Raw genomic sequence first — 54,277 nt, forward strand, 5'->3', positions numbered from 1 at the left:
ATCGGAGATGACCTCGGCGAGGGTCCCACCCTCGGCCTGCACCTCGGCCTTGCCGCCGGTGTAGGTGCGCAGGATGGTGGGGATGCGGACGTTGACGCTCATGCGAGGCCAGCCTCTCGGAAAGAGTCCAGATTCGGACGGATCGTGGCGGTGAGCCCGGTACCGGCCACCGCGTCCAGGGTCTTGAGACCGTCGCCGGTGTTCAGCACCACCGTGGTCTTCGTCGGGTCGAGGACGCCGTTCTCGATCAGCTTGCGGGTCACACCCACCGTCACGCCACCCGCGGTCTCCGCGAAGATCCCCTCGGTCCGCGCCAGCAGCTTGATCGCGTCGACGATCTGCTCGTCGTTCACGTCCTCCACCGCACCGCCGGTACGACGCGCGATGTCCAGCACGTACGGACCGTCCGCGGGGTTGCCGATGGCCAGCGACTTGGCGATGGTGTCCGGCTTCTGGGGGCGGACCACGTCGTGCCCGGCCTTGTACGCCACCGACACCGGCGAGCACCCCTCCGCCTGCGCGCCGAAGATCTTGTACGGCCTGTCCTCGACGAGCCCCAGCTTGATCAGCTCCTGCAGACCCTTGTCGATCTTCGTGAGCTGCGAGCCGGAGGCGATCGGCACGACCAGCTGGTCGGGGAGCTTCCAGCCCAGCTGCTCGCAGATCTCGTACGCCAGGGTCTTGGAGCCCTCCGCGTAGTACGGCCGCAGGTTGACGTTGACGAAGCCCCAGCCCTCACCGGCCGGGTCGCCGATCAGCTCGGAGCAGAAGCGGTTCACGTCGTCGTAGTTGCCCTCGATGCCGACGAGCTCGCCGCCGTAGATCGCGGCCATGACGACCTTGCCCTGCTCCAGGTCGTGCGGGATGAACACGCAGGAGCGGAAGCCGGCCCGGGCCGCGGCGGCGCCGACGGCGCCGGCCAGGTTGCCGGTGGAGGAGCAGGAGAGGGTGGTGAAGCCGAAGGCGCGGGCGGCCTCGATGGCCTGCGCGACGACGCGGTCCTTGAAGGAGTGCGTCGGGTTGCCGGAGTCGTCCTTGATGTACAGGCCGCCGGTCACGCCAAGCTCGCGGGCGAGGTTGTCGGCCTTGACGAGCTGGGTCCAGCCGGGGTTGATGTTGGGCTTGTCGGCCACGTCCGCGGGGACGGGCAGCAGCGGGGCGTAGCGCCAGATGTTCGAAGGTCCCGCCTCGATGCGCTTGCGGAGCTCCTCGGTTTCGTAGGCCGAGAAGTCGTACGCGATCTCGAGCGGGCCGAAACACTCCTCGCAGGCGAAGACCGGGCCGAGCGGGACGCGGTGGCCGCATTCGCGGCAGCTCAGTGCCGCGGCGGGACCCAGATCGACGGAGTTCGTGGTGCTTGCAACAGTCTGCGCAGCCATGGAGGCGAGGCCCTTTCTCCTCATCTTCCTCACGACGCACTTCGCCGTGAGACGGATTTGGCACCTTCCCGAGTCGGGAGCCTCGCGGAGACGATCGCCAGCGATCGCTACGAGAACCGACTGGAGGGTTGCCGGGGCTTCATCGGGCCGTATCCCTCTGCCCCTCTGGATGAGCGGTATGAAGTTGTTAACGGCGGCCACCCAGGACATGCGATGGTCATCCGCGTTGTTCAAGACTGTAACCGACGACCAGGACAGTTGAGAGAGACGTCCGAACCGCGAGATGACCTACCCATCAGCCGCTTCCAGCGGCGGGCACGCTAAGGAGCCGCGCACTGTGCTGAACGAAGTCGAGCGCTGGCTGGCCACCAGGTCCTGGTCCGCGACTGATCGCCCGCTCCACCGGATCATGGCCGCGAAGCGGAGCTCGGGGCAGACCGTCAGTGTCGTCCTGCCCGCGCTCAACGAGGAGGAGACGGTCGGTGACATCGTCGCCGTGATCCGTCATGACCTCATGCAACAGGTCCCGCTCGTCGACGAGATCGTCGTCGTCGACTCGGGATCGACCGACCGTACGTCCGAGGTCGCGGCCGCGGCAGGCGCGCGGGTCGTCCACCGCGACGACATCCTCCCGCGCATACCCGCCGTGCCCGGCAAGGGCGAGGTCCTGTGGCGCTCCCTGCTGGTCACCAGCGGGGACATCGTCTGCTTCATCGACGCCGACCTGAAGGAGTTCTCCTCGGACTTCGTCTCCGGCATCGTCGGCCCGCTGCTCACCGATCCCGGGGTCGACCTGGTCAAGGGCATGTACGACCGTCCCCTGGGCGGCGCCGCCGGGCAGGGCGGCCGGGTCACCGAGCTCATGGCGCGCCCGCTGCTGAACATGCACTGGCCGCAGCTGGCCGGTTTCGTGCAGCCGCTGGGCGGCGAGTACGCGGCCCGGCGCTCGTTGCTGGAGCAGCTGCCGTTCCCCGTGGGTTACGGCATCGAGCTGGGCATGCTGGTCGACGCCCTGCACCTGGTCGGTCTCGACGCCCTCGCCCAGGTCGACGTCGGGGTGCGCAAGCACCGCCACCAGGACGGTCAGGCCCTGGGCCGGATGTCCGCGGCGATCTACCGCACCGCCCAGCTGAGGCTGGCCCGCGGCCATATGATCCGGCCCGCCATTACCCAGTTCGAGCGGGGCCGGGACGGCTTCGAGCCGCGGACGTACTCCGTGGACACCGAGGAGCGGCCGCCGATGGTGGAGATCGCGGAGTACGCGGAGCGGAAGGTCGCGTAAGTGCGCGGAAGTGCGCAACCGCACGTTTGAGCGTTTGGGGGCCGGGCTAGGTTGAGGCGTATGGCGTCAACCAACAGTGCTGCTCAGGTGCTGGTCGCGTCCAACCGCGGCCCGGTCTCGTACGAAGTGCGCGAGGACGGCTCGCTGCATGCCAAACGCGGTGGCGGCGGGCTGGTCTCGGGCCTGTCGGCGATCGGCTCCGACGCGGGCTCCCTGTGGGTGTGCTCGGCGCTCGGCGACGGCGACCGCGAGGCGGTCCGGCGCGGGGTCGGCGAGGCGGGGGTCCGCATGCTCGACATCCCGGCCGACGTGCACGCCGACGCGTACAACGGCATCGCCAACTCGGTGTTGTGGTTCGTCCACCACCTGCTGTACCAGACCCCGCTGGAGCCGTCCTTCGACGCGGAGTTCCGGCGGCAGTGGGCGTCGTACGAGACGTACAACCGCGCGTTCGCCGAGGCGCTGGCTCAGGAGGCGGCCGAGGGGGCGGCGGTCCTGGTCCAGGACTACCACCTGTGCCTGGTGCCGGGGATGCTCCGTGAACTCCGTCCCGACCTGCGCATCGCCCACTTCTCGCACACGCCGTGGGCGCCGGTGGACTACTTCCGGATGCTGCCCGACGACATCGCGGGCCGGCTCCTGCGCGGCATGCTGGGCGCCGACCGGCTCGGCTTCCTCACCCAGCGTTGGGCGGACGCGTTCACGGCCTGCTGTACGGAGCTCGCGGACGGGCTCGGCGAGACCCGGATCGGGGTGCACGGGCTGGGCGCGGACGCGGACTTCCTGCGCGCGCGTTCCCACGAGGCCGATGTCGAGGAACGCATCGTCGGACTGCGCGAGGAGATCGGCGCGGGCCGGAAGACGATCGTGCGGGTGGACCGGACCGAGCTGTCCAAGAACATCGTGCGCGGGCTGCGGGCCTACCGGCGGTTGCTGGAGTCGCGGCCGGAGTGGCGCGAGCGGGTCGTGCACGTGGCGTTCGCGTATCCCTCGCGGCAGGACCTGGCGGTGTACCGGGACTACACGGCCGAGGTGCAGCGGGTTGCGGAGGAGATCAACGACACGTTCGGCACACCGGGCTGGACGCCGGTCCTGCTGAATCTGAAGGACGACTTCGCGCGCTCCCTCGCCGCGTACCGGCTGGCCGACGTGGCGCTGGTCAACCCCATCCGGGACGGCATGAACCTGGTCGCGAAGGAGGTGCCGGTGGTGTCCGACCAGGGGTGCGCGCTGGTGCTGTCGCGGGAGGCCGGGGCGTACGAGGAGTTGGGTGACGACGCGATCGTGGTGAACCCGTACGACGTCGAGCAGACGGCGGCGGCCCTGCACGAGGCCCTGACGATGCCGGCCCACGAACGGGTGGACCGCGCGAAGAGGCTCACCGCGGCAGCGACGGCACTCCCACCGGCTCAGTGGTTCCTGGACCAGCTGAACGCCCTGAAGGTACTGAACGGGTGAGCATGAACCTTCCTACACCCACCACGCCTGCCGGGCGGGACGGTCTGCGGGCGCTTCTCGCGGAGCCGCGGCGGGCGGTGATCGGGCTCGACTTCGACGGGACGCTGGCGCCGATCGTGGCGGATCCGGAGCAGGCGCGGGCGCACCCCGAGGCGGTGGCCGTCCTCGCCGCCCTGGCACCGAAGGTGGCCTCCGTCGCGGTGATCACCGGCCGCCCGGCCGAGATCGCGGTCCGCTACGGCGGCTTCGCGGGCGTACCCGGCCTGGAGCACCTGACCGTCCTGGGTCACTACGGCGCGGAACGCTGGGACGCGGCGACGGGCGAGGTCACGGCGCCCGAGCCGCATCCCGGCGTGGCCGCGGTCCGTGCCGAGCTGCCGGAGCTCCTCGACGGGACCGGCGCCTGGGTCGAGGAGAAGGGCGGCCGGGCGGTGGCTGTGCACACCCGCCGCGCCCCGGACCCGCAGGCCGCGTTCGACGCCCTCCGCGCCCCTCTCGGCGACCTGGCCGCCCATCACGGCCTGATCGTCGAGCCGGGCCGACTGGTCCTGGAACTGCGTCCCCCGGGCATGGACAAGGGCGTGGCCCTGCTGACCCACGTCCGCGACCTGTCCGCCGGCTCCGTCCTCTACGCCGGCGACGACCTGGGCGACCTGCCCGCCTTCGCCGCGGTCGACCAACTCCGCGGCACCGGCACCCCCGGCCTCCTGGTGTGCAGCGGCAGCGACGAGGTGGCGGAACTGCGCAAGCGGGCGGACCTGGTGGTGGACGGCCCGGCCGGTGTGGTGGGCCTGCTGCGGGACCTGGCGGAACGGCTCGCCTGACCGCCGCCGGCCCGCAGCCGACGTTCAGCCGGCCCTCAGCGCTCCGCCCGCCGGGCCTCCCGCACCCTCCGCAGCCGGTTCACCGTCACCGGGTCGAAGACGAGCGCGCGTTCGTCGTCCAGCAGGGCGTTGAGCAGCTGGTAGTAGCGGACCGGCGCCAGGCCGAGTTCCTCGCGTATCGCCCGCTCCTTGGCACCGGGCCCCGCGAAGGAGCGTCGCTCCAGCGCGAGGATGTCCCGCTCCCGGCGGTCGAGTTCCGCATGCTCCATGCCCCCGACCGTAACGCCCGCCACTGACAGACAGCGCCTACAGGGCGCCTACTCGGCGTTCCGCGCGGTCAGCTGCAACGCGCGCAGCACCTCCGTGGGGTCCCCGTCGGAGCTCACCGCGGAGCCGATCCGCCGTTTCACGGCCGCGCTGACCGAGGCCCACGACGTCTTCCCCACCGGAGGCAGCTCCGCGGAGGGCAGCGCGTCGAGGAAGGGCTTGAGGTCGGCGTCCCGGGAGGCCCTGCTCATGACCTCGGAGGCGGAGTTGGTCACCGGCAGCAGGTCGTACTCCCGTGAGAAGGCGAGCACGTTCTTCTCGCTGTAGACGAAGTCGAGGAAGTCGCCCACCTGCTCGGCGTGCCCGTTCTGCTTGAAGGCCATCATCCAGTCGGCGACGCCCATGGAGTTCTTGGTCGGCCGGTCGGTGCCGGGCATGGGCACCATCCCGAACTTCACCCCCTTCTCGGCGGCGATCTTCATCAGCGAGGGGTGCCCGTTGAGCATCCCGACGTCCCCGGCGGCGAACGCCGAGAACGCGGCGGCCCGGTTCAGGTTCTCGGGTGCGACCGGACCGGTCAGTCCCTTGCCGACGAGGTCGTCCTTGAGCCAGGTCAGCGTCGCGATGTTCTCGTCGGAGTCGATCCCGTACGTGCCGACGTCGTCGACGTACCCGCCGCCCCCGCTCAGCAGCCACTGCATGGTCTCGGCCTGCGCCTCCTCGGGGCCGAGCGGCAGCGCGTACGGGTACTTCACCCCGTCCGCCTTGAGCGCCTCGGCGTCGGCGGCCAGCTGCTTCCACGTCTTCGGCGGGGTGAGCCCGGCGTCGGCGAAGAGGGTCTTGTTGTAGAAGAGCAGCCGGGTCGACGCGGCGAACGGCATCCCGTACTGCATCCCGTTGATCCGTCCCGCGGAGCCGAGCTGGGCGACGAAGTCGGCCTGTTCCCGGATCCCGATCAGGTCGTCGGCCTTGTAGAGCAGCCCCTTGTCCGCGTAGTCGGCATAAGCGCCGATCTGCGCCATGTCGGGAGCCTTCCCGGCGTCGACCAGCTCCTTGACCTTGCGGTCGACGTCGGTCCAGGAGTACACGCTGACGTCGATCTTCACGCCGGAGTGCCGGGCCTCGTACTCCTTGACGAGTTCGTCCCAGTACTTCTGGGAGCTGTTGGCCGAGCTGTCGCCGTAGTCGGCGGCGACCAGCTTCAGCGTCACCTCGTCCGATCCTTCGCCCATCCCGCAGCCACCGAGGACCGCAGTCATACCCAGTGCGGACACCGCCGCGATCGTTCCCGTCCTACGCCGCCGCACCGACAACCGCCCCACACTCACGTTCGAACACTTTCGTAAAGTCATACATATTCCAGAACTAAGGTCTACACCACGTAAGTGGACTAGACCTCTCGCGGGTTCAAGGGTCACACTGTCCCCCGTGAGACATGTCATCGCCCTCGACGTGGGCGGCACCGGGATGAAGGCGGCCTTGGTCGGCGCGGGCGGCGAGCTCCTGCACCGGGCCCGCCGGGCGACCGGCCGCGAGCGGGGACCGGACGCGGTCGTCGACGGCATCCTCGACTTCGCCGCCGAGCTGCGCGCGTACGGCACCGAACACCTCGGCGCCCCCGCGGCCGCGGCCGGCGTCGCCGTCCCCGGCATCGTCGACGAGGACCTCGGCGTCGCGTCCTACTCCGCCAACCTGGGCTGGCGGGACGTCCCCCTGCGCGAGCTGCTCGCCGACCGCCTCGGCGGCGTCCCGGTAGCCCTCGGCCACGACGTCCGCACCGGCGGCCTCGCCGAGGGCCGCGTCGGAGCCGGCCAGGGCACGGACCGCTTCCTCTTCGTCGCCCTGGGCACCGGCATCGCGGGCGCGATCGGTATCGCGGGGCGGGTGGAGGCGGGCGCGCACGGCTTCGCGGGCGAGATCGGCCACGTCGTCGTACGCCCGGACGGCGCCGCCTGCCCGTGCGGCCAACGGGGCTGCCTGGAGCGGTACGCCTCCGCGGCCGCCGTCAGCGAGGCCTGGGCCTCGGTCACCGGGAACCCGGAGGCGGACGCGGCGGACTGCGCGAAGGCGGTGGAGGCGGAGGACCCCAGGGCGCGGAAGGTCTGGCAGCACGCCGTGGACGCCCTCGCCGACGGCCTGGTCACCGCCCTCACCCTCCTGGACCCACGCACCCTGATCATCGGTGGCGGCCTGGCGGAGGCGGGGGAAACCTTGTTCACACCGCTGAGGGAGGCGGTCCGAAGCCGGGTCACCTTCCAGAAGCTCCCGACGATCGTCCCCGCGGCCCTGGGCGACACAGCGGGCTGCCTCGGCGCCGGCCTCCTGGCCTGGGATCTCCTAGACACTACGAACGGTTCGGAGGTAACGCCCTGATGGCAACGCCGCTAGGGGCGCGGGGAACTGCGCGACCAGCCACAACGAACCCGCACCCCGCAACGGGCAAGACCCCCCTCGTCCTGTCCGGCGCCACGGTCGTCCTCCCCACAGGAACCGTCAAGAACGGCCGAGTGATCGTCGACGGCACCCGCATCACCGCCACCGCCCCGGAGAACGCCCACGTCATAGACGTAACCAACCACTGGCTCGTCCCCGGCTTCGTCGACCTCCACAACCACGGCGGCGGCGGAGCCTCCTTCTCCGGCCCGGCCGAGGACGTGCAGAAAGCCATCCGCGTCCACCGCGAGCACGGCACGACCACCCTCGTCGCCTCCACCGTCACCGATGACATGGACTTCTTGGTCGGGCAGGCCGGTCTGCTGTCGGAACTGGCCGAGCAGGGGGACATCGCCGGGATCCACTTCGAGGGCCCCTTCATCTCGCCGTGCCGCAAGGGCGCGCACTCGGAGGCACTGCTGCGCGACCCGGACCCGGCCGAGGTCCGCAAGCTGATCGACGCGGCACGCGGGCAGGCCCGCATGGTCACGCTGGCCACCGAACTCCCCGGCGGCCTCGACTCCGTACGGCTGCTCACCGAGCACGGCGTGATCGCGGCGGTGGGCCACACCGACGCGACGTACGAGCAGACCGTCGAGGCCATCGACGCCGGGGCCACGGTCGCCACCCACCTCTTCAACGCGATGCCGCAGATCGGGCACCGGGCACCGGGCCCGATCACCGCCCTCCTGGAGGACGAGCGCGTCACCGTCGAGCTCATCAACGACGGCACGCATCTGCACCCCGCCGCCCTCCGGCTGGCGTTCCATCACGCGGCGGCGCACCGGGTGGCCTTCATCACGGACGCGATGGACGCGGCCGGCATCGGCGACGGCCGCTATCTGCTCGGCCCCCTGGAGGTGGAGGTCAGTGAGGGAGTCGCCCGGCTGGTGGAAGGCGGTTCGATCGCGGGCTCGACGCTCACCCTGGACCGTGCCTTCAAGCGGGCGGTGACGATCGACCGGCTGCCCGTCGAGGACGTGGTCGCGGCGATCTCCGCCAACCCGGCCCGGCTGCTGGGGATGGCCGACCGCGTCGGCTCCCTGGAGCCCGGCAAGGACGCCGACCTGGTCCTCCTCGACCATCATTTCGACCTCAAGGGCGTCATGCGCCGGGGGGAATGGGTGGTCGATCCCCAACTGGTCTGATCTGTCCCGCTGTTGGGGCCGGGACGGTCCTGGGAGACTGGACGGGCACATTCTGTCGTCGGGGGACACGTGGGAGGTCGGCCAGGTGATCCTCACGGTCACACTGAACACCGCTCTCGACATCACCTATCGCGTACGGTCACTGCGGCCGCACACCAGTCACCGGGTGACCGAGGTCGTCGAACGCCCCGGCGGCAAAGGCCTGAACGTGGCCCGGGTGCTGGCCGCGCTCGGCCACGAGGTGACGGTCACCGGCTTCACGGGCGGCGCCACGGGCCGCACGGTCCAGGACCGGCTCACCGCCGTACCGGGCCTGGTGGACGCGCTGGTCCCGGTCGGCGGCCCGACCCGGCGCACGATCGCCGTCGTGGACGATCGGTCCGGCGACACCACCCAGCTCAACGAACCGGGTCCGACGGTGACGCCCGCGGAGTGGTCGGCCTTCCAGGAGGCGTACGAGGATCTCGTCCCGTCCGTCTCGGCGGTGGCCCTGTGCGGGAGCCTGCCGCCGGGGGTGCCGGTGGGGGCGTACGCGGGTCTGATCCGCACGGCGAAGGCGGCCGGCGTGCCGGTCCTCCTCGACACCAGCGGGGAGGCACTGCGCCGCGGGGTCGCCGCCCGCCCGGACATCCTGAAGCCGAACGCCGAGGAACTGTCCGAACTGACCGGCTCCCACGAACCGCTGCGCGCGACGCAGGACGCCCGGCGGCGGGGCGCCCTCGCCGTCGTCGCCTCCCTGGGCAAGGAGGGCCTCCTGGCGGCCACGCCCGAGGGCCGCTGGCGAGCCGCCCTCCCGGCACCGGTCCACGGCAACCCGACGGGCGCCGGCGACTCGGCGGTGGCGGCCCTCCTGTCGGGCCTGGTCGAACAACTCCCCTGGCCGGACCGCCTGACCCGCGCGACCGCGCTGTCCGCGGCGACGGTACTGGCCCCGGTGGCGGGCGACTACGACCGAGCAACCTACGAGGAGCTGCTGGGCCGGGTCACGGTCACGGGGGAGGCCGGCGCGGCGTGAGCCCTACTGGTCGACGTTCTCCGTCACGGTGAACTGGTCGAGCAGGGCGTTGCACTGGTTGCCCTGCTGGCACGAGAGCTGGATCGTGTTGGTGCCCTTGGTCAGCGAGACCTGGGCCCAGGTCTCCTGCCATCCGTTCGCGGGGAGCCCGCCGAAGTTCTTCATGTTCAGCGGCCGGGAGGCGGGCTTGCCGTTGACCGTCATCGTCCCGTTGGCATCCTCGGCGGGGAGGGCGTAGCGGACGTAGACCCGATAGGTGCCGGCCTTCTTGATGCCGTTGACGGTCCAGGTGACCGAGGCGCCGACCTGGTTGAAGTCCTGCACGTAGACGCCGCCGTCGGACTTGGCGCCCTTCACGTCGGACGCGACGCGCGTGCCGCCCTCCAGCCGCATCGTCTTCGCGTCGGCCTTCGGAAGCTCCACCTCCGCTGCCGCCGAGGTCGACGCGCTCGGCTGCGAGGACTGCGACGTGGTCGGGGTCGTCGCCGCCTGGTTGCCCTTGTCGTCGTTCTGGCCGTCGCCGCCCGCCATCGCGATGCCGATGCCGATGACCACCGCGGCGACCACCGCGATCGCGCCGATCAGCAGACCCTTGGTGTTGGGGCCACCGCTCCGGCCGCCACCGCCGTGGCCCGGCATGGGCTGCTGGGAGGTGGGCGCCGAGCCCGGGAAGGTCTCGGGGGCCGCGTAGTGGGCGCTGGGCTGGCCGTAGCCGCCCTGGGCCTGCTGCTGCGGAACCTGGCCGTACGCCGCGGTCGGCGCGGTCGGTGCCTGCTGCTGCCCGTACTGGCGCTGGCCGACCGAGCGCGACCGGTTGACGGAGTTCGGGTAGCCGTAGCCGTAGCCGCCCCCGGACGGCGGCTGGGCCCCGTTGGCCTGGCCGTCGGCGTAGAGGTAGCCGAACGGGTCGTCGTCCTCGGGCGTGCTCGCGCCGTTGTTGCCGGACGTCATCCCTTGGTACTCCTCAGCAGGTGCGATCGGATGCGATACGTGGAGTCAGAATGGCGAGCCTACCCGCTCCCGCTGGCCCAAACAGGTGACTCGGATCGCACCAGCCCGCTGACCTGGGACTCAGCCCGCGCGTCTGTGTTGTTTGGGACGAGATCGTTTCTCGACGTACATCCGCTCGTCAGCCGACTTCAGCACTTCGTCCGCGGTCATGCCGCAGTGCGCCCAGCCGATACCGAAGCTGGCACCGACCCGCACGGCCCGTCCCTCGGCCCGGATGGGCTGGATGATCTCGTTGCGCAGGCGTACCGCGAGGTCGGCCGCGTCGGCCTTGCCGAGCCCGTCGGCGAGGATCACGAACTCGTCGCCGCCGAGCCGCGCCACGGTGTCGCCGTCACGGACGCACTGGGACAGCCGCCGGGCGACCTCGATGAGCACCGCGTCACCCGCGTTGTGCCCGAACCGGTCGTTGATCGACTTGAAGCCGTCGAGGTCGCAGAAGAGCACCGCGAGCCCCTTGGTGCCATCGTCGCGCTCCCCCTCGGGGGCGACGGTGTGCACATGGTGGTCGAAGGCGGCGAACGCCTCGGTGCCGCCCTGCCGGAAGTCGAAGCCGTGCCCGTTGGCGTCGAAGGCCGGGTGCCCGAAGGCCGCGTCTATGGACTCCAGGGCGGCGCCGGTCTGGGTGGAGCGCTGACAGAGCCGGGAGGACAGCCGCGAGCGCAGCTCGGCGGAGTTCGGCAGACCGGTCAGGGAGTCGTGGGAGGCGCGGTGGGCGAGCTGGAGCTCGCGGCGCTTGCGGTCCTCGATGTCCTCGACGTGGGTGAGCAGGAAGCGCGGCCCGTCGGCGGCGTCGGCGACGACGGAGTTGCGCAGGGACACCCAGACGTACGTACCGTCCCGGCGCGCGAGGCGCAGCTCGGCCCGGCCGCCCTCCGCCGAGGTGCGCAGCAGGGTGCCTATGTCCTCGGGGTGGACGAGGTCGGAGAAGGAGTAGCGGCGCATCGCGGAGGCGGGGCGGCCCAGGAGACGGCACAGGGCGTCGTTGGTGCGCAGGATCCGGCCGTGCTGGTCGCCGCCCATCTCGGCGATGGCCATGCCGGAGGGGGCGTACTCGAAGGCCTGCCGAAAGCTCTCTTCACTGGCCCTGAGGGCCTGCTGCTCCCTTTCGAGCCTGACCAGCGCGCGCTGCATGTTCGCGCGTAGACGCGCGTTGCTGATCGCGATGGCGGCCTGGAACGTGTACATCTGGAGCGCCTCGCGGCCCCATGCGCCCGGCCTGCGGCCGTTGCGCGGGCGGTCCACGGAGAGCACGCCGATCAGCTCGCCGCACTGGCCGCCCTGCACGCCCGGCGTGTACATCGGCGCGAACAGCCGGTCGGAGGGGTGCCACTCGTCCTCGAAGCGGGGCGCGGGCCCGTCGGTGTACCACTGCGGGACGTCGTCGTCGTCGAGGACCCAGCCCTCGGTGTGCGGGATGAAGACCAGGTCGCCCCAGGTCTCCCCCATGTTCAGCCGGCGGTCCCAGGACTCGCGCGAGCCCACCCGGCCGGTGATCAGCGCCTCGGCGGCCTGGTTCCCGGAGAACGCGGCGACCACGAGGTCACCGTCGGGGCGCACGAGATTGACGCACGCCAGTTCATAGCCGAGTGCGGTGACCACGCCGTTCGCGACGGTCTGCAGCGTGTCAGCCAGGCTGCGGGCCGTGTTCATGTCGGCCATGACCTCGTGCAGCTGTCGCAGGGACGCAAGACGGACGTACGGCTCCGACTCGCTCTCCATTGCTCGCCCTCCCCCCGAGACCTCGCAGCGAATCAAGGGTTCTCTTCGGCGTATCTTCCGTGCCGTTTCGTTGGTGCGCTTCGTCGGTACTTCCCCGCCACTGAATCACAGCGCGCTGCCCACTCGGTACACAGGGTCAACAATTAGCGTCCCTTGTGACTCAAGTCACAGCGAAAGATGAACAATTGAGTGGGGTTTCTGCGTTTTTCCTGTGCGTTTACTGAACGTAAACTTTGGCCGTTTGTGAAGGCCGTCACGTCTCCGCCGGTAGACCTAGGTCCGGCCTCGGACGAAGGCCCGATGCGGGCCGCCCCGACGTGACATTAGCGTTCCAGGCGTGCCGAACACTGCTGCCGCCACCGCGCCGATGATCCCTCCGCCCGCTTCCGGGCATGCTGTGGGGGTGAGCAACGACGAGTTCCGCGCCGCCATGTCCCGGCTGGCCGGGGGCGTGGTCCTGGTGACCGCGTTCGAGCCGCCGCTCGACGCGGAGGACCCCAAGGTCGAGGACGTCGGCATGACGGCCACGGCGTTCCTGTCGGTCTCCCTGGACCCACCTCTGGTGCTGGTCAGCCTGCGTACCGGCTCCCGCATGGACGACCTGCTCGACGAGCAGCCGCTGTGGGCGGTGTCCGTCCTGTCCGAGAGCCAGCGGCACATCGCCGGCCGCTTCGCCATGAAGGGCCGCATCAGCGACCGCCTGCTGTTCGAGGACATTCCGTACGTCCGCGGCTCGGCGACCGGCGCCCTTCTGGTGCGCGGCGCCCTCGCCACACTGGAGTGCCGCACCGAGCAGCGCGTGGAGGCCGGCGACCACACCCTGGTGATCGGCCGCGTCCTGACCGCCGACGTACCGAGCGCGGAAGGTGGGCCGCTGACGTATTTCCGCGGCCGGTACCGGCAGTTGGGATGAATTGCGTGGCGGTGTGCGTCCGGCCCGTCCTAAGGTCCCCGGATGACATTCGCACCCCGTCTCGAAGAGATCACACCCGGGAATTTCGAAACGGCGACCGGCATACGCGTCCGCCCCGAGCAGGAATTCGCGGTCTCCCCCGTGATGCAGTCCCTCGCCGAGGCCTACGTCCATCCCGCGGGCGTCGCCTGGCCCCGCCTGATCGTCGACGGTGACCGCACGGTCGGCTTCCTGATGGCCTTCCTCGACATCGACTGGCGCGCCGACGGCGGCACCGTGACCCGCTCCGGCCTGTGGCGCCTGAACATCGCGGCGGACGCCCAGGGCAGGGGGTACGGCCGTTTCGCCGTGGAGTCCGTCGCCGCGGAGCTGCGCCGCCGGGGCACGAAGGAGCTGTACGTCACCTGGCACGAGGGGCCGGACGGCCCGGCGGAGTTCTACCTGAAGCTCGGTTTCCGCCGCACCGGGGAGTTGAGCGAGGGAGAGACGGTGGGAGTTCTGGACCTGGCGCAGGGCTGATCCGGTCGGATACGAACGATCTGGTGACGGTACGAACGATCCGGTCGTGTACGAACGTGAACGCGAGCCGTCAGCCCCAGTCCCGGCCCTGTCGCCCCCGCTTGGTGTCCGACCGCTGCTTCTTCTCCCGCAACCGGCGTTCGTTGATCCCGCGCGGGATGCGTGTCGCCCTGCGGGGCTTGGGCGGCGGCGCGGTGGCCTCTGCGAGCAGCGCCGCCAGCCGTACGGCCGCGGTCTCGCGGTTGCGCCACTGCGAGCGGTGCTCGGAGGAACGGACGATGACGACCCCGTCGACGAGCCGCCCGGCCAGCTTGGCCAGCGCCCGCTGCTTCCACACGTCGGGCAGGGACTCGGTGCGGGCCAGGTCGAACCGCAGCTCCACCTGGGAGTCACTGGTGTTGACGTGCTGGCCACCGGGGCCGGAGGAGCGCGAGAAACGCCACATGAGCTCGGCCTCGGGAAGGGAGACGGAGCCGCGGATGACGTGGGGACCGGACATGGGGTCCATGTTCCCGGGTCTGTCCGGTCCACGTCACCCCAATATCGCCTGTCCGTCCCCCGGGTGGGCTTGGGTAAAGAAAGTAAAGAAGCGGGGAACCTTCGACACCGCTCGCGGCGTTCATAGAGGTAGCTGTAGCTTCGTGCCCGTTACTCAACGAAGGAAGGGACTCCCAACAATGGCTGTAAGCCTGTCCAAGGGTGGCAACGTCTCGCTCACCAAGGAGGCTCCGGGCCTGACCGCCGTCACCGTGGGCCTCGGCTGGGACGTCCGCACCACCACCGGCACGGACTTCGACCTCGACGCGTCCGCGATCGCGGTCAACCCCGAGGGCAAGGTCTACTCCGACGCCCACTTCGTCTTCTTCAACAACAAGCAGACGCCGGACCAGACCATCGTCCACACCGGTGACAACCGCACCGGCGAGGGCGCCGGCGACGACGAGGCGATCAACGTCAACCTGGCCGGCCTCCCGGCCGACGTCGACAAGATCGTCTTCCCGGTCTCGATCTACGACGCGGAGAACCGCTCGCAGAACTTCGGCCAGGTCCGCAACGCCTACATCCGCATCGTCAACCAGGCCGGCGGCGCCGAGATCGCCCGCTACGACCTCTCCGAGGACGCGGCCACGGAGACGGCGATGGTCTTCGGCGAGCTGTACCGCAACGGCGCGGAGTGGAAGTTCCGCGCGGTGGGCCAGGGCTACGCGTCCGGCCTGGTCGGCATCGCCCAGGACTTCGGCGTCAACGTCTGACACCCGCTGCACTGAGCTGAGCTGTGCTGGAGCCCCTGGTCTTGTCGGCCGGGGGCTCCCGGCGTTCTGTCTTACGCGTGCGAGACGAACGCGGTCCAGGTGGCGGGGGTGAAGGCGAGGCGGGGGCCGGTGGGGGCGTTCTTGGAGTCGCGGACGTGGATCGTGTCGGGGGTGGCCGCTATCTCGACGCAGGACTCACCGTTGTTGCCGCCGCTGTAGCTGCTCTTGAACCACGCCAGTTCGGAGGTCATGTCTCTCCCTACGCCTGTGAGACGAACGCGGCCCAGCTGGTAGGGGTGAAGCCCAGGCTGGGGCCCGTGGTGTCGTTCTTGGAGTCGCGGACGTGGATCGTGCGGGGTGCTACCGCGATCTCGACGCAGGAGTTGCCGTCATTGCCGCTGCTGTAGCTGCTCTTGAACCACACCAGGATCATGTCTCTCCCTACGTCTGCGAGATGAACACGGTCCAAGTGGTTGAGGCAAAGGTGAGGCGGGGGCCGGTGGTGTCGTCCTTGGAGTCGCGGACGTGGACGACGTGGGGAGCGGAGGCTATTTCGACGCAGGAGTCGCCGTCCGGCCCGCTGCTGTAGCTGCTCTTGAACCACTTCAGCTCGGAGTGGGTTCCGGCAGATGCCTTGCGGATCATGTTTCTCCAAGCATGCGCTCGATGCGGGCCAGTGACTCCTGAGGCGAGAGAGCCTGCGCCCGGATGGTGCCATACCGCAGCTCAAGGATGCGGACCTGCTTCGGGTCGGAAGTGGGCCGGCCGTTGAACGCACCGTCGGACCGCCCGGCAGCCGTACCGTCGGGGAACTTCAGGATCTCGATCCTGCCTCCCAGACCGGGGTGCGCCCCGCCGTTCGTCGGCATCACCTGAAGCGTGACGTTGCGCAACCGGCCTACCTCCAGCAAGTGTTCGAGTTGCTGCCGCCACACCATTGTGCCGCCGACGCAACGCCGTAGCACTGCCTCTTCAAGGACGAAACCGAGTGCGGGGGCGGGTGATCGCTCGAAGATGGACCGCCTGGCCATACGAGCCGCCAGTACGCGCTCCAGGTCGTCCTCCGAGTACGCGGGCTGCCAAGCCTCGAATAGTGCCCGAGCATGTGCGGGCGTTTGCAACAGACCGTTGACGCTGATGCACTCATACACCCCGATCTCAGCGGCCTCCGCCTCCAACTTGGCCAGCTCCCGAACCTTCTTCGGATACCGGACCTTCTTGACGTCCTCCCAAGTCGCGGCGATGAGCCCAACCGCACCCAAAACCTCGTCGGCCCTGTCCAGATACTCCTGTCGAGGAATCCGCTTCCCGCCTTCGACCTTGTAGACCAGGTCCTCCCCGTACCCCACCGCCTCCCCGAACTCGGCGGCCCGCATCCCCACTGCCTCGCGCCGCAACTTCAGTTGGCGACCCACCGTGGCGATCACCGCGACACCCCACTCGTCGTCGGGATCGACCTCCCACCCCGGCTCGACCGTCTCGCCGTCCACACCCATCCCGCACCCCTCCGCCGTACGTCCGTACCCGCGACGCCCTACCCCGACAACCGCCCCCGACAGCCCGGACACGACCGGACAAGCTCCGGACAGTCACCGTACGTACCGGAGTCGTCACTGTTCACGGTAAGCACCCACGGCCACGCTGAGTGACGTGAATCAAGAAACCGCCGTCATCCGCAACTTCAGCGTCCTGCTGTCCCCCACCCCGCGTGGAGCACGCCTAGCGCGCCTGCTGGCGGTCGAGCAACTCCGCGAGTGGGGACTGCCGTTGCACCCGGCGGAGCACATCGTGGCGGAGCTGGCGGTGAACGCGGCCACGCACGGCCGGGTCCCGGGACGCGACTTCCGCCTGACGCTCTACGTCGTCGGCGACACCCTGCGCATCGAGGTCACGGACACTCGGGGCGACCGCCTTCCGCACATCGAACTCCCCGCGCCGGACGCGGAGTCGGGCCGAGGTCTCGTACTCGTGGACGCGCTCGCCGACCGATGGGGTGTGGCACCGGGACCCCGTCCCCGCAAGACGGTGTGGGCGGAAATCGACCTCTCACCGTCGTCCGGAAACCCGGGCTTCGGTGACGTGGGCGGTCTTCCCTAAAGAACCCCTGGGAGAAAGGAACCCAACCAAGCCCCACCTTTCCTCCCGCCCGAAGCGCAGCTCACCCGCGCGAGTGAACATCACCAACTCAGCTGGATTTCAGCCGGGTTGCTTGCTCTACGCTCAGCGCGACACAACCGCAGACCTGCTGCGGACATACAACGGCCCTCGCCGGGACTGGCATCCCAATGCGAGGGCCTGACCACCAAGGAAGTACGGCTTCCCGATGGACACGCAAGACCCTAGCGCGCCCCCGCGCGCCAAGTCCCGTACCGCTGGCAAAAACCACCCCCACACGGGTGGTCTCCGCCACGACAACGCCCGCCACACCGAACGCTTCACGGTGATCGGCAACCACCTCGCCCAGCACCCCGACCTCTCGCTCGTCGCCAGAGGACTGGCCGTCTACATCCAGTCCCTCCCCGCCGAGGCCCGCGTCGACATCAAGACCCTCGCCGCCCGCTTCCCCGAGGGCCGGGACCGTATCGCAGCCGCCCTGCGGGAACTGGAAACCCACGGCTACCTCCGCCGCACCCGCGAACGCCTCCCCGGTGGCCGCATCATCACCCGCACGGTCTCCTGCAACCGGCCCGGTCATCGCGGCCGGTCCGGAGGGGACCATGCCCCGGCGCCTCCGAAGAAGCGGCAACCGCCCCGCAAGAGGCTCCTCCCCGCCGTACCGCAACCGGGCTACCCGGCCCCCGCCCTCCTCCAGCAGGCCATCGACCTCCTCAGCACCCTCCGCCGCCACGACCCCCGCCTGCTCCTCTCGGCCACGGACACCGAACACCTGGCCCCCGGAGTCGCCGCCTGGCTGGAACGGGACCTCACCCCCACCGACGTACGAGACGCCCTGACCGCGCGCCTCCCCGCAGAGCCCCTGTACCGCCCGGCGGCCTTCCTGGCCCACCGCCTCACAGCTGAGCTGCCACCCCTGCCCCCGTACCGGCCTCCGGCCCCACCCCCGCCCATCCGGCACCCCTTCCAGACCTGCGACGGCTGCACTCGGGTCTTCCGCTCACCGACTCCAGGACTCTGCCGTGACTGCCGCACTCCCATCGCCACCACCGCCTGAGACCGCTCAGCCCCGTCCCCTTCGGCTCGCCTCGGTAGGCTGGGCTGGGCACTCTCTGGAGGACACCATGAGCACTCAGGCCGACCATGGGCACGAGCTGATCCCCCGTCCCGAGCTGACGCCGGATGCCCTGCGTGCAGCCCTCGCCGTGGTCGCTCCCGGTCGCCTTGACGAAATGCAGGCCATGAAGGACGAAGCCTTCGCCAAAGCCGTCGAGTGGCAGTCCCTCAGTCCGGTGCAGAGCTGGGTCCTGATCTGGGCCAGGGACATCGAGATCGCCCGGCGGCCGGATCTGCGCAACCGCTATACCCAGGCGGAGAACAACCTGGAACACGAGGATCCAGCCGTTGCGCAAGAGGCCCTCCGAGAGCTGAGCGCGGTCCTTGATGAGGCGCTGAGGGCAGTTCGCGAGTGAGCTGGAAATGGGAGTACGCCTTCGGGGCCGAAGAAACCGCCCGCTCCGCCCCGGCAGACTTCTTGGCCACTGTCTCGTCCCGGGCCGACGAACTCGTCAGGGCAGCTGAAGCCCTTCATCTCCACGGCCGAGCCCATAAGGGGGTCGACCCGAAGGGCGGCGAAATCATCGTCTCCGGCGGCTGGTTCCGATACCAGGTCGTCGTCCGCAGCGAGCGTGTCTACATCGTTCAGATCACTTATCTCGGATTCTGACCATGAACGTGGCGATCCATGTCTACCGAGCCATGCGGGACGTCGTTCAGTCAATGGACGACGTCCTCCCCGGCAAGTTCGAGATCACCAGGGATGGGATCGTCCACGACATGATCTCGCCCAACAGCTCCCACGAGCTGACCAGGCTTGGGCTCCGGAAGCGGCTGGAGAAAATCATGCCGATGGAGATTGTCGCCCACACCGGAAGCCCTGACGTCGAGGACGAGTCCGCGGGCATCATGCGACGTCCCGACGTGATGGTGATCGCCTGGGCGGACATGGACGTCCCGGGTTCCTTCGAGCCCCGCACCCTCATCGCCGCCATCGAGGTCGTCTCCCGCTCCAACCCCGACAACGACTGGGTGGGCAAGGTCCGCGACTACCCCCTGATCGGCATCCCCGTCTACGCGATCTTCGACCCACGCACCGGCACCGGAGCCGTCCTCACCGACATCCACCCCACCCCCGAAGGCCCCCGCTACGCCACCCGCAAGGACTTCGTGTATGGCGAGGACGTCACGATCGGTGACTGGACCATCTCCACGGAGAACCTGCCGCGCTACAAGGACTGAATCCGCACTCCGCGTGGCTGAGACGATGCGTCGGTGAACTCCTTCTCGTACGACCGCATCGGTCCTGGTCATGACCGGCCGGACCTCTCGGAGCCCAGGCAGGCCGAGCCCGGTGAGTGGCCGATGTTCGAGGCCGCGCTCGCTGTGGTCAATCGCGACGTGACGGCGACCCTGCCCGGTCAGGAAGCGCTGATACTCATGGTTGCCCCGTCCTGGCAGCCGCTGCCCGCGAGCGGGATCGACAAGGGACTGGTCCATGTGGCGATGCCGGACGGCCGTTGGCAGGGCAATGCCGTGAACGCCTTCGACCTGGAGGAGGGCGACCCGCCGGAGCCGGATGACGCGATGACGGCCCTGACGCTGGTCGCGGAAGCGGCGCAGGAGACGATCATGGAGCTGCTCTGGCAGGTCTGGCCGATCTGCCGGGAACACAAGATCGGGGTGCACGTTCGCCCCGCGGGGACCGCTGACGACTGGTGCGGGGGCGAGGCCGACCCGTCGGACCCGGTGGTGTGGTGGTGCCGGGGCAGCCGGGACGGCACAGGCCATGACGTCTGTCCGGTGGGCGAGTTGGCCGTCACCTTGCCGGGAAAGGAGCGTCGCGCACTGCGGCGCAGCGAGCGCAAACGGGACGGTGGGCGATAGGCCTGTCGGCTACGCGGAGCGCTCCGGCTTTCCGTCCCCGTACAGCCACTGCTCCCAGATCGGGCCGAAGTCCTTGTCGGGGGCGAGGTCTTCGACGTACGACGTGAAGTCCTCGGTGTCCGCGTTGCCGTGGCGGTGGGTGGTGGGCCAGTCGCGGAGGAGGGCGCGGAAGGCGGTGTCGCCGAGCTGCCGGCGGATCTGGTGGAGGACCATCGCGCCGCGCTGGTAGACAGGGCTGTCGGAGAGGTGCGCGGCGCCGGACGGCTTGCCGGGCGGGAAGTCCCAGAGGTCGTCGTAGACGTCGTCGCCGTGCGTGTACAGCTCGTCGAAGGTCTTCTGGGCGCTGTCACCGCCGTGGTCCTCGGCCCACAGCCACTCGGCGTAGGTCGCGAAGCCCTCGTTGAGCCACATGTCCCGCCAGGTCTTCGGGGTGACGGAGTCGCCGAACCACTGGTGGGCGAGTTCGTGGACGAGGGTCTCGGTGTCGGGGGCGCCGGGGAAGTAGGGGCGGTTCTGGGTCTCCAGGGCGTACTCGGCGTCCCCCATACGGTCGACGATCGCGCCGGTGGAGGAGAAGGGGTACGCGCCGAAGGTGTCCTCGGACCAGGCGATGACGGCCGGGATCTGCGCCAGCACCTTCCGGCTCGCGGCCGCCTGCGCCGGGTCGACCGCGGTGTAGACGGGCAGGCCGTCGGGGGTGGTGGTGCGGTGGATGTCGTAGTCGCCGATCGCGAGCGTGGCGAGGTAGCTCGCCATGGGTTCGGCGGTGTGCCAGTGGGACGTCGTACGGCCGCCGCTGGTCCTGCTCGCCGTCAACTCGCCGTTGGACACGGCCTGGAGGCCCTCGGGCACGGTGATCGTGAGGTCGTAGGACGCCTTGTCGGAGGGGTGGTGGTTGCCGGGGAACCAGGCCGCCGAGCCGGTCGGTTCGCCGAGGGCCACCGCGCCGTCGTCGGTGGGCAGCCAGCCCTCCTCGGAGCCGTCCGGGTCGGTGACGGTCTTCGGGGTGCCGGAGTAGGTGACGGTCACGCGGAAGGCGCGGCCCTCGTCGAGGTCGTCGTGCGGGCGTACGGTCAGCTCCCGGCCGGTGCGGTTCCAGCGGGCCGGGTCGCCGCCGACGGTGACCTTCTGGACGTCCAGGCCGTCGAGGTCGAGGTTGAGGGCGGAGAGGTCCTGGGTGGCGCGGGCGGTGAGGGTCGCGGTGCCGGAGAGCTTGGATGTGTCCGGGTCGTAGGCGAGGCCGAGGTCGTAGTGGGTGACGTCGTAGCCGCCGTTGCCGGACTTCGGGAAGTACGGGTCGCGGTCGCGCAGGCCGGAGCCGCCGGGGGTGCCGTGCACTCCGCCGTCGCACGCGGTGAGCACGAGGGCTCCCGCCAGGAGCAGGGCGGTGGGGACGAGCGGGGCACGGTGGACGAGCGGCACGGATCGGGGCACGCCGTGATCCTACGAGGGCCGCGTGACACCATCGCCTACGTGCTCGACATCGGCTACGCCCTCTCCAACCGTTTCCCGGACCCTCCGCAGACCGACTACCGCCGCGCGGACGTCCACGCGCTGCGGTACGACCTGTTCTGCGGGGACGTGTATCTCGCGGACACCAAGGAGGACCGGGAACTGTCCACAGCCTGGGGATGGGTGCCGGTGCTCGACTTCGCGTGGGCGCTGTGCGACATCGTGGAACGTCTCGACCGTGATCCGCGGGGCTCCCGCGCCTCCCGCCCCCAGCACGCCGAACTCGACTTCACCGAGTCCACCGACCGCATGCTCTTCGAGCGCCGCTTCGGGTGGGTGGACATCGAGGCCGACTGGATGCCGGTGGAGGAACCCCCGCTCACCTTCTCCCACGCGGACCTGCGCCGCGAGGCCCGCGACTTCCTCCACGACCTGATCGCCGACCTGGTCGACCTGCACGAGGACCTGGGCGAGAACCCGGCGATCTGGACGCTCCAGGCTCGATTCCCGAGGTTGAAGTGAGCGGTGAAGTGAGCGGTGAAGGAAGCGGCGGAATGCGCATGGCGGGCCGCGACATGCCGCCCCTGGTTCCTTCGGCCTGACCCCTCCCCGTCACCCCTCCCCCGTCACCCCTCCACCCGAATCCCCACCTCCGCCGCCAGCACCGGTGCCAGGTCCAGGAGTTGGGACGGGCTGATCACCGCCCCGGCGAGGCGGTCGATGCCCCGGGCGATCTCCAGGGACGCGGCGCCGCGCAGGTCGACGTCCTTGAGGGTCGCCGCCGTGAGGTCCGCGCCCTTCAGAGCGCAGTCCACGAACTCCACGCGCTCCAGGCGGGCGCCGCCGAAGTCCGGTTCCACCAGCACGCAGCTCTCGAAGACGACGTCCTTCAGGACCGCCGTACGCAGGTTCAGATAGTCGATCTTGCCGCCCCGGATCACGACCCGCTCCAGCGCCGCCCCGTGCAACTGCACTCCGCCGAGGCGCGCGTCGATCAGCTCGACGTCACGCAGGGTCGACTCCGCGAGGTCGGTGCCCACGCCCCGTATGCCGGTGAGGACCGAGTCGAGGAAGCGGGCGTGGTGGAGCCGGGTCTCGTCCAGCGCGCAGCTTCTCAGCGCGCAGTCCATGAAGCGGGCCCCCGCCCCGTCCTGCCCCACGAAGTCCGCCTCCAGGAACTCCAGACCGTCGTAGTCCCCGTCCGGCTCCAGCTCCCCTCCCCCGTACGGCTCCAGCGGTGGCAGCCGCACCTCCGGCCGCCGCGCCCCCTTCACCCTGCTCGCACCCGCCGCTCGACTCACCATGCCCCCATCCTGCACCCCACCACTGACAATCCCCTGACCTGCGCGAACAGTCCTCATGTCACATTCCGGTGCCCTCAATCAGTCATACCGGCGAGGACGACCACGACAACAAAACGCGAAACCCGAGCAGAGGGAGACCCCAGACATGCACCGCATGACCGTCATCGGCGGCGGCCTCGCCGGGCTGACCGCGGCGATCACCGCCGCCGAGGCGGGCGTCAAGGTCACCGTGTACGAGGCCCATCACACGCTCGGCGGCCGGGCCAGGACCGCCGAGGGGCCGTACCGCACGAACGACGGCCCGCACGCCCTCTACAACGGCGGCCCGCACTGGTCCTGGCTCCAGCAACGCGACCTCGTCGGACCGCTCGCACCACTCCCACCCCTGGAGGCGGCCCGGCTGCGACTGCGGCACAAGGGCGCCCTCCGCCGCACCCCGCCCTTCGCGATGCTCAAGCTCCTGCGCCGCAGCGCCCGACAGGCCCCCGTCGACGTGGACTTCATGTCCTGGGCCACCGGGCAGGCCGGCGAGGAAGGCGCCCGCGCCGCCGCCCACTACTCCGCCGTCGCCCTCTTCCACCACGACCCCGGTGCCCTGTCCGCCGCGTTCGTGCAGGAACGGCTCCGGCGTGCCACCAAGCTGCCGCCCGAGGCGCACTACCCGCTCGGCGGCTGGGCCGGCGTCGTCGACCGGATGGCCGCCCGCGCCTGGAACCTGGGCGTCCGGATGGAGACCCTGTCCCGCGTCGACACCCTCCCCACCGACACCCCGGTCGTCGTCGCCACGTCCCTCGACGCGGCCCGCCGTCTCCTCCGCGACGACTCCCTGACCTGGCCGAGCGGCCGTACGACACTGATCGACCTCGCCCTGCGCACCCGGCGCGGCGACGCCTTCGCAGTCTCCGACCTCGACTCCCCCGGCTGGATCGAACGGTTCACCGCCCAGGACCGCACCCTGGCGCCCGCGGGCGAACAGCTCCTCCAGGGGCAGATCCCGATCGCCCCGCACGAGACCAAGGCCGACGGTGTCGCGCGCGCGGAGCAGCTGCTCGATCTCGCCTTCGAGGGCTGGCGCGAGCGCGTCACCTGGCGGCGCGAGTCCGTCGCGAACGGCCGTACGGGAGCCGTCGACCTGCCCGGCACCAGCTGGCGGGACCGGCCCGCCGTCGACCGGGGTGACGGCGTCTATCTCGCGGGCGACCAGGTCGCGGCGCCCGGGGTGCTCTCGGAGGTCTCCTTCACCAGCGCGCTCACCGCCGTGTCGCTGGCCCTCGGCCGGAACGCCCTTGACCTCAAGCACGCTTGAGGTCGGAGGGTGGGTGCCCTGTCTACAGGTCATTCCTACCGAGGGGGATTCCCATGCACGCCGTCCGCCTGCACACCTTCGGCCCCGCCGAGAACCTCACCTACGAGCAGACCGAGGATCCGGTACCGGGCCCCGGCCAGGTCCGTATCGCCGTACGGGCGGCCGGGGTCCACCTCCTGGACACCGCCCTGCGCGAGGGGCACCAGGGGCCGGCGCCCCGGCCGACCACGCTTCCCACCATCCCCGGCCGTGAGGTCGCCGGCACGGTCGAGTCCCTCGGCGAGGGCGTCGCCGGGCTGTGGCTCGGCAAGCGCGTCACCGCCCACCTCGGCTTCGCGCCCGGCGGCTACGCCGAACTCGCCGTCACCGAGGTCGACCGCGTCCACGAGATCCCCGGGAACCTCGACTTCGCCCAGGCCGTCGCCATGATCGGCACGGGCCGTACGGTCATGGGGATCGTCCAGTTCGCCGAGCTCGGCCCGGACTCGGTGGCCGTGATCCCGGCGGCGGCCGGAGGCATCGGCACGCTGCTCGTGCAGTACGCGAAGAACGCCCGGGCGACGGTCATCGGCCTCGCGGGCGGACCGTCGAAAACGGCACGGGTTCAGGGCAACGGCGCCGACCTCGCCGTCGATTACACAGACCCCTCGTGGCCGGACAAGGTCCGCGCCTTCCTCGGCGGCCGCACCGCCACCGTCGTCTTCGACGGCGTGGGCGGGGACATCGCGCGCGAGTCCGTGGCCCTGCTCGGTGACGGAGGCCGGCACATCGTCTTCGGCTGGTCCGGCGAGGGCATCCACGACGGACAGCCGTACCTCGTCGAGGGCGTCTCCGAGCAGGTCCTCGGCCCCGTGATGTTCCAGAAGGCGGGCCCCGACCCCGTCCGCACCCTCGAACTGCGCGCCCTCGCCGAAGCCGCCGCGGGCCGTCTCACCCCCGCCGTACAGCGCTTCCCGCTCGCCGAGGCGGCCGCCGCGCACCGGGCGCTGGAGACCCGCGGCACGACCGGGAAGGTGGTACTGGAGCCCTGACGCGCACAATCGGTGGCCTGAACGATCGGTGGCCTGAACGGCAAAGGGGCGGCCGCGGAGGCCGCCCCTTCGACAGCTCAGCTCACCTGACGACCGCCGTCGTCGGCTTGCTCACCGCCGACCCGTCCTTGTGCCCGGTGCGGTGCGCGACCACCTTCGCGGTGATCTTCTTGCCCTTCTGGGCGGTCTTCAGCACCAGCGACGACTTGGTGGCCCCGCTGATCGCCGTGCCGTTCGCATACCACTGGTACGCGTACGAGGTCGCCGCCGGACTCCACGTGCCGTTGGTCGTCTTCAGCGTCTTCCCCACCTTCGCGGTGCCGCTGAGCACCGGCAGCTTGGTCGCCTTGGGCGCGTCGCCCTTGGCCACGGTCACCGCGCCCGAGGTCGCCGTACCGCTCTTCCAGCCGCTCTTGAGCGCGGCCACGGTCACGGTGAGCTTCTTGCCGACGACCGCGGCGGCGACGGTGTACGTCTTCGCCGTGGCCCCGCTGATCGCCCTGCCGTCCGCCTTCCACTGGTACGTGTACGACGTCGGCGTCACCGACCAACTGCCCGGCTCCGCCGTCACCTTGGCGCCGGTCTTGGCGGTCCCGGTGATCTTCGGCGCGGCCGTGCTGGTGAGCTGGGGCTCGGTGACGGTGAAGGTGCCCTTCTGGAACTCGCAGCAGCCCGCGTACACACTGACGTTCCAGGTGCCGGCCGCCGCCCCCGTCAGATCGAGGGTCGCGGTCAGGGTCCGGTTGTCGGCGGACACCGAGTCCGTCGTCGCGGTCAGGGTCTTGCCGCTCTGACTGAGCCGTACGGTCGCGTTCAGGGGCAGTGCGGTACCGGTCACCGTGAGCTTCACCTTGGTGCCGGCGACCCCGGTGGCGGGACCGACCGCCGCAACGCTCACCCTGTCCGGCCCGCACAGTGTGGACGTGCAGGTCAGCTTGGCGCTGTAGGAGGTGCTGGACGCCTTCTCCGGCAGACCGAGGACGAGGACGCTGGGGCCGGCCGCCGAGGACGAGCCGCCCGCCGCGCACTGCCAGCCGGACGGTATGTACAGCGAACAGCCGTTGTTCCAGGACTTGTTGTAGAGCGCCGGCACCGCCGTGGTGGTCGCCCCGGTGGTGTCCGTGATCGCCATGTCGAAGCGGTCGAACCCTGCCGTGGGCAGCACCGCACACACCGCGCTGTGCTGCTCGTCGAGCGTGCCGGTGACGGGCCCGTAGCCGTACGCCACCGAGGGCACCCGGGTGCACTCCGGTGCCGGTCCGTCCGCCGTCGCGACGCGCAGGGCGTCCAGGTGGTACTCGGGCGCCGCCTTCAGGGTGACCGGGGTCTGCACGAGGACCTGGTGGGTGGTGGACCCGGTGACCGCGCAGGAGCGGTTGCGGAAGGAGCACTCGGAGCCGCCGTCACCGCCGAACACCGCGAGGTTGGCGGTGCCCAGGGCGTCCCGCACGTCGAGGTGCAGGACGTCGGTGGCCGCGTCGGTGGTGACCTGGTGGCAGGTCAGGGTGCCCGGCTCGCCGGCCACGCCGGTCACGGACGGGCCGCCGACCTTCGTCGCGGCGGTCTTCACGCAGCCCGCCGAGGAGGCGCTCGCGGTGACGTCCCGCCGGGCCAGCGTGTAGGTGGCGGGCAGGTCGCGGCCGGTGACCAGCACGGTGTGGGCCACGCCCGGGGTCAGCGCGCACACCACCCAGCCGTTGCCGGTGGCGGTGCGGTCGCAGACCTGCTTGCCGGTGGCGTCCAGCACGGAGAACTTCGCCGGCACGCCCCCGGAGGTGTTGACCAGCTGGAGTACCTCCGCGCCCGTGTGCGCGTCCGCCGGGATGCTCAGGCACTGCGAGAACACGCCGTCACCCGTGCCGAAGGCGGCCTTCGCGCCGTCGGCACCGAAGCTTCCGGCGGGCAGGACCGGGCAGTCGTTCGCCCCGTCGACGCGGTGGAAGGCGATCGAGTAGGGGCCGGTGGAGTTGCCCGTACCGAGGGCGTCGGTGTGCACCAGTGCCCGGAAGGGAGCCGTGCCGGTCAGCACGCACGTGCCGTCGGCCAGTTTCGTGCTGCCGCACTGGATGGTGCCGTTCGCGTCGACGACCTCCACCTCGGCGTCGACACCGTCGGAGCCGATCGGGGTGAGCGCGGCGATCGTGGCGCCCTGGGGGACGTCGAGGGCCAGGCAGTCGTACTCGCCCACGACGCTCAACTCGCCCTGGAACACGCCGGTCCCGGCCGCCACGCACCCGGCGTCGGAGGCACGGTCGAGGAGGAGCAGGTCGTCACCGGGGTCGACGCCGAGATGGATGATCGCGGTGTAGGTGCCCGCGGCCCGCAGCCTGCAGGGGTCGGTCTCCTCGCAGGCGATCTTGCCGGCCGCGTCGTACACGAGGGCCGCGCTCGCCGAGTAGTCGTCGACCTCGTGGACCACGTACGGTCCGGCCTTGCCGACGGTGAAGGTGAAGCAGGGGTTGTCCTGGTAGTCCAGGCCCTCCGGCGCTCCGAAGGGGCGCACGGACGCGGTCCGGCAGCCCTCGGGGTCGGTCAGCGAGTGCACCCCGGCCGTGTACTCGGCGGGGAAGCCCTTCTCCGAGTACGTCACCTGGGAGATCACCCGGTAGGGGCCCTCACCGGGCAGCACACAGCTGAGGCTGCTCTCGTCGTCGGCGGTGACACGCGGGCAGATACGGGTGCCGGTCGCGTCGGTGATCCAGGAGACCATCTCGCCGTAGACCTTGGTGGCCCGGCTGAGCAGGACGCGCTTGCCCGGTGTGCCCTCGAAGGCCTGGCAGTCGATCTCCAGCTCGCTCACGGCGGTCCGGACGGGCAGGGGCGGGTACCAGGCGGTGCCGGCGTCGTCGTAGCAGCCCTCGGTGGCCGAACCGAGCGGGACGACGGTGAACGTGGTGTCCGCCGGGCCCCACTGGCCGGTATTGACGATCCTGAGGGTGTAGTCGCCGGGCGCGGGCAGGTCGCACCGGCCGCTCTCGGAGAACGTCTCGTCGTAGCAGTCGACCTCGGTGCCGTCCGCGGCGTACAGCGTCGCGGACGCGGGGCTGCTCCGGTCCTTGGACACCAAGTACCGGCCGGCCGTCGGCGCCGTCAGGGTGAAGCAGGTGCTCTCCCCTACCGGGACGGTCGTCCTGTTGACGGCGCCCCCGGGATCGCCGAAGGGCGCGAGCATTAGCGGTGCGCAGTCCGCGTCCTCGGCGGCGGCCGGGCTTGCCCCGGTCAGGCTCAGCAGCGAGACGAACAGCGCGACGAGAGCGGCGAAGACGGCCGCCCGTCTCTGTCTTCCGACAGGCGGACAGGAGTCAACGTCAGGCAAAGGATCCCCCCTGGATCAGCAAACGTTGAGGCGATAGTGACACAGGGGTACGACAACGCCCTCACGAGTATCCACAGGGCGCAGAAAGCGTTATCCGATCAGTGCCGTCCCGCGACCCGGTCCGCCCACCGCGCCAGCCGCGACGACTCCGCGCGGTGGCCGGTGAACTCCCGCCGGTCCGCCGTGCGGTAGGTGGCGTACATGCCCTGCACGCCCAGCCACCTCAGCGGTTCCGGCTCCCACCTGCGCACCTTGTGGCCGACCCACGGCAGTTCGGTGAGCTCGGTCCGGCCGCCCTGCCCGGAGTCCTGCTGGACCAGGTCGCGCAGGGTCCGGGCGGCCAGGTTGGCGGTGGCGACACCCGAGCCGACGTAACCGCCCGCCCACCCGATACCCGTCGAACGGTCCAGGGTCACCGACGCGCACCAGTCGCGGGGCACACCGAGCACCCCCGACCAGGCGTGCGCGATCCGCGTCCCGGCCAGCATCGGGAAGAACCCGACGAGGACCTCCCGCAGCGCCTCGACGGTCGCCGCCTGCGTCCGCCCGTCGTTGTCGGTGCGCGAACCGAAGCGGTACGGCACCCCGCGTCCGCCCAGTGCGATCCGCCCGTCGGCGGTGCGCTGCGCGTACATGTACGCGTGCGCCATGTCGCCGAGCGTCTGTCGCCCCTCCCAGCCGATCGCCGCCCACTGCTCGTCGGTCAGCGGCTCGGTGGCGATCATCGAGGAGTTCATCGGCAGCCAGGTCCGTCTCTGGCCCTTCAACGCGGCGGTGAAGCCCTCGGTGCAGCGCAGCACATAGGGCGCCCGGACGGTGCCGTACGGGGTGACAGCGTGCTTGGGCCGGATCTCCGTCACCGGCGTCTGCTCGTGGACGGTCACGCCCAGCGCCTCGACGGCCGCCGCGAGCCCCTTCAGCAGCTTCACCGGATGCACCCGCGCCCCGTGCGGCGTCCACGACGACCCGACCGCGTCCGCGACCCGGATCCGCTGGGCCGTCTCCCGGGCGCCGTACAGCTCACGGTCCTTCTCGCCGTACGACAGCTCGTGCTCGTGGAAGGCCCGCAGCCGCGCCAACTGCGCGGGCGTACGGGCGACTTCGAGGACGCCGCCCTTGTGGAGCCCGGCGTCGAAGCCCTCTTCCCCGACCACCCGGACGACCTCGTCGACGGTGCCGTTCATGGCCTTCTGCAGGCGTACGGCGGCCTCGTGGCCGTGCAGCTTCGCGTACCGGTCGCGGCCCGCGATGCCGTTGTAGAGCCAGCCGCCGTTGCGCCCGGAGGCGCCGTAACCGCAGAACTTCTGCTCCAGGACGGTGATGCGCAGAAAGGGCACGGCCTTCTTCAGGTAGTACGCCGTCCACAGTCCGGTGTACCCGCCGCCGACGATCACGACGTCCGCCGACGCGTCACCGTCGAGCGGCTCCCGCGCCTCGGGGAAGCCGTCGTCCGCGTACCAGAAGGAGATGCCGCCGTTCACGACCCTGCTGCTCATGGCCTGGGACGTTAACCCGCCGGCACACCCGCTGTCTCCTTCGGATTCCGTGCTTTCTCCCGCCCGGCGACCAGCGGATAACAGCCGAACCCGACCAGCGCCGAGGCGAAGTGTCCGAGATCGGTGAAGGTCCGCCCGGTCACCAGGGGCACCGCGTACACGACGAGGACGGCGAACCCGTAGACGTACCGCCACGGCGCCGGAATCCGGTACACCAGCACGGCGATCACCCCGGCCAGCGCGTAACTCACCCCGATGTCCAGCGTGTTGACCGCGGAGGCGGGCGCCATCCCGTGCCGGATCCCCCACAGCAGCGCCCCTTCGCTGATCAGCGTGGCCAGCACGTGCGCCGCCGCGCACACCGCCAGCCAGCGCGCCGTGCCCAGCCAGCGCTCGGCCGGCGCGTGGAAGAGGGAGTAGAGGACGACGTACGGCAGCCAGTGCCCGCTGTCGATCCACATCGCGCTGGAGACCAGCACCCGCGGCGGATCGCTCGACAGCTCGTGGATGTTGGTCGAGCGCTGCCGCAGGAACTCCTCCTCGAACTCCGGCGACATGTGGTGCAACGCCACCGTCGTCAAGAAGAGGACCGCCAGCCACACATAGGTGCCGGGGGCGCTGCGGACGTACGTCCACACCCTGTGGACACCCCGGTTAATTCGCATGAGTCGATTCACGCACGCCGGTAGGGTCCGGCACGTGATCGACATCCCGGAGGAACTGGCGGCCGCACAGGAGCTCTACAACGGCGACCGGGGCCGGGAGTTCATCGCCGGGCTGCCGGCTCTGACCGAGGACTTCCTGGAGCGCTGGGACCTGAGACCGGACGGCTCCCCGATGCACGGCGTCGCCGCGCTGGTCCTGCCCGTCGTCCGCCGTGCCGACGCCACCCCGGCCGCCCTCAAGCTCCAGCTCCTCGACGAGGAGAGCGCCGGCGAACCCGTCGCCCTGCGCCTGTGGGACGGCGACGGGGCGGTCCGCCTCCTCGACCACGACCCGGTCACCCACACCATGCTCCTGGAGCGCCTCGACTCCGCCCGCATGCTGTCCACCCTGCCCGGCACGCGGGACGCGGTCCTCGTCATCGCCGGTCTGCTGGCCCACCTGACCGCGGGGCCCGCCCCCGCCGGGATGCGCCGCCTCGGTGACATCGCACGAGCCATGCTGGACCGCACCCCCGAGGCCCTCACGCGCATCCCCGACCCCGGGATCCGCCGTACCGTCGCCGACTGCGCGGCCGCCGTACGCGAGGTCGTCGACGAACCCGGCGACCGGCTCCTGCACTGGGACCTGCACTACGAGAACGTCCTCGCCGCAGACCGCGCCCCCTGGCTCGCCATCGACCCCAAACCCCTCGCCGGCGACCCCGGGTTCGAACTGTGGCCCGCCCTCGACAACCGCTACGACGCCGACGAGGTCACCTGGCGCTTCGACGCCATGACCGACATCCTCGGCCTGGACCGCGCACGCGCGCGTGCCTGGACCCTGGGACGGCTCCTCCAGAACGCCCTCTGGAACATCGAGGACGGCCGCCCCCTGGTACCCCGCCAACTCGACATCGCCGACCGCCTGCGCACCCCCCGGAGCCGACAGCCGTGATCCGCCCCGCCACCCCCGCCGACATCCCCGCGATCCACACCCTGATCCGCGAACTCGCTGATTACGAAAGGGCGTTGTCCGAAGCGAAGGCGACCGAGGAACAACTCCACGAGGCCCTCTTCGGCCCCCGCCCCGCCACCTACGCCCACGTGGCGACCGACTCCACGGACTCCGTGATCGGCTGCGCCGTCTGGTTCCTCAACTTCTCCACCTGGCGCGGCGTCCACGGCATCTACCTCGAGGACCTCTACGTCCGCCCCACCGCGCGCGGCGCCGGCCACGGCAAGGCCCTCCTCACCGAACTCGCCCGCCTCTGCGTCGAGCGCGGCTACCAACGCCTCGAATGGTCCGTCCTGAACTGGAACACCCCCGCGATCGACTTCTACGAATCCCTCGGCGCCCGCCCCCAGGACGACTGGACGGTGTACCGCCTGACCGACGAAGCCCTCGTGAACGCCGCAGGCGTTTCCACGCGCTGAAGAAGCTCCGCCTCACGGCGCTCACCAGCTGATCCCGGCCGCCACCGGGCGGTGGTCGCTGCCGGTGGGCGGCAGGACCCAGGAGCTCCGCGGGGTCACTCCGCGCACCAGGATCTGGTCGATCCGTGCCACCGGGAACCTCGCCGGCCAGGTGAAGCCGAAACCGGCGCCGGCCGTGTCCTGGACCGAGTGCAGCCGTGAGGTGAGGCCGACGAGCGCGCGGTCGTCGGTGGTGCCGTTCAGGTCGCCGAGCAGCACCACCCGGTCGTTCGGTTCGGCGGCGACGGCCCGGGCGAGTGCCTTCGCGTTGCGGTCCCGGCTGGCCGTCCAGAAGCCCATCGTCGGCATCATCCTTACGGAGCCCAGGTGGGCCACGTACACCGCCAGTGGCCCCCGGCTCGTCGCCACCGTGGCGCGCAGCGCGCGGTTGTAGGACAGCTTGACGGCGGCCGACTTGGTGTCCCCCAACGGCCCGGCGTCCATCCCCGTGTCCACCGGCCGGACGTCCGACAGCGGCAGCCTGCTCCACAACCCGACCGTGCCCAGCACCGCGTGGTACCGGTACAACTTCGCCAGACCCTCCTCGTACACCGGCCTCGCCCGCAGGGTGATCTCCTCCAGGCCCAGGACATCCGCCCCCGACGCGGCCAGGTCGCGAGCGGTACCGGCCGGGTCGGGGTTGTCGGCGCCGACGTTGTGACCGGCCACGACGAGGTCACCGCCCGAGTGGGACCGGCCGCCGAGCAGCCCCCCGAACAGACTCACCCACACCGTGACCGGCAGCAGCAGCGCGACCACCACGGAAGCGGAACGGCGCCACAGCGCACCGGCCAGCAACACCGGCACGAACAGGCCGAACCACGGCAGGAAGGTCTCCACCAGACTCCCGAGCCCGCCGTGGTCCGGGATCTGCGCGTGCAGCAGCATCACCAGGCCGAGCAGCACCGCCAGCGCCGCGAGCACCGGGCCGCGCTTCCAGAGACCCGGCGGGGAGCAGGCGCGGAGCACCCGTCGGATGCCGGTGTCCCCGCGACCGGAGCCACCCTGCGGGGACGGGTGGGTCCGGCGGGTCGCTGTCCGGACCGAGGGCGGGTATCTCGTCATGCGACCAGTCAAGGCAGCGCGGTGTTGCCGCCCCGTATGCGGATTCCGATACGCCGACGATATGCACCCGCTCGTAGCATCGAAGGCATGCGTGTGCTCATCGTCGAGGACGAGCTCTACATGGCAGAAGCCATCCGCGATGGTCTACGCCTCGAAGCGATCGCGGCCGACATCGCGGGCGACGGCGACACGGCCCTCGAACTGCTGAGCATCAACACCTACGACATCGCCGTCCTCGACCGGGACATCCCCGGCCCCTCCGGCGACGAGATCGCCACCCACATCATCGCCTCCGGCACCGGCACGCCGATCCTCATGCTCACCGCCGCCGACCGCCTCGACGACAAGGCCACCGGCTTCGAACTCGGCGCCGACGACTACCTCACCAAACCCTTCGAACTCCAGGAACTCGCGCTCAGACTCAGAGCACTCGACCGCCGACGCGCCCACCACCGCCCTCCCGTACGGGAGATCGCGGGCCTGCGCCTGGACCCGTTCCGCCGAGAGGTCCACCGGGACGGCCGCTACGTCGCCCTGACCCGGAAGCAGTTCGCCGTGCTCGAAGTCCTCGTCGGCGCCGAAGGCGGTGTCGTCAGCGCCGAAACTCTCCTGGAACGCGCGTGGGACGAGAACGCCGACCCGTTCACCAACGCCGTGCGCATCACCGTCTCGGCCCTGCGCAAACGGCTCGGCGAACCCTGGATCATCGCCACCGTGCCGGGCGTCGGCTACCGCATCGACACACAGCCGGGGGCCTCGGACGAGGGAGCGAACCGTGGATGTGGATAGAGCACCCGGCCTGAGCGTCCGCCTCAAACTCACCCTCAGCTACGCCGGGTTCCTCATGCTCGCGGGCATCCTGCTGATCATCACCGTGGGGCTGTACCTGTCTCTCCAGGGGGAGTTGTTCAACGAAGCGGGGGCGGTGCAGGCCACCCCGGGCACCATGTTCCTGAAAGCCTTCGCCCCGACGGCAGCCGCGACGATGGCGTTCCTGCTGGTGTTCGGCGTCCTGGGAGGCTGGATCCTCGCCGGCCGCATGCTCGCCCCCCTGAACCGCATCACGGACGCCACCCGTACGGCCGCGACCGGGTCCCTCTCCCACCGGATCCGGCTGCCGGGCCGCAAGGACGAATTCCGCGAACTGGCCGACACCTTCGACGCGATGCTCGCCCGCCTCGAAGCACACGTCGCCGAACAGCGCAGATTCGCGGCCAACGCCTCCCACGAACTGCGCACCCCGCTCGCGATCTCGAAGTCACTCCTCGACGTGGCCCGCACCGACCCGCACCACGACACCGGGCGGCTCATCGACCGCCTCCACACCGTCAACACCCGGGCCATCGACCTCACCGAGGCACTGCTCCTGGTCAGCCGCGCCGAGCAGCGGTCCTTCACCCGACAACGCGTCGACCTCTCCCTCATGGCGGAAGAGGCCACCGAGACACTCCTCCCCCTCGCGGAGAAGCACGGCGTCACCATCGAGACCCGCGGCGACATCACCTCGACGACCGGATCACAGGCCCTTCTCCTCCAGCTGACCACGAACCTCGTGCACAACGCGATCGTCCACAACCTGCCCGAGCAGGGCACCGTGTGGATCACCACCGAGGTCCGCCCGGGGACGGCGGTCCTCACCGTCGAGAACACCGGCGACCACCTCACCCCGGAACTGCTCCCGACCCTCACCGAGCCCTTCCAGCGCGGCACCGAACGCATCCACACCGACCACGCGGGCGTCGGCCTGGGCCTCGCCATCGTCAAGACCATCACCCAGGCCCACGACGGAACCCTCACCCTGACCCCACGCCCCACGGGCGGCCTGCGCATCACCGTAGAACTGCCAGCACAAAACCCCAGGCCAGACGAGGTCTGACCTGGGGTTCAGTGGAGCCCCCTGTCGGATTCGAACCGACGACCTACGCATTACAAGTGCGTGGCTCTGGCCATCTGAGCTAAGGAGGCACCGCGTACCGCAACACATGCGCGGAGGCTGGACCACTCTACACAGAGCCCGTTTCCCCAAGCCACGAAGTTCCGCACACCACGCGCACCCAAAACCGTGCGTAACCGTCCGTGCACCCGTTCGTTGATCGAGCTGACGTGCTGTTCCGAAGATCGGATCGTCAGGGGAGGGGTCATGGAGGGGACAGAGACCGAGCGCGTCAAGCGCGAGGTCCTCGGCATCGGCGAGCGCCGGAAGCACCACACACGCAAGGCGACTCCGCTGAAGTCCCACACCAAGGCGCCCGACACGCATCACCGCCTCTATCGGTTCCGCTTCTATCCGACCGAGGAGCAGCCCGAGCAGTTGGAGCGGACGTTCGGCGCGTGTCGGTGGGTCTACAACGAGGGGCTGACGCTGCGTTCGGGGGCCTGGGAGCGGCATCGGGTGAATGTGGGGTTCGCGGAGACGTGTCGGGCGCTGACGGGGTGGAAGCGGAAGGAGGAGACGGCGTGGTTGAGGGATGTGTCGTCGACGGTGCTTCAGCAGTCTCTGCGTCATCTGGATCAGGCGTACGGCCGTTTCTTCAAGGGTGAGGCCAGGTATCCGAGGCGGAAGAAGAAGGGTCGTGCGCGGGATGCGGCGACGTATGTGCGTACCGGTTTCAAGTGGGTGGAGGATCCGGGGCGACCGGGGACTGGGCTGATCACGTTGGCCAAGCAGTCGGTGCCGTTGGACATCCGGTGGTCCCGGGCGTTGCCTGCCGGGGAGGTTCCGGTGCGGTTGTCGGTGACGCGGGATCGGGCGGGCCGGTACTTCGTGTCCGTGCTGGTGGAGGCGCGAATAGCGCCGCTGCCTGTGGTGTTCGTGCCGGGGACGCGGGAGCCGAAGGCAGTGGGGGTGGATGTCGGGCTGGTCTCACTGGTGATCCTGGATGACGGGACGAAGTTCGATCATCCGCGGTTGTTGAAGCGGTACGCGGAGAAGTTGGCGCGGTTGCAACGGGAGTTGCACCGCAAGGTGCGGGGGTCGAAGAATCGGCAGAAGGTCCGGAAGAAGATCGCGCGGCTGTACGCCCTGATCAGCGACGTACGCAGGGACATGCTGAACCAGCTCACCACCCGCCTCGTGCGCGAGAACCAAGTGCTCGTGGTGGAGGACTTGTCGGTCAAGACCTTGATGCGGGTGGCGCGCGGCAAGGGACGTGGACGGAAGGCGAAGCTGAATCAGGCGATCATGGACGCCTCGTGGGGAGAGTTGCTACGGCAGCTGCGCTACAAGTGCGAGTGGTACGGCCGGACGCTGGTGGTTGTAGATCGCTTCTTCCCCTCGACACGGCGGTGCTCCGCCTGCCATGTCACGGGGCCGAGACTCGACGTCTCGGTTCGCAGGTGGACGTGCGCCGGGTGCGGGGCCCTGCACGATCGAGATGTGAACGCTGCCGTGAACCTCAGGGACGAGGGTCTGCGTTTGCTGGCCGCGTAGAGCGCGGCTGCGCTGCAGTACGGACCGACGGGCCGTCGGCCGGAATGCCTGTGGAGTCCGTGTAAGACCGGTCAGGCCCAGCTCACCGTAGCTGTGCATGGCTGGCAGTGGGTGTTGAAGCAGGAAGCCGCTGGGCAAGGTCAAAAGTAAGTTGCTCTGCCCGTTCGAAAATTTCCGCGAAGTTCACAGTCCGCCAGGTACTGACATAGGCGTGAACGCCAGGTACCGTCCAGAGCCAGTCCACACCTGTGTGGACTACACCACCTTCCTACAACGGATCGTCCGGCACGTTCCTGCCGGTAGAAGGGGGCCTCTGAGCCATGGCCACTGTTTCATTCGACAAGGCGACCCGCATTTACCCGGGTTCCACGAAGCCCGCCGTCGACGGTCTCGACATCCACATCGAGGACGGCGAGTTCCTCGTCCTGGTCGGCCCGTCCGGCTGTGGCAAGTCCACCTCGCTCCGCATGCTGGCGGGGCTCGAGGACGTCAACGGCGGCGCCATCCGCATCGGTGACCGCGACGTCACGCACCTGCCGCCGAAGGACCGGGACATCGCCATGGTGTTCCAGAACTACGCGCTCTACCCGCACATGACCGTCGCCGACAACATGGGCTTCGCGCTCAAGATCGCCGGCATCAACAAGACGGAGATCCGGCAGAAGGTCGAGGAGGCCGCGAAGATCCTCGACCTCACCGAGTACCTGGACCGCAAGCCGAAGGCCCTCTCCGGTGGTCAGCGCCAGCGTGTCGCGATGGGCCGCGCCATCGTGCGTGAGCCGCAGGTCTTCCTCATGGACGAGCCGCTGTCCAACCTGGACGCCAAGCTCCGTGTGTCCACCCGTACGCAGATCGCCTCGTTGCAGCGCCGTCTCGGCATCACCACCGTCTACGTCACCCACGACCAGGTCGAGGCCATGACGATGGGCGACCGGGTCGCCGTGCTCAAGGACGGTCTGCTCCAGCAGGTCGACTCGCCGCGCAACATGTACGACCGCCCGGCGAACCTCTTCGTCGCCGGCTTCATCGGCTCCCCGGCGATGAACCTCGTCGAGGTCCCGATCACCGACGGCGGTGTGAAGTTCGGCAACAGCGTGGTGCCCGTCAACCGCGAGGCCCTCAAGGCCGCCTCCGACAAGGGTGACACCACGGTGACCGTGGGCGTCCGCCCCGAGCACTTCGACATCGTCGAGCACAACGGCGCCGCCGCCTCGGCGCTCTCCAAGGACGCCGAGGACGCCCCGGCCGGTCTCGCGGTCACCGTGAACGTGGTCGAGGAGCTCGGCGCCGACGGTTACGTCTATGGCTCCGCCAAGGTCGACGGCGAGCTGAAGGACCTGGTCGTCCGCGTCAGCGGCCGCGCGGTCCCGGACAAGGGCGCCACGCTGCACGTCGTGCCGCGTCCGGGCGAGACCCACGTGTTCTCGACCTCCACGGGCGAGCGCCTCACCGACTGAGGACGAACCGCAGCAATTCACCCAGGTTGACGAGAAGGGCCCCGCAGAGCCTCTGCGGGGCCCTTCTCGCGCCCGGAACCCGCCCCGAACGCCCCCGAACGCGTCGACAAATACCCCGGCACACCGGCCATTTCGAGCAGTGTTCGTCAACTCCCTACCCGAAAATCGGCACTGCCTCATCCCCCGAACCGGTGACTAAATGTCGCCAAATCATTACCGCACGCTACCCTCACACGCGTGAAGCACTCCACTTACCAACAGACGCGACGCGGCCGGGGCCCCGCCCGCCGTATCGGCCGCTCCCTCGCCCTTGTCCTGCCGGTCGTCCTGGTGCTTTCCGGGACCCTCGCGGTCACCCGAGTCAACTGGTCGGGGGATCCCTCGAGCTCCTCGGTGCTCACCGCGTCGGACGCGACGGTCTCGGACAGCAAGCCGCGCAGCGCCCCCCTCGCCCCCCAGGACGCCCTGCGCGGGCAGCTCCTGACCGAACTCCAGGAGAAGAACCCCGGCATCGCCCTCACGCACCTCCAGGAGGCCGTGAACGAGCGCCCCTCGCTCGCCAGACACTGCGCCTCCATCGCGAAGGCCCTGGGCCGCGCCGCGGTCCGTGTCTACGGCCCCACGCGCGCGCAGTCCTACGCCCGCCCCGTCTGCGACACGTCCTTCGCGACGGGTGTGGCCGCGGCACACAGCGGCTGACCCCGCGAGAGGGGATGCCGACCGAGGTCGGGAGAGGGGCGCGTCGTAAGGTTCCGGTCATGACCGATCCGAACGCCGCGTCCCGCCCCACCCAGGCCGTGATCCTGGCCGGCGGCCAGGGATCCCGGCTGCGCCCCTACACCGACACCCGGCCCAAGCCGATGATCGAGATCCCCGGCACGGGAACTCCGATCATCGGCCATCAGCTTGTCTGGCTCGCCGAGGAGGGCGTGACGGACGTGGTGATCAGCTGCGGGCATCTCGCCGAGGTGCTCCAGGACTGGTTGAAGACGGCCGACCTGCCGCTGCGCGTGCAGACGGTCATCGAGACGGAGCCGCTCGGCCGGGGCGGCGGACTGAAGTACGCGGCGGCGCGTCTGCCGCAGCCGGATCAGGCGTGGTACGCGACGAACGGTGACATCTGGACCCGGTTCTCGCTGCGGGACATGGCGGACTTCCACACCGAGCGGGACGCGATCGCGACGCTCGCGCTGGCGCGGCCGCGGATTCCCTGGGGGGCCGTGCAGACCGACGGGTTCGGTCACATCACGGACTTCATAGAGGCGCCGCCGTCGACGTTCGAGATCAACGCGGGGGTGTACGTCTTCTCGCCCGGGTTCGCCGATCTGCTGCCGGAGCGGGGGGACCATGAGCGGACGACGTTCCCCACGCTTGCGCGTGAGCTGCGGCTGGCCGGGTTCCCGATCCCTCAGGGGGCGTACTGGCGGGCCATCGACACCGCGAAGGATCTGACCGAGGCGGCCAAGGAGCTCGCGGCACTCGGCCGATAGCGGCGCCGTACACCGGGAAGGTCCCGCACATCCTGTGTGCGGGACCTTCTCCGTGTGTGGGCGGTGTCTCTCAGCCGGTGGGGTCGCCCAGTACGTCGCCCACCGGCCCGCCTACCCCAACAGGCCGCCCACCAGGCCCGGTTGGCCGGAGGAGGAACCTCCGGTGCCGGAGCCGCCCGTGGAACCGCCGGAGGTGCTCGTGCCCCCGGTCGGGCCCGAGGTGGTGCTGGGGGCCTGCTGGGCCGGGGAGGACTGCTGTGGCGAGGTCCGTCCCGTGGTGCCCTGGGTCTGGCTGGGCGAGCCGCCGGTAGTGGTAGTGGTCGTGCCGGTGTCGGTGTCGCGGGTGGCGCCGGGGGTCGCCGAGGTGCCGGCGGAGGGGCCCGTGGTGGCGCCCTGGCTGGGCCGGGTGGACGCCGACGGGCTCTTCTTGCGGGCCTTGGCGGAGTCCTGCGGGAGCGGGGAGCCGGGCAGTTCGTTGCGCGGGGCCTCGCCGGGGCCGGGGACGATGATGCGGTCGGCGTCGCGGACGGCGCTGCCGAGCACGGAGCCGATCAGCAGGGTCAGGCCCATCACGATGGTGGTGACGAGGGCGCCGCGTCGAAGGACGTAGCTGCGCAGTTCCCAGATGTCGGAGTGGGGTCCGAGGCGGCGCCAGGCGCGGCCCGCGAGGCGGCCGTCGATGGAGTAGACGGGGGCGCCGGCGATGATCAGCGGGGACCAGGCGGCGAGGTAGATGATGTCGGGGGTGTCGTAGGCGGGGACGCTCTTCCAGCTGACGGTGACGAGGAGCGCGGCGGACAGGCCGGCGCCGACGACCGCGGCGACGCGCTGCCAGCAGCCCAGGATCGTGAGGACGCCCACGATGACCTGGAGGAAGGCGATGACGAGGCCGGAGCCGACGGGGTGCTGGAGGGCGAACTGGCGCAGTGGTTCGGCCACGTCCCACGGGTGCAGGGTGTTGAGCCACTTGACCATGGAGCCGCGCTTGCCGCCGTCGAAGTAGACGGGGTCGCACAGCTTGCCCATGCCGGCGTAGATGGAGATGAAGCCGAGGAAGATCCGGAGCGGGAGGAGGACGACGCCGAGGTTCATCCGGCGGCCCGGGTAGTAGGCGTGCCGTGCGGCTTCGTCGCCCTGTCGCCTGGTGGCGCGGTCGGCGCGGGCCTCGTCGAAGCCGTCGTCGAACTCCTCGCCCTCGTGGGCGGGTTCGTCGTACGCGCTGCCCACCGTGCGCATGTGGGGCAGGAGCCGGGTGCCGTCGCCGTCGGGGGTGCGCTGGGCGCCGACGAGTGGGGTCGCCATGGTCTGGGCCAACTCGTCGTCGTAGTCGGCCTGGTAGCCGTGGTCGACGTCGATACGGGGGATGACCTGGGTGGCTCCGGCGTCGGCGGTGGGCGGCTCGGCATGGCCGACGCTGCCGCCTCGCACGGCCTGCAACAGGCGGTGGGCGCCGGTGTCGTCGGGGGCGGACCTGCCGCTCCACACGACGGGCCGACGGCGCCCCGCGGCGCCTACGGCCGGCATCCGGGCGGTGTCCTCGGCGGCGATCAAGTGCCGTGCGATCCGCGGGGATTGGGCGCGTCTCGTCGACGCGCCCAACTGCACGCGGAAGCTCGCATGATTGACGATGATCTGCGCCGGATCGCTCGGCACCTTCACCATGCTCAGCGCGGGAGCGTCGTCGAATCCCGACGGGCCGTCCCCCGTGGGTGTGCGGGGTGTTCTGGTGTCCACACTCATCTAACCGAGTGACGTGTGGTTAGGACACTGCTTTGACTCGCCGGATGTGTCCGGACCCCGTCAAGCTTGCCCCGTACGCCGGGAACACCCCGTGTGGGGGACGGCGCCGAACAGCCGTTCAGGCCCGGCGGCGAGCCGCTTCGTAGAGCACGATCCCGGCTGCCACACCGGCGTTGAGCGACTCCGCGCCGCCCGGCATGGGGATCCGCACCCGGTAGTCGCAGGTCTCGCCGACCAGGCGGGACAGGCCCTTGCCCTCGCTGCCGACCACGATGACGACGGGGCCGCCGAGGGCTTCCAGGTCGCCGATCTCGTGCTCGCCGTCGGCGGCGAGGCCGACGACCGCGATGCCCTGCTTCTTGTACGCCTCCAGGGCGCGCGTCAGGTTGGTGCAGCGGGCGACCGGGGTGCGGGCGGCCGTACCGGCGGACGACTTCCACGCACCGGCGGTCATGCCGGCCGCGCGCCGCTCGGGTACGAGGACGCCGTGGCCGCCGAAGGCGGAGACGGAGCGGACGGCGGCACCGAGGTTGCGCGGGTCGGTCACGCCGTCGAGGGCGACGATCAGCGGGTCCTGCCCCTCGTCGTAGGCGGCGTTGGCCAGCTCCTCGGGGTGGGCGTACTCGTACGGCGGGACCTGGAGGACCAGGCCCTGGTGGTTGAGCCCGTTGGTCATGCGGTCGAGCTCGGGGCGGGGGGCCTCCATGAGGTGGACGCCGCCCCGGTCGGCGACGAGCTGGAGCGCCTCGCGGACCCGCTCGTCGTTGTCGATGAACTGCTGGACGTAGAGCGTCACCGCGGGCACGCCCTCGCGCAGCGCCTCGACGACGGGGTTGCGTCCGACGACCATCTCCGAGGTGCCCTTGCCGCCCCGGCCGCGCGGCGCGGAACGGCGCACCGTCTGCTTCGCCTTGGCGTTGGCGATTCGGTTCTTCTTGTGGCCCTTGCGCGCCTCGGCGGGCGGGGTCGGCCCCTTGCCCTCCAGGCCCCTGCGTCGCTGGCCGCCACTGCCGACCTGCGCGCCCTTCTTGCCGGACATGCGGCGGTTGTTGGCTGCCATGACCTACCTGTTCTCCGTGAGTGTCTGCGTCGGTGAAACGTTCATACGTCTATGCAGTGTGCCGCCCGGAGGGCCGGGCGGCACAATCGATCAAGAAAGGGGCTAGCGGAGACCCAGCGTCCAGCGCGGCCCCTGCGGGCCGTCCTCGATGGTCAGGCCCGACTGGCCGAGCTGGTCGCGGATGGCGTCGGCGGTGGCCCAGTCCTTGCGGGCACGGGCCGCTTCCCGCTGGTCGAGGACCAGGCGTACGAGGCTGTCGACCACGCCGTGCAGGTCCTCGCCCCGGTCGGACTCACCGGCCCAGTGCGCGTCGAGCGGGTCGAGACCGAGGACGCCGAGCATGGCGCGCACCTCGGCGAGGCGGGCCCCCGCGGCCTCCTTGTCGTCGGCCGCGAGGGCGCTGTTGCCCTGCCGGACGGTGGTGTGCACGACGGCGAGCGCCTGCGGGACGCCCAGGTCGTCGTCCATGGCCTCGGCGAAGGCGGGCGGTACCTCGGCGGAGGGCTCCACGGGACCGGCCTTCTCGACCACGCGCTGCACGAAGCCCTCGATCCGTGCGAACGCCGCCTCGGCCTCGCGCAGGGAGTCCTCGCTGTACTCGATCATCGAGCGGTAGTGCGGGGTGCCGAGGTAGTAGCGCAGCACGATCGGGCGCCACGTCTTGACCATCTCGGACACGAGGACCGAGTTGCCGAGCGACTTGGACATCTTCTCGCCGCTCATGGTGACCCAGGCGTTGTGCACCCAGTAGCGGGCGAACTCGTCGCCGTAGGCCTTGGCCTGGGCGATCTCGTTCTCGTGGTGCGGGAAGATCAGGTCCAGGCCGCCGCCGTGGATGTCGAAGACGGAGCCGAGGTACTTGTGGGCCATCGCCGAGCACTCCAGGTGCCAGCCGGGGCGGCCGCGGCCCCACGGGGTCTCCCAGTCGGGCTCGCCGGGCTTGGCGGCCTTCCACATGGCGAAGTCCCGCGGGTCCCGCTTGCCGGTGATGCCCTCCTCGGCGGGCTGGCGCATCTCGTCCAGGTCCTGCCGGGACAGCTCCAGGTAGGCGGGCCACGACCGCACGTCGAAGTAGACGCTGCCGTCGGCCTCGTAGGCGTGGCCGCGCTCGATGAGGCCGCGCATCATCTCGACCATTTCGGTGATGTGGCCGGTGGCGCGCGGTTCGTAGGTCGGCGGGAGGCAACCGAGGGCGTTGTAGCCGTCGTTGAAGGCGCGCTCGTTGTCGTAGCCGATGGACCACCAGGGGCGGTTCTGGTCGGCCGCCTTGGCGATGATCTTGTCGTCGATGTCGGTGACGTTGCGGATGAACGTGACGTCGTAGCCGCGGTACCGGAACCAGCGGCGCATGATGTCGAAGTTCAGGTAGGAGCGGATGTGACCGATGTGCGGGGCGGCCTGCACGGTGGCACCACACAGGTAGATCGAGACACAGCCCGGCGTGAGCGGGGCGAAGTCACGGATCTGCCGGGCGCTGGTGTCGTACAGGCGAATAGTCACGGGACCTAGGGTAGTGGGCCGAAGGGGGTGCGTGGAGCAGTCCTTTTGTCACCCTTCCCTTACGGCCGATTGTCACCCCTGCCTGACGACCAGGGCGGTCGCCACCGCCATCAGTCCCTCGCCGCGGCCGGGGAATCCGAGGCCGTCCGTGGTCGCCCCCGACACCGACACCGGGGCACCCGCCGCCTCCGACAGGATGTGCTGCGCCTCGTCCCTGCGCTTGCCGATCTTCGGGCGCGGACCCACCACCTGTACGGCGATGTTGCCGATCCGGAAGCCCGCCGCGCGGACGATCCGGGCCGCCTCCGTCAGCAGCGTGACGCCGGACGCACCGGACCATTCGGGGCGGCCGGTGCCGAAGTGCGCGCCGAGGTCGCCGAGGCCGGCCGCGGAGAAGAGCGCGTTGCAGGCGGCGTGGGCGACGACGTCCGCGTCGGAGTGGCCGGCCAGGCCGGGGCCCTCGCCCTCCCACTTCAGGCCGGCGCACCACAGGTCACGGCCCTCCTCGAAGGCGTGGATGTCGGTGCCGATGCCGACCTGAGGCAGGAGCACGGGCTGCTCAGAAGCCATCGTTGAGCCTCCTGCGGGCCAGGACTGCCTCCGCCAGGACCAGGTCCAGGGGGCGGGTCACCTTGAAGGCCTCCTCGTGACCGGGCACCACCACGACGGTGAGCCCCAGCTGCTCGACCATGCTCGCGTCGTCGGTGACGTCCTCGGTGACCGTCTCGTGGGCGCGGATCAGGGTCGCCCGGTCGAAGCCCTGCGGGGTCTGTACGGCACGCAGCCGCGCGCGGACCGGGGTGGCCACCACCGGCTCCGGCTCACCGGGAGCGACGGCGGGCTCGACCTCCTTGACGGTGTCCGCGAGGGGCAGCGCCGGGACGACGGCGGGCGCACCGTCCCGTACGGCCTCGATGACCGCGTCGACGGTGTCGACCGGGACGAGCGGGCGGGCCGCGTCATGGACCAGGACGATGCCGAAGTCCGAGGGCAGGGCGTCCAGGCCGAGCCGGACCGATTCCTGCCGGGACTCGCCGCCCGGGACGACGAGGAAGTCCGTGCGCTCGGGCAGCGCGTGCGCGTCGAGGAGGGACTTGACCTCGCCGGCGCCGTCGGGCGGGGCCACGACGACGACCAGGGAGACGGCGCGGGATGCGGCCATCGCGCGGACCGCGTGGATCAGCATGGGTGTGCCGTTCAGCGCCCGGAGCGCTTTGGGAGCGCCCGGACCGAGGCGTACGCCCCGTCCGGCGGCCGGAATCACCACCGCGGTGCGGGCCCCCGCACGTGCTTCGGCGGGCGAAGGACGCGAAACGTCAGACATCGGTTCCTGTCAGGTTTGTGTGCTCGGCCAACGTGGGTACGGAGACAGCGTGCCGGGCGCGACGCCTTGACCGGACCCTTCCGTGACCCCGGTCGAGCCTGCTGCCCGGGCCCGGCACGCCAAGTATCGGGGGATCTTTCTCCGAGAGAAACACGCGCACGGCACTCCGGGCGTCTTCGCCGGAGCGTCTTCGGGGCGTGATGGGTCCGGCATCCGGAGACAGACATGCCGCAGCGCCCGGCGACAGCTGTTGCGTCATCGGGCACCGCGGCATTTCAGTGCGGCAATTCGGATTCAGTGTGTGCTGAGCTGAGCGGGCGAGGTGCCTGCACAGAGACGCTCAGGACGCGAGAACCTCGTCGAGCAGCGCCTCGGCCTTGTCCTCGTTCGTGTTCTCCGCGAGGGCGAGTTCACTCACCAGGATCTGCCGAGCCTTGGCGAGCATGCGCTTCTCACCTGCGGAGAGTCCGCGCTCGCGCTCACGACGCCACAGGTCACGCACGACTTCCGCGACCTTGATGACATCGCCGGAGGCGAGCTTCTCCAGGTTTGCCTTGTAACGACGGGACCAGTTAGTGGGCTCCTCGGCGTACGGCGCGCGCAGCACCTCGAAGACCCGGTCCAGCCCGTCCTGACCGACCACATCGCGCACGCCGACGAACTCTGCATTGTCCGCTGGCACACGTACCGTCAGGTCACCCTGGGCGACCTTCAGCACCAAGTAGGTCTTGTCCACGCCTTTGATCTGGCGAGTTTCGATAGCCTCGATCAGCGCGGCCCCGTGATGGGGATAGACCACGGTGTCGCCAACCTTGAACGTCATGTGACAGGTACCCCTTCCGTGGCTATCCAGGGTAACACGGAAACTGCGGGTTCTGAATGGTGTTTTCGCAGGTCAGAGCATATCTCGGGGCTTGACAACAGCAACAGGAACGTGCTGCGGAGGCCGCGCGGAAGAAGGAATTCGCAGGTCGGAGCGGCTCTCCGGGCGAGGTGAAACGCGTACGTTACACGCATCCGGAGCCCCCTCCGGACGGGCTAACGTCCCCAAATGTCCGGTTCCAAGTGTGCGACTTCCGCTACTCCGTTCGGTGCCCGGTGTCACTTCCCCGCCGAATCCGGAATTGATCACGCGCGGTCGGCGGATCAGGTGGTGATCAATTCCGGGGGCGATCACACATTCCTTCACGGAAGTTTTGCTACTGGCCGCGAACGCGGTTATGTGAAAGCCGGACCGGGCCGGAGTACGGGTCACAAGTGACTGGTGAGTCACTTGTGAAGCGAGTGACACGCCTCTTGGGGAGGGTCGGGTGCGGCCCTGCGGGAACGGCTCGGTAACCTAAGGCCGCTGACAGACACTTAGCGCGGCTTTACGGGCCGCCCCGCTCAAGTCAAGGAGTTGCCGCCGCCGTGAGCAGCAGCCTTCGACGCGGCGCCCTCGCCGCCTCTGCCATCGCGTTCTCGATCGCCGCGCTCTCCGCGTGCGCGGCCGGCAGCAACGCCCAGACCCTGGAGGTCAAGCCGGACAACGCGGAGACCCGCGTGGGCGACATCAAGCTCCAGAACGTCGTGGTGATCACCCAGCCGACCCCCGAGGCCTCCGGTGAGACCACGGGTCCGGCCGTCATCTCCGCCACCGTCTTCAACGCCGGCGACAAGCCCCAGACGCTGGACTCCGTGAGCATCGACGGCGGCGGCAGCGCCGAGATCACGCCCGCCAAGGGCAAGGGCAAGGTGACCGTCCCGGCCCACGGCTCCGTCGTCCTCGGCGGCAAGAACAACGCCTCCGCCGCGGTGACCGAGCTCGGCGAGAGCGTCAAGAACGGCAACGCCCAGAAGGTCACCTTCACCTTCAGCACGACCGGTGACGTGAGCCTGCGCGCCTTCGTCGTCCCGGCCGACAGCTACTACACCCAGTGGGGCCCGAGCGCCGTGCCGTCGGCGCCGGAGACCTCGCCGAAGCCGACCGGCTCCGCGACCCCGACCGGTGCGGCCACGCCGACCGGCGCGGCGTCCGCTTCCGTGTCCGCGAGCGCGACGGCCGGCGAGTCGGCCGCGAGCCACTGAGCGGCCGTACGAGACCGTCGTACGACACGAAGGGCGGGACCTCCGAGGAGGTCCCGCCCTTCGGCGTACCGCAGCTGATTCTTCAGGCTCTCTACGGCTCGAACTTGTAGCCGAGGCCGCGGACCGTCACCAGGTACCGGGGCGCGCCCGGGTCGGGCTCGATCTTGGCGCGCAGGCGCTTGACGTGGACGTCGAGGGTCTTGGTGTCACCGACGTAGTCGGCGCCCCAGACGCGGTCGATGAGCTGCATGCGGGTCAGGACGCGGCCGGCGTTGCGCAGCAACATCTCCAGCAGGTCGAACTCCTTGAGGGGCAGGTCGATCTTGGAGCCGGAGACCGTGACCACGTGGCGGTCCACGTCCATGCGGACCGGACCGGCCTCCAGAGCGGCCGGGGTGACCTCCTCGGGCTCGCCGCGGCGGCGCAGGACGGCGCGGATACGGGCGACCAGCTCGCGCGAGGAGAACGGCTTGGTGACATAGTCATCGGCTCCTATTTCCAGGCCGACGACCTTGTCGATCTCGCTGTCCTTGGCGGTCACCATGATGACGGGGACGTTGGAGCGGCCGCGCAGCTGGCGGCAGACCTCCGTGCCGGGCAGGCCCGGCAGCATCAGGTCGAGGAGGACGAGGTCGGCGCCGTTGCGCTCGAACTCGTCGAGTCCGTCGGGGCCCGTGGCCGCGATGGCGACCTCGAAGCCCTCTTTGCGGAGCATGTACGAAAGGGCGTCGGAGAAGGACTCCTCGTCCTCGACGACGAGCACTCGGGTCACGGCAGGACCTCCGGGGCGGGAAGCGGGTCGTAAGAAGCCGACTCGGGAGTGGGCCCGTCCTCGTCGTCGAGGTCGGGGTGCTGGAGCGCGCGGTCGCGGGCCGCGCCCGCCTCCGGCAGCCTGAGGGTGAACGTGGAGCCCTGTCCCTCGGAACTCCACACCGTGACCTCCCCGCCGTGCGAGGCGGCCACGTGCTTGACGATCGCGAGGCCGAGGCCCGTACCGCCGGTCTGGCGGGAGCGGGCCGGGTCGACGCGGTAGAAGCGCTCGAAGATGCGCTCCTTGTCCTTGTCGGAGATGCCGATGCCCTGGTCGGTGACGGCGACCTCGATGAGGTCGCCGCTCGGCACGGCCACCCGGCGGGCGGATATGCCGACGCGGGTGCGGGCGGGCGAGTAGTTGACGGCGTTCTCGACGAGATTGCCGAGGGCGGCGGCCAGCTGGCCGCGGTTGCCCCAGACCTTCAGCTCGGCCGCGCCGGCCGCGGCCATGGTGATCTGCTTGGTGCCGGCCTGGTGCCGGCAGCGGTCGATGGCCTCGGCGACCAGCTCGTCCACGCGGACCGGCTCGGCGTCCTCCAGCGGGTCGTCGTTCTGCACCCGGGAGAGGTCGATGATCTCCTGGACCAGGCTGGTCAGGCGGGTGGCCTCGATCTGCATCCGGCCGGCGAAGCGTTCCACGGCCTCCGGGTCCTCCGAGGCGTCCATGACGGCCTCGGACAGGAGGGAGAGCGCGCCGACGGGGGTCTTGAGTTCATGGCTGACGTTCGCGACGAAGTCACGTCGTACCGCTTCGATCCGCCGGGCCTCGGTGAGGTCCTCCACGAGGAGCAGCACCAGCCGGGAGCCTAGGGGCGCGACACGGGCGGAGACCGCGAGGGCCTCGCCGCGTCCGGTCCCCCGCCTGGGCAGGTCCAGCTCGACCTGACGTATCTCCCCGTCCCTCCTGGTGTCCCGGGCCATCTGGAGCATCGGCTCCACGGAGAGCTTGCCGCCGCGGACCAGCCCGAGGGCGTACGCGGCGGAGCTGGCCTTGACGACGGCGTCGGCCTCGTCGAGGACGACGGCGGAGGAGCGGAGCACGGACAGGACGGTGTCCACGCCCGGCGGAAGCATCGGGTCGGTGTGCAGGGAGGTGCGGGTGGGGCGTTTCTGCTCCCGCTCGCTCCAGCGGAACGCCAGCATCGCGATGACACCGGTGAGCACACCGGCGATCGCTGCCGCTGCGGCGACTGCCGCGTTCACGTCCATGCCTCCAGGTTAGGCATGGGATCCGTCCTGGCCACAGCCGTCCGAGTGCGAGCTCGAACACTCGTCGCCCAGAGTTCACCTTGGAGCCAGTACTGGTTCATTTGGGAGGGCGGAAACGGACGCGTAGGAGGCCGAACGTGGGAGCGTGGGGTACGCGGCACCGGTTTCACGGCCGGTTTCGGCCCCTGGAGCCCACAGGAACGACGTAGGAGAGGGAACCGACGATGCGGGACGCGTACCACGAGGAACTTGATTCGATCGGCGACGGTCTGGTGGAGATGGCCCGGCTGGTCGGGTCGGCGATCGGACGCGCCACGACGGCCATCCTCGACTCCGACCTGAAGCTGGCCGAAAGCGTCATCGAGGCCGACCAGAAGGTGGACGACCTCCAGCACGACCTGGAGGCCCGGGCGATCGCGCTGCTCGCCCGGCAGCAGCCGGTGGCGACGGACCTCCGCATCGTCGTCACCTCGCTGCGCATGTCGGCCGACCTGGAGCGCTCCGGCGACCTGGCCCAGCACGTGGCGAAGCTGGCCCGGCTGCGCTTTCCCGAGAAGGCCATCCCGCACGACCTGCACGCGACCATCCTGGAGATGGGCCAGCTCGCACAGCGCCTGATGGCGAAGGCGGCCGAGGTCATCATCACCAAGGACGTCGACCTGGCGCTCCAGCTGGAGCAGGACGACGACGAGATGGACCTGCTGCACCGCACGCTCTTCCAGCACCTGCTGGACGACAAGTGGAAGCACGGCATCGAGACGGCGGTGGACGTCACCCTCCTCGGCCGCTACTACGAGCGGTTCGCCGACCACGCGGTGTCGGTGGCCAAGCGGGTGGTGTACCTGGTGACGGGCGAGCACGCGGACGACCTCCAGCAGGACGTCCAGCCGGCGACGGGGGTCGAGGGGACCTGAATCCAGGATCCCGTACGACGTTGAGGGGCCCCGGGTGATTCCGGGGCCCTTCGTCGTTCGGGTCGCCCGGGCGGGCGGAGAGGAGGAGCATGAGAGTGCGGGGACGGGGGCGCAGGGGTGAAGGTCACCGTTCGGCTCGGGGATGGCAGGAAGGTGGAGGCCATGGCGCGGTTCATGGACGTACACCATGGGATGCAGGGCATCACGGCCGACCAGTTGATGGCGGCCCACCAGGCGGACCTCGCGATTGAGAACGAAGAGGGCGTGCACTTCGAGCGCGCCTGGGCCGACCCCGAGGCCGGCCTCGTGTACTGCCTCTCGGAGGCCCCGTCGGCGGACGCGGTCCAGCGCATCCACGAACGGGCCGGACACAAGGCGGACGAGATCCACTCGGTGCCGCTGTCGGTCTGACAGCGGGGTCTCCTACTGCAGGTGCTCGCGGACGAGGTCGAGGAACGCCCTGCGGTTGGGGCGGATGTACGCCCAGACCATCTCGTCCCGCGGCTCCCCGGGAGCGGGGCCGTTCCTGATCACGTTCTGGACGTCGTACGCCAGAAGACGTGCCGCGTCGTTGACCTCGGAGCCGCACAGCATGTGGATCGTCTTCTGCGCGACCCACATCCTGTCGATGGACTGCTTCGCGCGCGCCTGCCACTGTTCGTCGCTCTCACCGTGGTGATAGCGGTCCACCGCGACCCGTTCGGCTTCCTGCACCGCGGACAGGAAGTCGATGAGACGGGTGACGCGCTCACCACGCCGCACCTCCACCCGCTCACGCAGACTCCGCCGCACTTCAGCCTGCTCCGACGCGCGCCCCAGACAGTACTGGGCCAGCGTCGACACCAGCACGCCGAGAACAACGCCGAGAAACGGCACGTATGTTGTCGATGTCACGGCTCACGGTGACATGGGGTTTTCGTGGCACGGCGTTTTCGCCGCATCTCCGGCGGCATCGCGGCCCATGGTGTAGTCGAAGCGCCGTACTTCGCGCGTCCTGTTGTCCGTGCCGTCACCGAAGTGGGTCACCGAGCAGCGCGACCTGCTCGCCCTTGCCCGCGAGGCCTACGAGTGGCGGCGTGCTTGCAGCGACTGACGGCCCATCCCAGCAAAAACCCCCGACCCGCGAGGAACTCGCAGGTCGGGGGCGGGAGCACGAAAACTACTTCTTCTTGCCCTGGTTCTTGACCGCCTCGATGGCCGCCGCGGCCGCCTCCGGGTCCAGGTACTTGCCGCCCGGTGTCACCGGCTTGAAGGACGCGTCGAGTTCGTAGTACAGGGGGATGCCCGTCGGGATGTTCAGGCCCGCGATGTCGGCGTCGGAGATGCCGTCCAGGTGCTTGACCAGGGCGCGGAGGCTGTTGCCGTGGGCCGCGACCAGGACCGTGCGGCCGGCCAGGAGGTCCGGGACGATGCCGTCGTACCAGTACGGGAGCATGCGGACGACCACGTCCTTCAGGCACTCCGTGCGGGGGCGCAGCTCCGGGGGGATCGTGGCGTAGCGGGCGTCGTCCGACTGGGAGAACTCCGTGCCGTCCTCGAGGGGCGGGGGCGGGGTGTCGTAGGAGCGGCGCCACAGCATGAACTGCTCCTCGCCGAACTCCGCGAGGGTCTGCGCCTTGTCCTTGCCCTGGAGGGCGCCGTAGTGGCGTTCGTTCAGGCGCCAGGAGCGGTGGACCGGGATCCAGTGGCGGTCGGCGGATTCGAGGGCCAGCTGGGCCGTGCGGATCGCGCGCTTCTGGAGGGACGTGTGGACCACGTCGGGCAGGAGGTCGGCGTCCTTCAGGAGTTCGCCGCCGCGGACTGCCTCCTTCTCGCCCTTCTCGTTGAGGTTGACGTCCACCCAGCCGGTGAACAGGTTCTTCGCGTTCCATTCGCTCTCGCCGTGGCGGAGGAGGATCAGCTTGTACGGTGCGTCGGCCATGCGTATGAGCGTAATCCACGCCTTCGATCCGGGTGGTGCCCGCTCGACAGACGGACGGTTGACGGGACCCGTTAATTGAGTGGCCCCAGGCCATCCCGCCTTCGTAAGGTGTGGTCGCTTACCGAGCCGCTTACATACGTGGGGACCGTCCATGCCACTCGCCACCCTGAGACGCGCCACCCGCGAGACCGTCTCCGGGCTTCCCCCAGCGTTCTGGTGGCTGTGGACCAGCACACTCGTCAACCGGCTCGGTGCCTTCGTCGCCACCTTCATGGCGCTGTACCTCACCCTCGACCGCGGCTACTCCGCCTCCTACGCCGGTCTCGTCGCCTCGCTGCACGGCCTGGGCGGAGTCGTCTCGTCGATCGGGGCGGGAGTCATGACCGACCGGCTCGGGCGGCGGCCCACCCTGCTCGTCGCGCAGTCCGCCACCGCCGCCTTTGTCGCGCTGCTCGGCTTCATGCACCATCCTGTCGCCATCGCCGCCGTCGCGTTCCTCGTCGGCATGGCCTCCAACGCCTCCCGGCCGGCCGTGCAGGCGATGATGGCCGACATCGTGCGGCCCGAGGACCGGGTCCGGGCCTTCTCGCTCAACTACTGGGCCATCAACCTCGGTTTCGCCGTCTCCTCCATGGCCGCCGGGTTCATCGCCGAGTACAGCTATCTCGCGGGCTTCCTCATCGAGGCCACGATGACCGCCCTCTGCGCGGTCGTCGTCTTCCTCAAGCTGCCCGAGTCCCGGCCCCTCGCACAGCACGCCGAAAAGACCCCCGACGACGTCCGCCTCGGCACCGTCCTGCGCGACGGGCGGTTCATGTGTGTCGTAGGGCTGTCCTTCCTGGTCGCCGTGGTCTTCCAGCAGGGTTCGATCGGGCTGCCCGTCGCGATGGGCCGGGCCGGGTTCACGCCCGCCGACTACGGCCTGGCCGTCGGCCTCAACGGCGTCCTGATCGTCGCGCTGCAGATCCCGGTGACCCGGTTCATCCAGGACCGGGATCCCCAGCGGCTCCTCGTCGTCTCGTCCCTGCTCGCGGGATACGGCTTCGGGCTCACCGCCTTCGCCGGATCCGTCGGCCTCATCGCCCTCACCGTGTGCGTGTGGACCCTGGGCGAGATGATCAACGCGCCCACCCAGACCGGGCTCGTCGTCCGCCTCTCCCCCGCCCACGGCCGCGGTCGCTACCAGGGCATGTACACCCTGTCCTGGTCCGTCGCCGCCCTCGTGGCGCCCCTGATGTCCGGTTTCGTGATCGACCGGTTCGGGGCGGAGTGGCTGTGGGGACTGTGCGCGGTCGTCGGGACGGTGGCGGCGGTCGGGTACGCCGCCCTCATGCGGCACCTGTCCGGGGAGACGGCCGCCGAGAACGCCGTCATCCAAAAGTCCGCCGCCACCGAGGCCAGCCCGGCCTGATCCGTCACGGATGCATCCGCGCACCCTTGAGCACCTTGTCCACAGCGTTGCGCGGTCCGTACACCGCGAGGCCCACCAGGTCCAGCTCGCCCGTCGCCACCGCCCGGACCGCCGCGCGGTTGTCCCGGTCGTTGCCCGTCGCGAACAGGTCGCTCGTGAAAAGCGCGCGCGGCAGCGAACGGGACAGCACGCGCGCGTGGGCCGCCTTCAGCGTCTCCTTCGTGCCCTCGAAGACCAGCACCGGCTGCCGGAACATCGGCAGGTAGGGCACGCCGTCGGCGTCCTCGTACGGTTCGCCGACCACCTCGGGGGCCTGGGTGCCCAGGCCGCTGACGAGGAACGCGGTGACATTCAGGCGCTGCCAGGTCTCCAGGTCCTCGCGCAGCAGGACGGCGATCTTGGTGTCGAAGCGGATGGGTTCAGTGCTCATGGGATGAGACTCGCGGGCGTCGCACGGCCTCGTCTTGTACGTTCTTTGCATGGCGGCCAGAACCATGCCCGCGCAGCACGTCACCGCGTGGCGCCCCGCCGTTCCGGGCGTCACCGAGGTCTTCCACGCCCACTTCACCGAGTAC

At 70.1% G+C, this 54,277-nt stretch carries 59 protein-coding genes, 1 tRNA gene and 1 riboswitch (2 of these 61 running past the window's edge); of the genes, 31 read left to right on the forward strand and 29 right to left on the reverse strand.

Features of this window, described 5'->3' with window-relative positions; genetic code table 11:
• Together ACZ39I_RS25630 and thrC are read right to left on the reverse strand one after the other, a co-directional pair.
• On the reverse strand, positions 1 to 102 hold the beginning of the coding sequence (locus tag ACZ39I_RS25630) for a MoaD/ThiS family protein (protein WP_467246754.1). 174 nt of this gene lie to the left of the window's left edge; 102 of the gene's 276 nt are visible here — the first part of the coding sequence; its start codon is at positions 100 to 102; its stop codon lies off the left edge, out of view.
• Positions 99 to 1,379 carry a threonine synthase gene (gene thrC, locus ACZ39I_RS25635; protein WP_467246756.1) on the reverse strand — a complete coding sequence of 427 codons (1,281 nt, stop codon included), beginning with the start codon at positions 1,377 to 1,379 and terminating at the stop codon, positions 99 to 101. The genes ACZ39I_RS25630 and thrC overlap by 4 nt, the downstream gene beginning before the upstream one ends.
• Before the next feature lie 17 nt (positions 1,380 to 1,396).
• Positions 1,397 to 1,555: riboswitch (SAM riboswitch) on the reverse strand.
• 161 nt (positions 1,556 to 1,716) lie between these two features.
• On the opposite strand from thrC, the gene ACZ39I_RS25640 reads away from it, so the two are divergent.
• From ACZ39I_RS25640 to otsB, 3 genes are read left to right on the forward strand one after another with little or no spacing between them, the layout of a single operon-like run.
• Positions 1,717 to 2,661, forward strand: a complete 945-nt coding sequence (locus tag ACZ39I_RS25640) for a glucosyl-3-phosphoglycerate synthase (protein WP_467246757.1) — start codon at positions 1,717 to 1,719, stop codon at positions 2,659 to 2,661.
• 60 nt (positions 2,662 to 2,721) lie between these two features.
• A complete protein-coding gene (locus tag ACZ39I_RS25645; protein ID WP_467246758.1) occupies positions 2,722 to 4,119 on the forward strand; it encodes an alpha,alpha-trehalose-phosphate synthase (UDP-forming) in 1,398 nt (465 codons plus the stop codon).
• A 2-nt stretch (positions 4,120 to 4,121) separates the two neighbouring features.
• Positions 4,122 to 4,943 carry a trehalose-phosphatase gene (gene otsB, locus ACZ39I_RS25650; protein ID WP_467246959.1) on the forward strand — a complete coding sequence of 274 codons (822 nt, stop codon included), beginning with the start codon at positions 4,122 to 4,124 and terminating at the stop codon, positions 4,941 to 4,943.
• Positions 4,944 to 4,978: 35 nt separating this feature from the next.
• On the opposite strand, the gene ACZ39I_RS25655 is transcribed toward otsB, so the two are convergent.
• Positions 4,979 to 5,212 carry a DUF3263 domain-containing protein gene (locus tag ACZ39I_RS25655; RefSeq protein WP_352388826.1) on the reverse strand — a complete coding sequence of 78 codons (234 nt, stop codon included), beginning with the start codon at positions 5,210 to 5,212 and terminating at the stop codon, positions 4,979 to 4,981.
• A gap of 48 nt (positions 5,213 to 5,260) precedes the next feature.
• Positions 5,261 to 6,562 carry an ABC transporter substrate-binding protein gene (locus ACZ39I_RS25660; protein WP_467246759.1) on the reverse strand — a complete coding sequence of 434 codons (1,302 nt, stop codon included), beginning with the start codon at positions 6,560 to 6,562 and terminating at the stop codon, positions 5,261 to 5,263.
• A gap of 76 nt (positions 6,563 to 6,638) precedes the next feature.
• Here ACZ39I_RS25660 and ACZ39I_RS25665 point away from each other — a divergent pair, with 76 nt between their 5' ends.
• From ACZ39I_RS25665 to ACZ39I_RS25675, 3 genes are all read left to right on the forward strand, one after another.
• On the forward strand, positions 6,639 to 7,583 hold the full coding sequence (locus ACZ39I_RS25665) for an ROK family protein (protein WP_467246760.1): 945 nt from the start codon (positions 6,639 to 6,641) through the stop codon (positions 7,581 to 7,583).
• Entirely contained in the window at positions 7,583 to 8,791 is a 1,209-nt protein-coding gene (nagA, locus tag ACZ39I_RS25670) for an N-acetylglucosamine-6-phosphate deacetylase (protein ID WP_467246762.1), read from the forward strand. Before ACZ39I_RS25665 ends, nagA begins: the two co-directional genes overlap by 1 nt.
• Before the next feature lie 85 nt (positions 8,792 to 8,876).
• A complete protein-coding gene (locus tag ACZ39I_RS25675) occupies positions 8,877 to 9,806 on the forward strand; it encodes a 1-phosphofructokinase family hexose kinase (protein WP_467246763.1) in 930 nt (309 codons plus the stop codon).
• Between the two features lie 3 nt (positions 9,807 to 9,809).
• Here the strand turns inward: ACZ39I_RS25675 and ACZ39I_RS25680 are convergent, their stop codons facing one another.
• On the reverse strand, positions 9,810 to 10,757 hold the full coding sequence (locus ACZ39I_RS25680; RefSeq protein WP_467246765.1) for a CBM35 domain-containing protein: 948 nt from the start codon (positions 10,755 to 10,757) through the stop codon (positions 9,810 to 9,812).
• Between the two features lie 120 nt (positions 10,758 to 10,877).
• Positions 10,878 to 12,536, reverse strand: coding sequence for a diguanylate cyclase CdgB (cdgB, locus tag ACZ39I_RS25685; protein WP_467246767.1), 1,659 nt, complete (start codon positions 12,534 to 12,536; stop codon positions 10,878 to 10,880).
• A gap of 367 nt (positions 12,537 to 12,903) precedes the next feature.
• On the opposite strand from cdgB, the gene ACZ39I_RS25690 reads away from it, so the two are divergent.
• Positions 12,904 to 13,449 carry a flavin reductase family protein gene (locus tag ACZ39I_RS25690; RefSeq protein ID WP_467246960.1) on the forward strand — a complete coding sequence of 182 codons (546 nt, stop codon included), beginning with the start codon at positions 12,904 to 12,906 and terminating at the stop codon, positions 13,447 to 13,449.
• A gap of 42 nt (positions 13,450 to 13,491) precedes the next feature.
• Entirely contained in the window at positions 13,492 to 13,968 is a 477-nt protein-coding gene (locus ACZ39I_RS25695) for a GNAT family N-acetyltransferase (protein WP_467246769.1), read from the forward strand.
• A gap of 70 nt (positions 13,969 to 14,038) precedes the next feature.
• On the opposite strand, the gene arfB is transcribed toward ACZ39I_RS25695, so the two are convergent.
• Positions 14,039 to 14,467, reverse strand: coding sequence for an alternative ribosome rescue aminoacyl-tRNA hydrolase ArfB (gene arfB, locus ACZ39I_RS25700; protein ID WP_352388834.1), 429 nt, complete (start codon positions 14,465 to 14,467; stop codon positions 14,039 to 14,041).
• 178 nt (positions 14,468 to 14,645) lie between these two features.
• Here arfB and ACZ39I_RS25705 point away from each other — a divergent pair, with 178 nt between their 5' ends.
• Positions 14,646 to 15,221, forward strand: a complete 576-nt coding sequence (locus ACZ39I_RS25705; protein WP_352388835.1) for a TerD family protein — start codon at positions 14,646 to 14,648, stop codon at positions 15,219 to 15,221.
• A gap of 71 nt (positions 15,222 to 15,292) precedes the next feature.
• Here the strand turns inward: ACZ39I_RS25705 and ACZ39I_RS25710 are convergent, their stop codons facing one another.
• The 4 genes from ACZ39I_RS25710 to ACZ39I_RS25725 are packed head-to-tail and all read right to left on the reverse strand — an operon-like array spanning position 15,293 to position 16,717.
• Positions 15,293 to 15,472, reverse strand: a complete 180-nt coding sequence (locus ACZ39I_RS25710; protein ID WP_467246771.1) for a DUF397 domain-containing protein — start codon at positions 15,470 to 15,472, stop codon at positions 15,293 to 15,295.
• Positions 15,473 to 15,480: 8 nt separating this feature from the next.
• Entirely contained in the window at positions 15,481 to 15,654 is a 174-nt protein-coding gene (locus ACZ39I_RS25715; protein WP_467246773.1) for a DUF397 domain-containing protein, read from the reverse strand.
• Positions 15,655 to 15,662: 8 nt separating this feature from the next.
• A complete protein-coding gene (locus ACZ39I_RS25720) occupies positions 15,663 to 15,866 on the reverse strand; it encodes a DUF397 domain-containing protein (RefSeq protein ID WP_467246775.1) in 204 nt (67 codons plus the stop codon).
• On the reverse strand, positions 15,863 to 16,717 hold the full coding sequence (locus ACZ39I_RS25725; protein WP_467246777.1) for a helix-turn-helix domain-containing protein: 855 nt from the start codon (positions 16,715 to 16,717) through the stop codon (positions 15,863 to 15,865). The genes ACZ39I_RS25720 and ACZ39I_RS25725 overlap by 4 nt, the downstream gene beginning before the upstream one ends.
• Before the next feature lie 154 nt (positions 16,718 to 16,871).
• Here ACZ39I_RS25725 and ACZ39I_RS25730 point away from each other — a divergent pair, with 154 nt between their 5' ends.
• The 6 genes from ACZ39I_RS25730 to ACZ39I_RS25755 all read left to right on the forward strand — a co-directional run bounded on the left by ACZ39I_RS25730 (position 16,872) and on the right by ACZ39I_RS25755 (position 20,279).
• A complete protein-coding gene (locus tag ACZ39I_RS25730) occupies positions 16,872 to 17,318 on the forward strand; it encodes an ATP-binding protein (RefSeq protein WP_467246779.1) in 447 nt (148 codons plus the stop codon).
• Between the two features lie 226 nt (positions 17,319 to 17,544).
• Positions 17,545 to 18,393, forward strand: a complete 849-nt coding sequence (locus ACZ39I_RS25735; protein WP_467246780.1) for a helix-turn-helix domain-containing protein — start codon at positions 17,545 to 17,547, stop codon at positions 18,391 to 18,393.
• 67 nt (positions 18,394 to 18,460) lie between these two features.
• Entirely contained in the window at positions 18,461 to 18,808 is a 348-nt protein-coding gene (locus ACZ39I_RS25740) for a hypothetical protein (RefSeq protein WP_352388840.1), read from the forward strand.
• Positions 18,805 to 19,062 carry a hypothetical protein gene (locus tag ACZ39I_RS25745; protein WP_352388841.1) on the forward strand — a complete coding sequence of 86 codons (258 nt, stop codon included), beginning with the start codon at positions 18,805 to 18,807 and terminating at the stop codon, positions 19,060 to 19,062. The genes ACZ39I_RS25740 and ACZ39I_RS25745 overlap by 4 nt, the downstream gene beginning before the upstream one ends.
• 2 nt (positions 19,063 to 19,064) lie before the next feature.
• Positions 19,065 to 19,634 carry a Uma2 family endonuclease gene (locus ACZ39I_RS25750; RefSeq protein ID WP_467246782.1) on the forward strand — a complete coding sequence of 190 codons (570 nt, stop codon included), beginning with the start codon at positions 19,065 to 19,067 and terminating at the stop codon, positions 19,632 to 19,634.
• Positions 19,635 to 19,667: 33 nt separating this feature from the next.
• A complete protein-coding gene (locus ACZ39I_RS25755; protein WP_467246784.1) occupies positions 19,668 to 20,279 on the forward strand; it encodes a hypothetical protein in 612 nt (203 codons plus the stop codon).
• A gap of 9 nt (positions 20,280 to 20,288) precedes the next feature.
• Here the strand turns inward: ACZ39I_RS25755 and ACZ39I_RS25760 are convergent, their stop codons facing one another.
• Positions 20,289 to 21,713 carry a M1 family metallopeptidase gene (locus ACZ39I_RS25760; protein WP_467246786.1) on the reverse strand — a complete coding sequence of 475 codons (1,425 nt, stop codon included), beginning with the start codon at positions 21,711 to 21,713 and terminating at the stop codon, positions 20,289 to 20,291.
• A 39-nt stretch (positions 21,714 to 21,752) separates the two neighbouring features.
• Here ACZ39I_RS25760 and ACZ39I_RS25765 point away from each other — a divergent pair, with 39 nt between their 5' ends.
• Positions 21,753 to 22,253, forward strand: a complete 501-nt coding sequence (locus tag ACZ39I_RS25765) for a hypothetical protein (protein WP_467246962.1) — start codon at positions 21,753 to 21,755, stop codon at positions 22,251 to 22,253.
• Positions 22,254 to 22,357: 104 nt separating this feature from the next.
• Here the strand turns inward: ACZ39I_RS25765 and ACZ39I_RS25770 are convergent, their stop codons facing one another.
• On the reverse strand, positions 22,358 to 23,035 hold the full coding sequence (locus ACZ39I_RS25770) for a pentapeptide repeat-containing protein (protein ID WP_352388845.1): 678 nt from the start codon (positions 23,033 to 23,035) through the stop codon (positions 22,358 to 22,360).
• A gap of 145 nt (positions 23,036 to 23,180) precedes the next feature.
• Here ACZ39I_RS25770 and ACZ39I_RS25775 point away from each other — a divergent pair, with 145 nt between their 5' ends.
• Both ACZ39I_RS25775 and ACZ39I_RS25780 read left to right on the forward strand, forming a co-directional pair.
• A complete protein-coding gene (locus ACZ39I_RS25775; RefSeq protein ID WP_467246787.1) occupies positions 23,181 to 24,341 on the forward strand; it encodes an NAD(P)-binding protein in 1,161 nt (386 codons plus the stop codon).
• A 53-nt stretch (positions 24,342 to 24,394) separates the two neighbouring features.
• Entirely contained in the window at positions 24,395 to 25,372 is a 978-nt protein-coding gene (locus ACZ39I_RS25780; RefSeq protein WP_467246788.1) for a zinc-binding dehydrogenase, read from the forward strand.
• Between the two features lie 82 nt (positions 25,373 to 25,454).
• Here ACZ39I_RS25780 and ACZ39I_RS25785 read toward each other — a convergent pair whose 3' ends face one another.
• From ACZ39I_RS25785 to ACZ39I_RS25795, 3 genes are all read right to left on the reverse strand, one after another.
• A complete protein-coding gene (locus tag ACZ39I_RS25785) occupies positions 25,455 to 28,688 on the reverse strand; it encodes a Tat pathway signal protein (RefSeq protein ID WP_467246789.1) in 3,234 nt (1,077 codons plus the stop codon).
• A 98-nt stretch (positions 28,689 to 28,786) separates the two neighbouring features.
• The gene (locus ACZ39I_RS25790) at positions 28,787 to 30,184 is read right to left on the reverse strand and encodes an NAD(P)/FAD-dependent oxidoreductase (protein ID WP_467246790.1); all 1,398 of its coding nucleotides are present in this window, start codon (positions 30,182 to 30,184) and stop codon (positions 28,787 to 28,789) included.
• 11 nt (positions 30,185 to 30,195) lie between these two features.
• Complete coding sequence (locus ACZ39I_RS25795) at positions 30,196 to 30,849, reverse strand: rhomboid-like protein (protein ID WP_467246791.1); 654 nt, start codon at positions 30,847 to 30,849, stop codon at positions 30,196 to 30,198.
• Between ACZ39I_RS25795 and ACZ39I_RS25800 the strand changes: the two genes are divergently transcribed.
• Positions 30,848 to 31,783 carry an aminoglycoside phosphotransferase family protein gene (locus tag ACZ39I_RS25800; protein ID WP_467246793.1) on the forward strand — a complete coding sequence of 312 codons (936 nt, stop codon included), beginning with the start codon at positions 30,848 to 30,850 and terminating at the stop codon, positions 31,781 to 31,783. The two genes, ACZ39I_RS25795 and ACZ39I_RS25800, sit on opposite strands and share 2 nt — an antisense overlap.
• Positions 31,780 to 32,262, forward strand: coding sequence for a GNAT family N-acetyltransferase (locus ACZ39I_RS25805; protein ID WP_467246795.1), 483 nt, complete (start codon positions 31,780 to 31,782; stop codon positions 32,260 to 32,262). Before ACZ39I_RS25800 ends, ACZ39I_RS25805 begins: the two co-directional genes overlap by 4 nt.
• Positions 32,263 to 32,283: 21 nt before the next feature.
• On the opposite strand, the gene ACZ39I_RS25810 is transcribed toward ACZ39I_RS25805, so the two are convergent.
• A complete protein-coding gene (locus tag ACZ39I_RS25810) occupies positions 32,284 to 33,366 on the reverse strand; it encodes an endonuclease/exonuclease/phosphatase family protein (RefSeq protein ID WP_467246796.1) in 1,083 nt (360 codons plus the stop codon).
• A gap of 87 nt (positions 33,367 to 33,453) precedes the next feature.
• Between ACZ39I_RS25810 and ACZ39I_RS25815 the strand changes: the two genes are divergently transcribed.
• Positions 33,454 to 34,155: a response regulator transcription factor gene (locus ACZ39I_RS25815; protein WP_467246798.1), complete on the forward strand. Its 702-nt coding sequence runs from the start codon at positions 33,454 to 33,456 to the stop codon at positions 34,153 to 34,155.
• Positions 34,148 to 35,242 carry a sensor histidine kinase gene (locus tag ACZ39I_RS25820; RefSeq protein ID WP_467246964.1) on the forward strand — a complete coding sequence of 365 codons (1,095 nt, stop codon included), beginning with the start codon at positions 34,148 to 34,150 and terminating at the stop codon, positions 35,240 to 35,242. The genes ACZ39I_RS25815 and ACZ39I_RS25820 overlap by 8 nt, the downstream gene beginning before the upstream one ends.
• A gap of 12 nt (positions 35,243 to 35,254) precedes the next feature.
• Here ACZ39I_RS25820 and ACZ39I_RS25825 read toward each other — a convergent pair.
• Positions 35,255 to 35,331 (reverse strand) — tRNA-Thr (locus ACZ39I_RS25825).
• A 175-nt stretch (positions 35,332 to 35,506) separates the two neighbouring features.
• On the opposite strand from ACZ39I_RS25825, the gene ACZ39I_RS25830 reads away from it, so the two are divergent.
• The 4 genes from ACZ39I_RS25830 (at position 35,507) to ACZ39I_RS25845 (ending at position 39,743) form a co-directional block, all read left to right on the forward strand.
• A complete protein-coding gene (locus ACZ39I_RS25830) occupies positions 35,507 to 36,796 on the forward strand; it encodes an RNA-guided endonuclease InsQ/TnpB family protein (protein WP_467246966.1) in 1,290 nt (429 codons plus the stop codon).
• Positions 36,797 to 37,116: 320 nt separating this feature from the next.
• The gene (locus ACZ39I_RS25835) at positions 37,117 to 38,253 is read left to right on the forward strand and encodes an ABC transporter ATP-binding protein (RefSeq protein ID WP_467246800.1); all 1,137 of its coding nucleotides are present in this window, start codon (positions 37,117 to 37,119) and stop codon (positions 38,251 to 38,253) included.
• A gap of 237 nt (positions 38,254 to 38,490) precedes the next feature.
• A complete protein-coding gene (locus ACZ39I_RS25840) occupies positions 38,491 to 38,952 on the forward strand; it encodes a hypothetical protein (protein ID WP_352388858.1) in 462 nt (153 codons plus the stop codon).
• A 59-nt stretch (positions 38,953 to 39,011) separates the two neighbouring features.
• Positions 39,012 to 39,743: a nucleotidyltransferase family protein gene (locus ACZ39I_RS25845; protein WP_467246802.1), complete on the forward strand. Its 732-nt coding sequence runs from the start codon at positions 39,012 to 39,014 to the stop codon at positions 39,741 to 39,743.
• A gap of 111 nt (positions 39,744 to 39,854) precedes the next feature.
• On the opposite strand, the gene ACZ39I_RS25850 is transcribed toward ACZ39I_RS25845, so the two are convergent.
• The 6 genes from ACZ39I_RS25850 to ACZ39I_RS25875 form a co-directional block, all read right to left on the reverse strand.
• Positions 39,855 to 41,483 (reverse strand): DoxX family membrane protein, encoded by a 1,629-nt coding sequence (locus ACZ39I_RS25850; protein ID WP_467246803.1) that lies wholly within the window; start codon positions 41,481 to 41,483, stop codon positions 39,855 to 39,857.
• A 118-nt stretch (positions 41,484 to 41,601) separates the two neighbouring features.
• Entirely contained in the window at positions 41,602 to 42,543 is a 942-nt protein-coding gene (rlmB, locus tag ACZ39I_RS25855) for a 23S rRNA (guanosine(2251)-2'-O)-methyltransferase RlmB (RefSeq protein ID WP_451471763.1), read from the reverse strand.
• Between the two features lie 102 nt (positions 42,544 to 42,645).
• Positions 42,646 to 44,043, reverse strand: coding sequence for a cysteine--tRNA ligase (cysS, locus tag ACZ39I_RS25860; protein ID WP_467246805.1), 1,398 nt, complete (start codon positions 44,041 to 44,043; stop codon positions 42,646 to 42,648).
• Between the two features lie 72 nt (positions 44,044 to 44,115).
• A complete protein-coding gene (gene ispF, locus ACZ39I_RS25865; protein ID WP_467246807.1) occupies positions 44,116 to 44,613 on the reverse strand; it encodes a 2-C-methyl-D-erythritol 2,4-cyclodiphosphate synthase in 498 nt (165 codons plus the stop codon).
• Positions 44,603 to 45,367 (reverse strand): 2-C-methyl-D-erythritol 4-phosphate cytidylyltransferase, encoded by a 765-nt coding sequence (gene ispD / locus ACZ39I_RS25870; RefSeq protein WP_467246808.1) that lies wholly within the window; start codon positions 45,365 to 45,367, stop codon positions 44,603 to 44,605. The genes ispF and ispD overlap by 11 nt, the downstream gene beginning before the upstream one ends.
• Positions 45,368 to 45,707: 340 nt before the next feature.
• Complete coding sequence (locus tag ACZ39I_RS25875) at positions 45,708 to 46,190, reverse strand: CarD family transcriptional regulator (protein WP_003953493.1); 483 nt, start codon at positions 46,188 to 46,190, stop codon at positions 45,708 to 45,710.
• Between the two features lie 587 nt (positions 46,191 to 46,777).
• Here ACZ39I_RS25875 and ACZ39I_RS25880 point away from each other — a divergent pair.
• Positions 46,778 to 47,434, forward strand: coding sequence for a copper chaperone PCu(A)C domain-containing protein (locus ACZ39I_RS25880; protein ID WP_467246811.1), 657 nt, complete (start codon positions 46,778 to 46,780; stop codon positions 47,432 to 47,434).
• A gap of 91 nt (positions 47,435 to 47,525) precedes the next feature.
• Here ACZ39I_RS25880 and phoP read toward each other — a convergent pair whose 3' ends face one another.
• The gene (gene phoP, locus ACZ39I_RS25885; protein ID WP_467246967.1) at positions 47,526 to 48,197 is read right to left on the reverse strand and encodes a two-component system response regulator PhoP; all 672 of its coding nucleotides are present in this window, start codon (positions 48,195 to 48,197) and stop codon (positions 47,526 to 47,528) included.
• Positions 48,198 to 48,202: 5 nt separating this feature from the next.
• The gene (gene phoR, locus ACZ39I_RS25890) at positions 48,203 to 49,456 is read right to left on the reverse strand and encodes a two-component system sensor histidine kinase PhoR (protein WP_451471768.1); all 1,254 of its coding nucleotides are present in this window, start codon (positions 49,454 to 49,456) and stop codon (positions 48,203 to 48,205) included.
• A 224-nt stretch (positions 49,457 to 49,680) separates the two neighbouring features.
• On the opposite strand from phoR, the gene phoU reads away from it, so the two are divergent.
• Both phoU and ACZ39I_RS25900 read left to right on the forward strand, forming a co-directional pair.
• Positions 49,681 to 50,370 carry a phosphate signaling complex protein PhoU gene (phoU, locus tag ACZ39I_RS25895; protein ID WP_467246813.1) on the forward strand — a complete coding sequence of 230 codons (690 nt, stop codon included), beginning with the start codon at positions 49,681 to 49,683 and terminating at the stop codon, positions 50,368 to 50,370.
• A 162-nt stretch (positions 50,371 to 50,532) separates the two neighbouring features.
• Positions 50,533 to 50,781, forward strand: a complete 249-nt coding sequence (locus ACZ39I_RS25900) for an SCO4226 family nickel-binding protein (RefSeq protein WP_352388869.1) — start codon at positions 50,533 to 50,535, stop codon at positions 50,779 to 50,781.
• Positions 50,782 to 50,793: 12 nt separating this feature from the next.
• Here the strand turns inward: ACZ39I_RS25900 and ACZ39I_RS25905 are convergent, their stop codons facing one another.
• Positions 50,794 to 51,264 carry a hypothetical protein gene (locus tag ACZ39I_RS25905; RefSeq protein WP_467246815.1) on the reverse strand — a complete coding sequence of 157 codons (471 nt, stop codon included), beginning with the start codon at positions 51,262 to 51,264 and terminating at the stop codon, positions 50,794 to 50,796.
• A 265-nt stretch (positions 51,265 to 51,529) separates the two neighbouring features.
• Positions 51,530 to 52,291, reverse strand: coding sequence for a phosphoglyceromutase (locus ACZ39I_RS25910; RefSeq protein WP_007382951.1), 762 nt, complete (start codon positions 52,289 to 52,291; stop codon positions 51,530 to 51,532).
• Between the two features lie 151 nt (positions 52,292 to 52,442).
• On the opposite strand from ACZ39I_RS25910, the gene ACZ39I_RS25915 reads away from it, so the two are divergent.
• On the forward strand, positions 52,443 to 53,702 hold the full coding sequence (locus tag ACZ39I_RS25915) for an MDR family MFS transporter (protein ID WP_467246817.1): 1,260 nt from the start codon (positions 52,443 to 52,445) through the stop codon (positions 53,700 to 53,702).
• A 4-nt stretch (positions 53,703 to 53,706) separates the two neighbouring features.
• Here ACZ39I_RS25915 and ACZ39I_RS25920 read toward each other — a convergent pair whose 3' ends face one another.
• Entirely contained in the window at positions 53,707 to 54,132 is a 426-nt protein-coding gene (locus ACZ39I_RS25920) for a DUF2000 family protein (protein ID WP_467246819.1), read from the reverse strand.
• A 49-nt stretch (positions 54,133 to 54,181) separates the two neighbouring features.
• On the opposite strand from ACZ39I_RS25920, the gene ACZ39I_RS25925 reads away from it, so the two are divergent.
• Positions 54,182 to 54,277, forward strand: the 5' end (the start) of a protein-coding gene (locus tag ACZ39I_RS25925) for a helix-turn-helix transcriptional regulator (protein WP_467246820.1). The gene runs 732 nt beyond the window's last position; only the first 96 of its 828 coding nucleotides appear in the window; its start codon is at positions 54,182 to 54,184; its stop codon lies beyond the right edge, outside the window.

It is taken from the genome of Streptomyces sp. NPDC024687 (genome assembly GCF_055559055.1).

Bases quoted from the DNA above. Each gene is read 5' to 3' on its own strand.
- ispF (WP_467246807.1), bottom strand. From the start codon at position 44,613: ATGGCTTCTGAGCAGCCCGTGCTCCTGCCTCAGGTCGGCATCGGCACC.
- ACZ39I_RS25775 (WP_467246787.1), top strand. From the start codon at position 23,181: ATGCACCGCATGACCGTCATCGGCGGCGGCCTCGCCGGGCTGACCGCG.
- ACZ39I_RS25920 (WP_467246819.1), bottom strand. From the start codon at position 54,132: ATGAGCACTGAACCCATCCGCTTCGACACCAAGATCGCCGTCCTGCTG.
- ACZ39I_RS25725 (WP_467246777.1), bottom strand. From the start codon at position 16,717: ATGGGTGTGGACGGCGAGACGGTCGAGCCGGGGTGGGAGGTCGATCCC.
- ACZ39I_RS25695 (WP_467246769.1), top strand. From the start codon at position 13,492: ATGACATTCGCACCCCGTCTCGAAGAGATCACACCCGGGAATTTCGAA.
- phoR (WP_451471768.1), bottom strand. From the start codon at position 49,456: ATGGACGTGAACGCGGCAGTCGCCGCAGCGGCAGCGATCGCCGGTGTG.
- ACZ39I_RS25810 (WP_467246796.1), bottom strand. From the start codon at position 33,366: ATGACGAGATACCCGCCCTCGGTCCGGACAGCGACCCGCCGGACCCAC.
- ACZ39I_RS25815 (WP_467246798.1), top strand. From the start codon at position 33,454: ATGCGTGTGCTCATCGTCGAGGACGAGCTCTACATGGCAGAAGCCATC.
- cdgB (WP_467246767.1), bottom strand. From the start codon at position 12,536: ATGGAGAGCGAGTCGGAGCCGTACGTCCGTCTTGCGTCCCTGCGACAG.
- ACZ39I_RS25690 (WP_467246960.1), top strand. From the start codon at position 12,904: ATGATCCCTCCGCCCGCTTCCGGGCATGCTGTGGGGGTGAGCAACGAC.
- ACZ39I_RS25795 (WP_467246791.1), bottom strand. From the start codon at position 30,849: ATGCGAATTAACCGGGGTGTCCACAGGGTGTGGACGTACGTCCGCAGC.
- thrC (WP_467246756.1), bottom strand. From the start codon at position 1,379: ATGGCTGCGCAGACTGTTGCAAGCACCACGAACTCCGTCGATCTGGGT.
- ispD (WP_467246808.1), bottom strand. From the start codon at position 45,367: ATGTCTGACGTTTCGCGTCCTTCGCCCGCCGAAGCACGTGCGGGGGCC.
- ACZ39I_RS25680 (WP_467246765.1), bottom strand. From the start codon at position 10,757: ATGACGTCCGGCAACAACGGCGCGAGCACGCCCGAGGACGACGACCCG.
- ACZ39I_RS25835 (WP_467246800.1), top strand. From the start codon at position 37,117: ATGGCCACTGTTTCATTCGACAAGGCGACCCGCATTTACCCGGGTTCC.
- arfB (WP_352388834.1), bottom strand. From the start codon at position 14,467: ATGTCCGGTCCCCACGTCATCCGCGGCTCCGTCTCCCTTCCCGAGGCC.
- ACZ39I_RS25915 (WP_467246817.1), top strand. From the start codon at position 52,443: ATGCCACTCGCCACCCTGAGACGCGCCACCCGCGAGACCGTCTCCGGG.
- ACZ39I_RS25900 (WP_352388869.1), top strand. From the start codon at position 50,533: ATGGCGCGGTTCATGGACGTACACCATGGGATGCAGGGCATCACGGCC.
- otsB (WP_467246959.1), top strand. From the start codon at position 4,122: ATGAACCTTCCTACACCCACCACGCCTGCCGGGCGGGACGGTCTGCGG.
- ACZ39I_RS25660 (WP_467246759.1), bottom strand. From the start codon at position 6,562: ATGACTTTACGAAAGTGTTCGAACGTGAGTGTGGGGCGGTTGTCGGTG.
- ACZ39I_RS25750 (WP_467246782.1), top strand. From the start codon at position 19,065: ATGAACGTGGCGATCCATGTCTACCGAGCCATGCGGGACGTCGTTCAG.
- ACZ39I_RS25715 (WP_467246773.1), bottom strand. From the start codon at position 15,654: ATGATCCTGGTGTGGTTCAAGAGCAGCTACAGCAGCGGCAATGACGGC.
- ACZ39I_RS25735 (WP_467246780.1), top strand. From the start codon at position 17,545: ATGGACACGCAAGACCCTAGCGCGCCCCCGCGCGCCAAGTCCCGTACC.
- ACZ39I_RS25800 (WP_467246793.1), top strand. From the start codon at position 30,848: ATGAGTCGATTCACGCACGCCGGTAGGGTCCGGCACGTGATCGACATC.
- phoU (WP_467246813.1), top strand. From the start codon at position 49,681: ATGCGGGACGCGTACCACGAGGAACTTGATTCGATCGGCGACGGTCTG.
- ACZ39I_RS25710 (WP_467246771.1), bottom strand. From the start codon at position 15,472: ATGACCTCCGAACTGGCGTGGTTCAAGAGCAGCTACAGCGGCGGCAAC.
- ACZ39I_RS25705 (WP_352388835.1), top strand. From the start codon at position 14,646: ATGGCTGTAAGCCTGTCCAAGGGTGGCAACGTCTCGCTCACCAAGGAG.
- ACZ39I_RS25830 (WP_467246966.1), top strand. From the start codon at position 35,507: ATGGAGGGGACAGAGACCGAGCGCGTCAAGCGCGAGGTCCTCGGCATC.
- ACZ39I_RS25645 (WP_467246758.1), top strand. From the start codon at position 2,722: ATGGCGTCAACCAACAGTGCTGCTCAGGTGCTGGTCGCGTCCAACCGC.
- ACZ39I_RS25845 (WP_467246802.1), top strand. From the start codon at position 39,012: ATGACCGATCCGAACGCCGCGTCCCGCCCCACCCAGGCCGTGATCCTG.
- ACZ39I_RS25780 (WP_467246788.1), top strand. From the start codon at position 24,395: ATGCACGCCGTCCGCCTGCACACCTTCGGCCCCGCCGAGAACCTCACC.
- ACZ39I_RS25770 (WP_352388845.1), bottom strand. From the start codon at position 23,035: ATGGTGAGTCGAGCGGCGGGTGCGAGCAGGGTGAAGGGGGCGCGGCGG.
- ACZ39I_RS25850 (WP_467246803.1), bottom strand. From the start codon at position 41,483: ATGAGTGTGGACACCAGAACACCCCGCACACCCACGGGGGACGGCCCG.
- ACZ39I_RS25720 (WP_467246775.1), bottom strand. From the start codon at position 15,866: ATGATCCGCAAGGCATCTGCCGGAACCCACTCCGAGCTGAAGTGGTTC.
- ACZ39I_RS25740 (WP_352388840.1), top strand. From the start codon at position 18,461: ATGAGCACTCAGGCCGACCATGGGCACGAGCTGATCCCCCGTCCCGAG.
- ACZ39I_RS25875 (WP_003953493.1), bottom strand. From the start codon at position 46,190: ATGACGTTCAAGGTTGGCGACACCGTGGTCTATCCCCATCACGGGGCC.
- ACZ39I_RS25655 (WP_352388826.1), bottom strand. From the start codon at position 5,212: ATGGAGCATGCGGAACTCGACCGCCGGGAGCGGGACATCCTCGCGCTG.
- rlmB (WP_451471763.1), bottom strand. From the start codon at position 42,543: ATGGCAGCCAACAACCGCCGCATGTCCGGCAAGAAGGGCGCGCAGGTC.
- ACZ39I_RS25790 (WP_467246790.1), bottom strand. From the start codon at position 30,184: ATGAGCAGCAGGGTCGTGAACGGCGGCATCTCCTTCTGGTACGCGGAC.
- nagA (WP_467246762.1), top strand. From the start codon at position 7,583: ATGGCAACGCCGCTAGGGGCGCGGGGAACTGCGCGACCAGCCACAACG.
- ACZ39I_RS25910 (WP_007382951.1), bottom strand. From the start codon at position 52,291: ATGGCCGACGCACCGTACAAGCTGATCCTCCTCCGCCACGGCGAGAGC.